This is a genomic window from Pedobacter sp. R20-19 (assembly GCF_000708265.2).
Lineage (GTDB): Bacteria > Bacteroidota > Bacteroidia > Sphingobacteriales > Sphingobacteriaceae > Pedobacter.
Genome location: NZ_JCKI01000007.1, coordinates 1 through 57,671, shown reverse-complemented (window position 1 = coordinate 57,671; position 57,671 = coordinate 1). Strand labels below are relative to the sequence as shown.

The window sequence follows — 57,671 nt, the reverse complement described above, 5'->3', positions numbered from 1 at the left end:
TTGATCAAAAAAATGTAGCAAGCTAATAACTTATTAATAGTTTAACGTTCCCGAAAAATTCTACAGAAATTAAGTCCTAATTTATTAGGGCTTTTTTTATGCTTGTTGATTAAAACAAAAAAAGGGAGAAATCATTCGATTTCTCTCTTTCTATTTTCACAGGTTTAAACCTATTTATATTAACGCTACGCTTCTGCTTACAAAAGCTGTTAATTCAGCACCAGTTAACATACCTTGAGCTAATAAAGCCAAATCTACTGCTTGTTTAGCCAGGTTACTTTGTTCTTCACCTTCAGCATTTAAAATTTTACTAACCAATTTGTGGTTTCCATTAATTGCCACTTTATAATTATCAGGCATCTGGCCATAAAAGCCCATTCCGCCACCCATGGCAGCCATATCTTTCATCCGGCGCATAAATTCATCCATGGTAATAGTTACAGGCAATTCATCAGGATTTAATGCAATAACTTCTACCTGCATACCAGGTTTAGTAATTGCTTTTTCAAAGATTGCTGTAACTTCCTTAACCTGATCTTCAGATAATACATGCTCATTCACTTCATCTTTCTCAATCAACTTATCAGCAACACTAGAATCAACACGTTTGATAGATGTTTTTTCCAATTTTTGCTCCATTTGATTAATAAAGTGATTATCAATTGGTGAATCTAACACCAAAACATCATAATCTTTTTTATTAGCTGATTGAATAAATGCATCTTGTTTTGCTGCATCATTTGAATATAGATAAACTACCGTTCCGTTTTTATCTGTTTGTAAAGGTGCAACCTTCTCTTTGTACTCATTTAAGGTGAAAAGTTCATTTTTAGTGTTTCCAACTAAAGCGAAGTCTTTTGCCTTATCATAGAATTTGTCTTCACTGATCATTCCGTATTTCACGAATAAACCAATGTCTTTCCACTTATCTTCAAAAGCTTTTCTATCCTTGGTAAATAGTTCAGCTAATTTATCGGCCACCTTTTTAGTGATGTAATTGTTTATTTTTTTAACATTACTATCGGCCTGTAAGAAACTACGAGATACGTTTAAAGGAATATCTGGTGAATCAATTACACCATGAAGCAACATTAAAAATTCTGGAACAATATCTTTAACCTCATCGGTAATGAATACCTGGCGTGAATATAATTTGATTTTGTTGCGTTGCATTTCGAAATCGTTTTTCAATTTCGGGAAATACAATACACCGGTTAAGTTAAATGGATAATCTACATTTAAGTGAATCCAGAATAATGGTTCCTCACTAAAAGGGTACAATTCACGATAGAAGTTTAAGTAATCTTCGTCTGACAAATCTGCAGGTGCTTTTGTCCAGATTGGATTTGTCGTATTGATGATGTTGTCAACTTCAATATCTTTATACTTTTTCTTTCCTTCCTCATCTTCACCGTCTTCTATCGATTCGGTTTTTGTACCAAACTGAATGGGAACAGGTAAAAATTTAGCATATTTATTCAGGATTTCCTGCAATTTTGACTCTTCTAAAAACTCTTCAGAATCTTTATTTACATGAAGAATAATATCTGTACCGCGGGTGGTTTTTGTGCCTTCAGTAATTTCAAATTCTGTACTACCATCACAAACCCAACGTGCAGGTTCAGCACCATCCTGATAAGATAGGGTTTGAATTTCAACCAAATCTGCAACCATAAATGCAGAGTAAAAACCTAAACCAAATTTACCGATGATTTCATTGGCATCTTTAGCGTCTTTAAATTTTTCTACAAATTCGCTAGCGCCAGAAAATGCAACCTGATTGATGTATTTTTTAATTTCTTCGGCGGTCATTCCTAAACCATTATCGCTGATGGTAATGGTTTTTGCTTCTTTATCGACCGCTACTTTTACTAAAGGTTGACCTACTTCTCCATTAAACTGACCTAATGAACCTAGTCTTTTGATTTTCTGAACTGCATCTACTGCGTTTGAAACCAACTCACGGAGAAAAATCTCGTTATCGGAGTATAAAAACTTTTTAATTATCGGGAAGATGTTCTCGGTATGTATCGAGATGTTTCCTTTTTCTTGTATGCTCATATGTAAATAATTGTTTAATCTACACTTGCATATCAATGCTTGTTCCAAAGGGTTTTATTTGCCAAAATGACAGCCGTTAGCCTAGTCGTTATTGTTACAAGGAAAGGTGCAGTAATCTCCTTATCAAGTAATAATCAACCAATAGATTCCGATCTTATGTTTGCCTTTGATAAATGAGTAAATTAAAAAAGCCAAAAAACGGTTAAGTCTTTTGGCTTTCAATAAAGTCTGTATATTTTAATTCAGGTGAAAACTTGGCTTGTCTTCTTCTAAAGAAAGAATTTTAGTGATCTTTTTTAACAATACATCCATTTGAAATGGTTTTGAAAGAAAATCATCCTGACCATAATTTAAAGTAGTAAAATCTTTAGGATTATATAAGCCGGAGATTAACAAAATTGGAATCTTTGAAGTACTTTCAATTGATTTTAACTGCTCACATAAAACACGCCCATCAATATGACCAAGTGAAATATCAAGTAAAATCAAATCTGGTTTGAAACTTTCAATTCTGTTAAATACTTCTTCACCATCATTAAGTGACGATACTTTGAAGCCACCGATTTCCAGTATTAATTGTATGGTTTCTAAAACCTCAATATCATCATCTACTACCAGGATTCTTTTCATATGCTATGAGCCATTTAATTGCTGTTAAAATTATAACAAAATGTATCTTGTTAAGTTTACAATCTTAAGAATATTTTAACAATTAATTTATATCGAAAGATTTTTGAAGAAAATTAACTGGCTTGTTGAACAATTCCTTCTTTCTGAAGAATAAAATTGAAGAGTTCCTCGATGGGTTTCTGTAATATTTTTCCTACCTCAATTCCGTTCTTCTCTAATACTTCAATGAGGGTTTCCTGGTAATAATAAGCAATGGAACCTACAAAATGGCATGGAACATCTTTGTATTTTGGATAATCTCTAACGTTAGAGTCTACAAACTCCTGAAATCCGGTTCTTAATATGTCCTGAATAAAGGGATGGTCGCGATGGTTGGCCATAAAACGACTAAAACCGGCCAGATAAATGTTAGGGAAGGGTTTCTGGTAAACATTGGTGATAATTTGCTCCTTATCTGCAGGGAAAGCTTTCTTAAATTCTGCAGCCAGGCTTGTAGGCATTTTATTGTATAAATAAGCCAATAATACCTTTTTGCCGAAGAAAGTACCAGAACCTTCATCACCTAAAACGTAACCCAGGCCATGATGACCATCGTGGATTTTTTTGCCATCAAAATAACAAATGTTAGATCCTGTTCCTAAAATGCAATTTAGGCCTTCGGCATTGCCACATGTAGCATATACCGAGCCCAGCAAATCGTGATCTACAGAAATGAAAGCGTTTTGAAAAACTTCAGATAATCCGTTAGAAACTACTTCATGCTTATCTGGAGAGGAGCAACCAGCGCCAAAAAAGTAAATTTCCTTTACCTGATCGGCATATTGTATTACCGTTTCATTTTTCGAAATTAACTTCGAAATGTCCTGCTCACTTAAAAAATAGGGGTTTATTCCAGTGGTATTAAATCTTATGGTTTCGCCATTAAGATAACCCATCCAATCGGTTTTTGATGAGCCACTATCTGCAACAAGTATCATGGCAATAAATATAAATATTAATTAGAGAATATTATACTTGCAATAATTTCGTTACTTGTAAATAGAGTTGAATTAATATAGGTTTGCCCAATATTATTTGATCGTTATACTGATAAACTTTAATATTTATGGGCAGCCATCGGGATATCTCTGCCAAAGTCTTTAATGTAACGTATCACACTTTTTATTTCACAATCACTTAAGGTGTCCATTCGGGAAGCTTTAAATGTTCCTGTTTTACTATACAAACCTTTATGCTTTTTAGTAAAAGCGTAATCAATTAGCATTAGGCTATCCATTTGGGATAATTCACTAAAAGTTGGCATGTCATACCACCTATCGCCCGCTCTCACATGGCAATTATAGCAACCAAGATTTGATATAACCTGATGTGAATTATATTTATAATATTTACAGGTATCTATCATTATTGTTTGCGAGCCTGCCGTGTTTTGAGGTTTAGATATGCATGCCATTATAAAGAAGCACACCAAACTACCTAAACTTAGTTTTATTAAATTTGAAACCATTGGCATTATTGGCTAGGCATAGGTGGTGTATCACGATTATAATCTTTGATATAACGGATCACGCTTTTTATTTCGCAATCACTTAAAGTATCCATCCTTGCCGATTTAAGATCCCCATTTTTATTATACCAACCATTATGTCTTTTTATGAAAGAAAATTCTAATATCTTCAGACTATCTAAAATAGAAATATCATCAAAAGTTGGAATATCTTTATATCTATTCGATCCTAATTTAGTATGACAATTATCACAGCCCAAGCCAGACATTATTTGACGTCCTATATGCTTATCATAAATACATGTATCTAAACGATTTTGATTAATAGCAATGTTTTCTATGCTTTTAGGCTTATTTACGCATGAAAAAAATATTGCAAAAAACAAACTACCTAAACTTAGCTTTATTGTATTTAAAACAATTGGCATCATTGGCTGGGCATTGGTATATCTCTACCAAAGTCTTTAATATATCGAATCACACTTCTTATTTCGCAATCACTTAAAGTATCCATCTTTGCTGTTTTAAAATCTCCATTTTTGCTACACCAACCTTTATGTTTTTTAGTAAATGCATAATCAATTAGCTTTAGGCTATCCATAGCTGCCAAGCCTCTCCATGTTGTTATGCCATAAACATCAATTTTATCTACATTAAACGAAACATGACAATTTTTACATCCAAGGTTGGAAATAATTTGGCCTGCATCATACCTGTAATATCTACAGGTATCTGAAGTTTTATTACCTACACTATTTTTATATTCGGTTGCATTTTGGCAACTTAAAAATAAAAAGATTGATAAACTACCTAAACTTAGCTTTGTTAAATTTGATGCCATAATTGTTATTGGCTAGACATAGGTGGTGTATCCCGATTATAATCTTTGATATAACGGATCACACTTTTTATTTCACAATCATTTAATGTATCCATTCTAGCACTTTTATATACTCCTGTATTACTAAACCAACCGTTATGTTTTTTGATAAATGCAAAGTTTATTATTTTTAAACTGTCCATCGAAGAGATTTCACTGAATGTTGGCATATTATTTACCCTTACCTCAGCTTTAACATGGCAAGTATAACAACTCAAACTGGATACGACTTTACGGGCATCAGATTTATAATATTTACAGGTATCCATTATTTCTGTACTTACCTGTTTAATACTTTTAGTCTCATTTGTACATGCGAATATTAGAAAAACCAAAAGACTACCTAAACTTAGCTTTATTAAATTTGAAACTATTGGCATTATTGGCTGGGCATTGGTATATCTCTACCTGCATCTTTAATGTAACGGATTATATTTCTTATTTCACAATCGCTGAGCGTGTCCATCCTTGCCGCTTTAAGGTCTCCATTTTTACTGTACCACCCTTTATGTTTTTTAGTAAATGTATAATCAATTAGCTTTAGGCTATCTAAAGCAGCTAAGCCTCTAAATGTAATCGAACCCTTACTATCAATTCTTTCTTCAATCGAGGCGATATGGCAATTTTTACAGCCAAAATTAGATATAAGTTGACCAACATCATACCTTGAAAACCTACAGGTATCTATCGAGTTTTTAACTATATTTTCTTTCACATTTTGACATGCGAATAGCAATATGGAAAGCAAACTACCTAAACTTAGTTTTATTAAATTTGAAACCATTTGTTGGATTATTTAAGAATGTCCTTAATCTGCTTAATGTATTGAGGTTAATATTTGTGCTGTTAATTTTTGTTATGTCATTAATATTGACCATAATAAATTTCATCATATCTCCTCTTTCTGTGTCCGATATTGTTTGACCGGAATTATCGGCTAAGTGATACATTAATCTGCTTTTTTTATCTGAATCTTCAATATCATCTAAACTTAGGGTATGAAAAAACTCATGTACACCTATGTATTTATTTTTTTGCCAACTATTATAACTAACTGTTGCTGGTCCCCCCTCACCCTGAGTAAGCCCCCCTGAACTTTGCCTTCTGCCATATTTATCCGTAAATTGATGGCCAATGCTATCTACAACGGCTAATACAAAATCATTGCCCTTAATCTGAGTTAGCATATTGATCTGTATAACGTTTACCGCGAAATTAAAATTATAGCGGATAGAATAGGTCCAGGTTTTAGTTTTATCGAAAATTTTTCTAGCAGAATTATATTTATGTATAATTACTCCATTTTTATAACCCCCACCCCTTAATTTTGTTGTAATCACCTGTTGGGTAAAAGTCATTAAGCTGTTTAAGTTAGGTGCGCCATTTGTAGTAAGGTCTAACACTTTCAGGGTGATGATAAAATCTCCATATAAAGTTAATTCGCCACTTCCATTATCACTAATATGAAGATTTTTGGCTACAATACCGCCAGATAAAGGCTGGTTTTGTAGTATGGCCAGGTTGGCTCTGATAGCATGCACTAAATCAGTAGTCATGATAAGTATATTTGGTTATTAAATTTAAAAATAAATTATACAAATACACAACTTTAAGTAGTAATAGTTTTTTCTGTTACCTGAGTTCTGTAATTAAGTCAATTAAAAATTATAATCCATGCTGGTAAATAGATGTATGATTACATTCAATAAAGTTGACAAATTTTGCAAGAACTTTGATAAAAACAATAAAAACTTCATTTCAGGGAAGCCTTTTCGACGTAGACCTACGATGCCCTATAGCGAAGTGATGAGTATCTTGCTTTTGTTTCAAATCAGCGGTTTTAAATGTTTTAAGTATTACTATATCTTCTACGTACAGTGGCATCTGCGAGATGATTTTCTCAAAACTGTATATTATAACCAATTCATAGCACTTAGCCGAAGCGTAATTTTGCCTTTAACTATATTTCTTAAAGCTTGTTTTTCAGGCTCTTGTATGGGTATTCTTTTTAGGCTCCATACCGATAGGGGTTTATAAGAACAAAGGTGTCAAGGCAAATAGCATATTTAAGGGTATTGCCGATTTGGAAAATCTACAATAGAATGGTTTTACGGCTTTAAGCTTCATTTTGTGAATGCCTGGTGGAAGATCCAAAAATGGAAAATTTTCTCTGGTTTTTCTGTTATGGGTGGAACCCATGATAAAAGATGGTTTGATACGGATGTGCCGAGAATAAATTGGAGGGTTCTTAGTGATTACCTCATTACTGGATAGCGGATATTAACCAGTTATCATCGCTTCAATCAACAGGTAAACTAAAGTTAAGTACAAGGTAAGTGTGGCTAGAAGGTGGACTTGAAGTGGAGTAAAGGTGGGGTGAAGGCGGGGTAAAGAAGTTTCCACGATTTAACACGCTCATGGAATTTGCCTGTCCGGGATTTAATATCATAAATATAGGGAGAATAATTAAATTACTTTCTATAACCTGGGCGTTCGATTAATCATATGTCTTACTATACTATTTAAACCCCTATCCGCCTATCGGCACCTTTCCCCTGAAAGGGAAAGGACGAAAAAAAGGTAATTCACCTATTTTAGAAGGTCACAACCTGGGTGTTAAAATCAATTAATAAAGGAATTTAGGTTATAAAGAATTAGAGACTATGGTTTCGGATTTGCGATTGATTATTTAGCATATATGCTATTATCATTTGAAGAATAATTTTGTGGAAATACTAACAATAAAAACTGAAAATCTTGTACTCCATACATTAACAATCGCAAATGATTTTTGCATTGAATTTGTTAGTTTAAATTAATTCGACAAATCAATATTTCCGCTAATTTCTTTTAGTGTAGTTTCTGCTAACTTGGCCTGAAACTGCATTTCAATAAATCGGTTTTGTGCTTCGATGGCATTGCGTTGGGCCTCTCGTAATTCGAGCGGGGCAATACTTCCTAAACGATATTTGGCCAGGGTAATGTCTAAATTTTCTTTAGCCAGATCTACGTTTCGTTGCTCTAACTTAATCAAATCTAAATAGGTGCTGTAGTTTTGATAGGCCGTTAATAACTGTGAATTAACATCAAGCTTTGTTTTTTCGAAGTTGAGTTTTGAAGTTTCGATGTTGATTTTTGCATTCCGTTCATTTTGGCGTTGTAAAAATCCGTTAAAAATATTGAGGCTTGCCGTTACGCCGTAAGTAAATCCATTCGCCGCGAATTTTTGGTTAAAACCTGTTGGACTGGTGCTGTTTGTTCGACTATAGCCTGAGTTTAAACTCACAACTGGATATCTTGCCCCGCGAACGGCTTTCAGATTTAAGGATGCTATTTTTTGATTGATAAATGCATTTTGTAACTCGGGGTTTTGCTTTGCCGCAATTTCAGCTTGTTTGCTAAATAGAATGCCGGTGTTAACATCAATATCATTCACTACTGAAAATTGACTGCTAATATCTCTAACCATGAGCTGGTTTAAACGAACCTTGGCTACCTGCAAAGCATTTTTAATCTGTAAAAAGTTAGAGGTATCTGTATTATAATCTACCTGTGCCGTTAAAACATCAAGTTTTGATCCACGGCCGAGCTGCAGTTTAGTGTTCGCAATATTGGTGCGCAAAACAGAAACATCAATGGCACTATCAGCGGCTACCATTAACTGTTGCTGCCTTACTACATCATAATAGGCTGTAATCACATCCGAAACCGTAGTTAAAACGTTAAGTCTGGCGGTAATTTCGCCTTGTTTTTGCAGTTCTTTTAAACGATCATAATTGGCAAACATGGTAAAACCATCAAAAATGGTCCAGTTTAGATCTGCACCTAAATCATTATTGGTACTTCTGGCACCACGAATTACCCGGTCTTCACCAGTAACCGGGGTTTGGCGGGTATTCTGAATGCTTCCACCGTTACTATATGTTCCGGCTACAGTTGGCAACATACCTGCATTACCAATATTTGCATTGTTGCGTGCAATTGATAAATCATTCTTGCTGATTTTGATATCATAATTGTTTTGTAAAGCAACGGTAATGGCTTCCTGCAAACTAAGTTTTTCCTGTGCAAATCCGGAGATAGACAGGCTTAAAAGTATAATTAATGTTTTGATCTTTATGCTCATCTTAATGTGCTGTGTTTAAGGCTTCTTCTTCGAAGCGATGCGCATCTTTTAATTGTTTATTTGGTTTATAAGGTTTTGCCCAATAAGAATAGATGGCTGGAATAACAAACAGGGTAAGGACTAATGAAAACATGGTACCACCTACAATTACTGTTCCCATACTCATTCTACTTTTCGCCGCCGCACCTAAAGCCAAAGCAATAGGAAGGGCGCCAATAGCAATGGCTAAACTCGTCATTAAAATAGGGCGTAAACGCGAAACAGATGCTTCACGGATCGCTTCCGGAATAGGAATTCCTTTTTCTTTCAACTGATTCGCAAATTCCACAATCAGGATGCCGTTTTTCGTCACCAGACCAATTAACATAATGGTTCCAATCTGACTAAAAATATTCCAGCTTTGGCCGCATAACCACAGGGATAGAAATGCACCTGCAACAGCCATGGGTACGGTTAAGATAATGATAATCGGATCTTTGAAACTTTCAAACTGTGCTGAAAGAATGAGGTAAACCAATAATAAAGCTAAGCCAAAAGCAAAAAAGGTATTCGAAGAGCTTTCTTTAAAATCGCGGGATTCACCACTTAAATCCGTTGAAAAAGTTTCATCCAGAATTTTTGATGAAATGGCATCCATCGCATCAATTCCTTCACCTATACTTTTACCTGGTGCCAAGCCTGCAGAAACCGTAGCGGCAATAAAACGGTTGTTGCGGTATAACTGCGGCGGACTACTTTCTTCTTTTGCCGTTACCAGATTATCCAGCTGAACCAATTCACCTTTATCACTACGTACATAAACCGAACTTAAATCTAATGGATCTTTACGGTCGCCACGATCAAACTGACCAATTACCTGGTATTGCTTGCCGTTCATAAAAAAGTACGAAAAGCGTTGTCCGCTTAAACCTAAGTTTAAGGTTTGCGCAATGGCGGAGATGGAAACCCCAAGATTTTTTGCCTTATCTCTATCAATGGTAAGGTTAATCTCAGGCTTATTAAATTTTAGGTTAACATCAGAAACGGTAAAGGTTGGGTCTTTCGCCACTGCATCCATAAACAAAGGGATTTTCTCCCGCAGTTTCTCGAAATTTTGTGCCTGAATGATATAACTGATGGGTAAGCCACCTCTACGGCCTACAGAAATGGTAGGTTGCTGATTAACAATTGTTTTTCCTTCGCTGTATTTTTTGGTAATTCGGGTCAGCATATCAGCGATGTCTTTCTGCGATCGTTCCCGGTCTTCCGGATTAACCAATCCCATTCTTACAAAACCTGAGTTTACAGAACCAGAGCCTCCAAAACCAGGAGAAGTAATGGTAATGTTCACGTTCTTCTCTGGAACAGAATCAATCACCAGTTGATTTAATTTCAGGATAAATTGATCTGTGTAAGCAAATGAGGCACCTTCAGGAGTAGTTGCACTGATGTTAATGGCACTTCTATCATCATAAGGAGCTGTTTCTTTGGGTAGTAATTTCCAGAATAGAAATATCAGGCCCATACAAACCACAATGATGGGAATAGAAAGCCAGCGGCGATCTAAAAATTTATTCAGATTAGATGCATAAGAATCATTTAACTTAACAAAATAAGGCTCTGTCCAGTTGTAAAATCTCGAAGGCTTATGTCCACCCGGTTTCATTAAATAAGCATTTAACATTGGGGTAAGGGTAAGCGATACGAATGCTGAAATTAAAACAGCTGCGCCAATTACTACACCAAACTCCCTGAACAATCGCCCAACAAAGCCCTGCAAAAAAATAACAGGTAAAAAAACGGCTGCCAATGTAATGGAAATAGAAATTACAGCAAAGAAAATTTCATTTGAGCCTTTAATTGCTGCTTCAAAAGGCGACATGCCTTCTTCAACTTTCTTAAAAATGTTTTCAGTCACTACAATACCATCATCTACCACCAGCCCGGTGGCCAGTACAATAGCCAGTAAACTCAAAACATTGATTGAAAAGCCAAAGGCATACATAATAAAAAAAGTAAAAACCAACGATACCGGGATATCAATAAGGGGCCTGAAAGCAATTGCCCAATCTCTGAAAAACAGATAAATAATCAGAATTACCAGCACGAGCGATAAACCAATCGTTTCGGCTACTTCTGTTACCGAACGCTTGATGAAAAGCGTATTGTCTAGCGCAACTTTTAGCTTAATATCCTTCGGGATATCTGCCTTTAATTTATCAAAACGTTTATAAAATTCATTACTGATGTCGAGGTAATTGGCGCCTGGCTGCGGAATGATAGCCACTGCAACCATTGGCTTGCCTGACTCCCTTAAAATAGTTTCTTCGTTTTCAGGACCTAGAACAGCATAGCCCACATCTTTTAATTTGATCACCTGGTTACTGTCTGATTTTAGAATCAGGTTATTAAACTGAGTTTCGTTGGTTAATTTTCCTAAAGTTTTAACCGTTAATTCCGTAGTGGCTCCTGTAATTTTTCCAGAGGGCAACTCTACGTTTTCATTATCAAGAGCTGTTACAATATCTTGTGAGGTAAGGCCGTACGCACTTAATTTATTTGGATCCATCCAAATCCGCATGGCATACTTCCGCTGACCTTGAATCTGCACACTACTTACACCTGGAATAGTTTGAATCCGATCGGCAATCACGTTTTCAGCAAAGTCACTCAATTCCAGTGTGTTTCTTTTATCACTCTGAATGGTCATGGATAAAATGGGATCGGAGTTTGCATCTGCTTTGCTCACCACCGGTAATCCATCAATATCTTTTGGTAACGTTCTGCCTGCCTGCGAAACCTTATCACGAACATCATTCGCCGCCTCTTCGATATTTTTGTCCAGGTTGAATTCAATAGTGATGTTACTGGTACCTTGATTACTGGAAGAAGAGATGTTCCGGATGCCATCAATAGAGTTGATTGATTTTTCTAAGGGCTCTGTAATCTGCGATTCAATAATATCAGAATTGGCACCAGGGTAGGAGGTTCTAACGGATACCACTGTAGGGTCAATGGAAGGATATTCCCTTACGCCCAAAAAGGTGTAACCGATGATGCCAAAAAGCACGATCAACAAGTTCATTACGATGGCTAGAACAGGCCTTTTTATACTCGTAGTAGAGATACTCATAATTATTGTTTAACCAGGTTTACTTTTACGGGAGCATCTTTTTTCAAAGCCATTGATCCGGTTGTTAATACCGTGTCGCCAGCCTTTAATCCGGATGTAATCACAATGTTTTCATCTGTACGTGTGCCGGCTTCTACTTTAACTTCCTGTGCTTTTCCATTTTTCTGGATGTATACAATTTTTCCTTTTAAAACCGGTACTACTGCCTGGTTTGGAATCAATATCGCATCTTGTAAAGTGTTCAGCGCCAGCTTTATTTTAGCGAATGATCCTGGAAGCAAGGCATTATCTGCATTTGGTGCCAATGCCCTGATTTGTAATGTTCTGGTAGTGGCATTAATTCCAGGCTCTATGGCATATATTTTTCCGGTGTTTTCCTTTGTTGATCCATCTGTTGTAAAGGTAATGGTTGAACCGGATTTAATTTGACCGGCATATTTCTCCGGAATGGAAAAGGTAATTTTAATGGGATTGGTACTCACCAAATTGGCAATCACTGTTGCTGGTGTTAAATAAGTGCCTTCAGAAATGCTGCGCAAACCAATTCTTCCAGAAAATGGTGCCCTGATGGTTGCTTTAGCCAATTGCGCTCTAACTAGTTGAGATTGCGATTGTAATGACCTGAAATCAGCTAAAGAGGTATCATATTCTTCCTGACTGATAGCGCCCTTTGCCAATAGTTGTTTTGCACGGTTTTCATTCGTTGCAGAAAGTTTCTGTTTGGTGATGGCTTCCTGTAATTGCGCTTGAATATCTCTGTCATTGATTTTAACCAATACACTTCCTTTGGTTACGTTTGTTCCTTCTTTGAAATAAATGCCCGTTACCAAACCGGAGATTTCACTTTTTAAAACAACTGATTCATTGGCATCAATGGCTCCGGTTACTTCTAAATCGTTATCAAACGATGTAAGTTTCACCACAACGCCTTCAACAACCATTGGTGCGCCTGCGCCACCTCCTTTTGCCCCATCACTGCCTTTTACCTGGGCACTACCTGCCCCTTTACCTTCTATCTTTTTATTGGCATTAATTCTGTAATATACGAGGTAGGCCAAGCCAATAGCCAAAACAGCATAAATGATATACCTTTTCTTCATGTTTATATTTGTGTCGTGCTTATCTGATCGTTAAAATTAAAATAGAATAACGCCTGATATTAGAGTGTAAAAATATTCAAATAGTTTAGTGTTAAATTTGTTGTACTAAGGATGTTACTTAGGCTAGTTTGGAGGCGGAAGTCTTAAGTTCTGAGTCTTCAGTCAATGATCTACAGGCATGAGTGTGGCATTATGCACTAATAATTCATTTTATCCTATGAATTTTGAATTTAAAACTTTAGACTAATAACTATCCACTCAATACTTAAAACTCAAGGCTCACAACTATTTTACAGCCCTTTATGGTTTTTAATTCGAAAACATAAGCAATAAATATAAATTTGTAGCAAATCACATTTAAATATGTTTATTAAAAAATCAATTTTAGGTTTAGTTTTAGTACTAACGTGTATTATGGAAGCGAAGGCGCAGGTGAAAATTGGCTTTGAAGTTTCTTTTAAAGAACCACAAGCACATTATGCTGAAGTTCAGATGGATATTTCTGGCTTGGCAAAAGATTATGTAGATGTTAAAATGCCCGTTTGGACACCAGGTTCTTATTTGATCCGTGAGTTTGAAAAAAGCGTGGAAGAATTTAAAGCAACTGCATCTGGCAAAGCCGTTAAGGTAGAAAAGGTGAGAAAAAATACCTGGCGAATTTTCTCAGCAAAAGCTGCTCATATTAAAATAAATTATCGTGTTTATGCATTTGAGATTTCTGTGCGTACACCATTCATTGATGAATCTCATGCTTTTTTATCTCCAACAGGAATCTTTATGCATCCTGATGGGATGATTAAGTCGCCAAGTACAGTGAAAATTATTCCTTTCAATACCTGGAGTAAAGTATCTACAGGATTGGAGCCTGTTGCCGGGCAGCAGTTTACTTATCATGCTACAGATTTTGATATTTTATATGATAGCCCAATTGAAGTTGGTAACCAGGATGTTTTCGAGTTTATGGCAGCAGGTGTTCGTCATGAAGTAGCCATGTATGGCGGCGGAAACTACGATAAGGAAAAACTTAAAGTAGATATGGCTAAAATTGTAGAAGAGCCTACTAAGGTGTATGGAGAAAATCCAAACAAACATTACGTTTTTATCGTTCATAACTTTTTAAGAGGTGGTGGTGGCCTGGAGCATTTAAACTCTACCACATTGGGCGCCACTAGAAATGCCTACAATACGGAAGCTGGTTATAAAGGTTTCCTGGCACTTGTTTCTCATGAATATCATCACCTCTGGAATGTTAAGCGCTTACGCCCGGTAGCCTTGGGACCATTTGATTATGATAATGAAAACTATACTACTAATCTTTGGGTAGCAGAAGGTTTTACTTCCTATTATGAAAATAAATATATGCACAGGGCTGGCTTTAATGATGCAGCCAAATTTGTAAATGATTTAGCAGGTGCTGTGGGTACAGTAGTGAATACACCCGGAGCCAAGTATCAATCTGCAGCTTCATCCAGTTATGATGCCTGGATTATTGGCTATCGCCCGAATGAAAACTCCAGGAATAATTCCATCTCTTATTACAATAAAGGTGAGGTAGTTGGTATTTTAATGGACCTGGAAATTATTAATGCTACCAAAGGAGCCAAAAGTCTTGATGATGTAATGAAAGCCATGTACCTGCAATGCAAAACCCTTAAACGTGGTTATACAGATGCGGAGTTTAAGGCAATGGTAGAAAAAGTTGCCGGAATCAGCTTTACAAATTTCTGGGCAAAATATGTGAATGGAGTAGATGATGTAGAATATCAGAAATATTTTAAGCTGGCTGGTGTGGATGTTACTACAGAAAATGCTACGCCAGAAAAACCAGTGAGTGGAGTGAATGGTCAGCTAACCAATGCCGGAACCATCAATGTAACTTCAATTGCACGAAACTCTGCCGCATGGGATGCTGGCTTAAATGTTAACGACGAAATTGTTTCATTGGATGATAAAAGCGTTAATGATGCATTGGAATCAATCAAGTTAAGAAGTCCAATGCTTTCGCTGGAAACTTTGCCTTTAGTAACCAATAAAAAAATAGGTGATGTGTTGAAGTTAAAAGTAATGCGTGATGGTTTGGAAAAACAAATCTCTTTAACATTAAAGGAAAATCCGAGTGTGCGTTTAAAAGCTACTATTAATGATAATGCCACACCTGAACAGAAAGCGGTATTTGCTAAATGGACAGGGAAATAAGTTTCGAGTGGTGAGTTTGGAGTTTGAAGTCAATAAAAAAGTCCTGCAAGAAATGAATCTAGCAGGACTTTTTTATGCTAAATATTAGTGATGTAATATGATAATTTAATATATTAGCATTCCTTCCCAATTTATTGAACATCCCGAAATTAAACTATTCATGGATTTCAATAAAATAGAATGATCAAAAAATATGATGTCTTAAACCTTAAATTCTGCATATTAAATCTGATTGCGCTATGCAGTTTTTTGGCTTTTAGCCTAACCACTAAAGCCCAAATCTATCCCGTGCAGGTGATGCCTGTTTTGGTTCCGCCATATTCGCTAAATACCAGCGATTATTATAATGGTACAGCTGAAAAGCTTGTTGTGGTACTTACCAATACCGATTTACAGAAGCCGGCATTGAGCGTACGCCTACGGATGTATATAGAGAGTCAGGGGGCTAAATTGCAAAGTAAAGATGGCGTTTACTACCCTACCATTACGCTCGATGCGGGTATTCCACAACGCATCAGCCTGGGTGAATTGGCACCTTATTTTAATATCGATAACCTGAACTTTTCTGGCATTACCAGGGCCATGTACGCCCAAAAAGGCAAGCTACCCGAAGGGTTTTATTCTTTCTGTTTTGAGGCAATAGAGGTAAATACAGGAAAAGTACTAAGTCGCAAAAGTTGTAGCATGGCCTACATTACACTATCAGACCCGCCATTGTTAAACCTGCCCGTTAAAGGAGAAAGCATCGCCAGCCGTGAGGTACAGAACATCATTTTCCAATGGACACCAAGGAATTTGGGTAGCCCGAACGGCGCTTTTAATACCGAATATGAATTTACTTTAAAAGAACTTTGGGATACCGGCATTGCGCCCGAAGCAGGTTTTGAAAGCAGTCAACCGCTTTATCAGGTTACGTTAAGGTCAACTACCTTATTGATGGGGCCAGCCGAACCGCAGCTGATTCCGGGCAAGCGTTATGCCTGGCGGGTAAGGGCCGTAAGCACTTCGCCAACTGGCGAGCAGGCCGATAGTTATAGAAACAATGGATTTAGCGAAATTTACTGGTTTACCTACCAAAGCGATTGTAAACCGCCACTCGCCATTAATTCTAGTGTAAGCAGTGGCCGGGCGACTATTAATTGGACAGCCGATCCATCAAACGGAGGCATTCCTGCAGGCGGTTACAGTTTGCAGTACCGCGAAAGAAGTTTAAGTGGATCGAAGTGGTATAGCCTGAACACCCTGGAAAACAGGGCTATGCTTTATGATTTAAAGCCCGGAAAAACTTATGAGTACCGGGTGGGCAGCAGCTGTGTGGCGGGCAATATCGGCATCGGTACTAACCTGGCGACCTATTCTGATTTGCTGACAATGGAAATGCCGGGTCGGGGTGATACCTCGACTATTAACTGTGGGATGATTAGCCCCGAAACCACCATCATCAACCGCACACCAATACAAAGTTTAAATGCGGGTGAACTTTTCACCGCCGGAAAATTTCCGGTTAAAATAACCAGAGTAAGCGGCAGTGGTAGTTTCAACGGCGAGGGTTATGTAACCGTCCCTATGCTGGGCTATGCAAACATCAAGGTTCGCTTCAGCAATATCCAGGTCAATACCGAAAGACAACTTTTTGTCGGTGTGGTGGAGACAAGCTTTAATCCAAAAGAAGAGCAGATAGCGGATGTTGACACCATAAAGAAAGACCTCGCTGCTTTAGGCAAAGCAGTTGGAACAATTGTAAACGATATCTACACCGATATCAAAACCAATATTGAGAATGATGTAATTGCTTCCAAATGGATAAAGGAATTTGAAAAAGCAGTGGATGACCCAGCCAACAAAATATCCGAAGAAGATAAAAAAGCCATAAAAGAAAAGATAGCCGATGGAAGCTTGAAAGCTGCTGCTGTCAAGGCCGTGGAACAGGCAAGGGCTGATATAGCGAGTGGAAAGAATGATGAAGTGATAAAGAAATCGCTGGTCAGTAATTTTACGCAAAGTGCCGCTTCATCAAAATCCGGAAGCCAATTGGCACTAGAGCAGGTTGGAAATGCTTATCAAATAGAAAAAGCGATAACATTCCTAAGTCCTGCAGGCAAAATATTTACACTACCCAAAAGCACCAGGATATGGTTTTATTGCTTAGATGATTCGCATTTTGGCAACGGAGCCGTTTATGGGTTTACGCTTCCCAACGGTAATCAATACCAGTTTAAACCAAATGATATTCAGGGAGGCCGGTTCAACGGTTATTATAAAGTTACGCTAGGGAAATATGATGCTGAAATTTATACGGATGACAATACGTATAAAACCGGAGAGCAGTCGGTTACTTACGTGCACCATCAGTTTACCGAGGAAGAAAACGGAGATGATGAATATTGGTTCGTAGAAAATACCTCCAACATACAGGCAGACCAGATCAATGTTAAAAACCTGAACGGAAATACCATTGAACTGAATTATAAAACGGATGCCAATGTTTTTGCCAAGGTAAAGGGTGCAGGTAACTGCAAACGCAATGATAATAAACCTCAGGAGGTAAACTTATCAGAAAGCTATACCGCAAAGATCGATTATGAGGAGGCTACCAAGAAGTGGAAGGTTAAGGTAAAACTGGATGCTAAACTGCAAAAAAACGAGAAGGTAAAGCAAAGTACCGAAGCGTTTGAAACGCAGATGAGTGATTTAGCTACCGAAAAGTTAAATGAACTTGGCGGGCCTAATAATAAAAAAACGGGTAGCAGAGTAGAAGAAACCGAAGATGCGGGCGAGTTTTTTGTAAAAGATATGAACGGTGCAGCGTGGGTAAAAACCATCTGCGATTTAGGTAGCAATGTTTGGGAAAATGCGGCATTGCCAGAAGGCTACTGGAATAAAGACAAAGACTTCGCAAACTCCCCTATACATATTCCACCAACTTTAGCCGGCGTTAGTGATGGCGTTATCAACGAAGTATCCGATTATCCGCAACTCGTAAAACTGGGTTATGATGTTGCCACAAAACAAGAAGTAAGAAAGGGAATATGGACAGCCGTTAAAAATATAACACCAGGTTCGGTTTTGAGCATGGCTGAAAGCGGTGTTAAGGACAAAATTGCCAAATACAATTTCTCCGACAAACCATATCTCGGCTACCATGAAATAGGCAAAGATGGCGTTACCGTAGTAACAACCATGATGGGTGCTGGTTTTATCAGCAAAGGTAAAGATGCCCTTGAAAATGGTGTAAAAGATACAGGAGAGAAAATTAAGGATGCTATAGAGAAAAAGACGAAAGATTTAGAAAAAGATATGGCAGAAGATTGGTTTAAGAAACGGATGACGGATGCTTTTGAAAGGTATAAGAAAAAATTCACTGAAAACTTTAGCGAACAGGAATTGAAAGAATTACAAAATGCATATGAGCAACGTTTTAAAACATTGTATAAAAACAGGGAAATAGGTAAAATTACAGAAAAAACTTTCCAAGAACTTGAAGGAGGTGTTCCAAAAGTATTTAAATTTCAAAATGAAGTAAGAAGAGTTGATAATGTTTTAGGAACTACTGCAAAAGAAATAAAGTCTGGAACATTGAAAGGTTCTGAATTTATTGATAATCAGCTAAGGAAAGATTTGATGATGTTAAAACAGCAAGGAGTACCTATAGAAAGAATAGAATGGCATTTATTTGGAGGAGTAGACAAGAATATGATTGAAAAATTAGATGTATTAAGAAATACTTTTGGCAAGGATAAATTTGATTTTATAATATATTAAAGATGGAAAAATATAATACTTTGAAAAATAAAAGGGATTATGAAAGTTTTATCATTGAAATCCCAAATGAAATTAAAAACTTATGTCAATTAATTGGCAAATCTCAACTTAATTTTAGTGAAGAGGAAGTTAAAGAAGTTTCAAATTTATTTATCGATTTTAATAAAGATGAGTTATTTGATAATAAATTGAAAAGAATATTAGTAGTTTATGTGGGAGAATTTTTTAAGCAACATTTTGGAGGAAATTGGGTCTTTACGGGATTAAAATCAGATAGTTGGGCAATTAATGAACCTGTAATAACTAATTATGAAGGAGAAGGTATGAGAATGTCTCCTTCAGAATGGATATGGGGTATGTTTGAAAAAAATGATGAAAATCATTTTATTGAAAACATAACTTATATGAATGATTTTCAAAAAAAGATTGATAGTGTTTTTTGTGAACTTTTTCCCAAGCGAAAGAAAAAATAAAAGATGCCATAAGGAAAAAATTGGACGAGGTTGAGGAATTGATGAAAACCCCAGATTTTCTTAAAAAGTTAGAAGATGCCTTTGGAAGATATAAAGGTAAATTGAGTAAGGAAAAATGGGAGGAAAAGTATAGAACGTTATTTAAGAATAGAGAGAAAGGTACTATAACTGAAAATAAATTTAAGGAATTAACTCGAAGAACTAGAATCAATTGAGACTAGTGCGAGTAAGTTACTATATGATGTAAAATTTTGTTTCCTATACAATATATATAGGAGAAATTATTTTAAATTATATTGAGGGTGAGTGGGCGATAGGGAAACTTAATAAAGACCCTGCCTATCATTTACCAATTATTTTAGAACTAAATAAAAACAAAATGAGATTATGCCCAATGGCTGATTGGTTTGGTTTATTAAGAAATGGGAGATTGAAAGAAGGGATATCTGGGATAGTCAAAAGAGTAATTAAAGTTTAATTCATTGTTTTGATGAAGTTGATAATAGTTTTATTGAAAACGTGAAAGATGAAATTAAAAAAGCAGGCCTTAAGGAAAGTGATTTTACAATAATAAAATATTAATTCAATGGAAATTAAATTAAATAAGGAATTACAAAATAAGATGAATTTATTCTTAGAAACTAAAGATGAAAAACTAAATGAATTTTTAAAAAAATTAGGAAGAAATAAATATTCTTTTTCCAAAGATGAAATAAATAAAATTGAAAATTTATATAAGAAAGATCGTACAATGCGTGAATATGTATTTATATATATAGAGAGGCTGTTATAAATATTGTTGGAGTTTTTTGGTCTATTGGTAAGTTCAAGAAAGATGAAGTATGGCTTGCCTATTATTCTTGGCTGGGGAGGTAATGATGATAGTCCAAGAATTTGCCCAGATGTATGGCTTTACTTTGTAGAGAATGAAGGTCTTCGTAAACCTCTCGGTGAGATGATTTATTCTTTATAAAATAGAGTGGCATTTATTTGATGGAGCCAATGTAAGTATGATAGAAAAATTAGACTTATTAAAAAGCACTTATGATGCTGAAAAATTTGATATTGTAGTATATTAAAAATGGAAAAATATAACACTCTAAAAAATTAAAAAAGATTTTGAAAATTTTATTGCTGATAAGGATAAATGGAAAATGTGGTTTGGTAAGCCATTTTTCGTTGGTTTCAAAAGAGCGGTTGCTAGAATTTCCGTATGCTGTAGAAATTAAAGAGCTGGAAAATGAAATAATTTACATTCAGCTATTTGATAAGATTGAAGAATCAGACAAGCCAGAGAATAGCAACGGTTGTTTAGAGAGTGGTTTAATTTTGATGGGCTGATTAAAAATATACTTAACCCACCTCCGTTGTTTTTATCTATAATTCAAATATTTTCTTAAAAGGTTACTTTGGTAACTATTATAAAGAAGAAAAGCTGGGATGTGATTTTATAGTCAATAAAAAATTCCTGCAAGAAATGAATCTAGCAGGACTTTTTTGTAAAAAAAAAATATTTTTTAGAAAGTGAAACGTACACCTAAACCAACATCACCACTATAAAAATCAGTATCTGGTGTTAATCTTAAAGTAGGAATCCAGTCTAAAGATAAATTGATTGGAGCACCTTTAAATTTATAATCTAAACCTAAAACACCATTTACACCCAAATAAATGTCGCTTTGATCACTAAATTTATTTTTCACAGAGCCAACACTTGCACCACCACCGTAGTACCAATTTAAGCCGTCAGCACCTTTAATTGGATTATAAACTTCATATAAGCCTGTTAATTGTACCCAGCTAAAACTATTGTTACTTCTAAAATTTCCAATTAACTCTAACATAGCACCTTTGCTTAAGCCTGTTTTAAAAGAAACACCATTGTAACTTCCAAAACGACCACCAATTGCGTTTTTGTAATTTTGAGCTTTAACGGTTGTTGTAGCAACTGTAAATAAAGCAATGCATCCTAAAATTGTAAACAACTTCTTCATAATTGATCTTTTAAATTAATAATTTTCTTAATTAAGATCTGCCTAGCAACTTTAATGCCGATTATGTTTTTTGAGTCAAAATGATAAAGATAAAAAACAATGCTTGCATAGTAATTATGTAATTCTTAAGTTTAGTCAAATATTTTTGAATGATAAATTTGTTCTGGCTTATTCGCTTCAGGCAAAATTATTCGAAGGGAAACATATATAGATGTGATATCTTTTATGTTGATTTTTTTAACTTAACCAAATATTATTGAATGATATGGCTGCAGAAATTAAACGAGTTTTCGATCTATTAAAATACAGCTTGGAAAAACCTAAGCAAGAATTTGTTAGTGGGAAAATTAAAGGAAAGTGGGTCAATTACAGTACAACAGAATTCTGCAGTGCTGTTGATGACCTGAGCCGCGGATTAATCAACGTTGGAATGGCGAAAGACAGTAGGGTGGGGGTAATGTCTCACAACAGGCCAGAATGGAATATTGTTGATTTTGCGGTTAATCAGATCGGTGCTTATCAAATTCCATTATATCCAACTTTAGCTGCACATGATATTCAGTTCATTTTAAAAGACGCCGAAATTTCCATCATTTTTGTTGCCGATCAGGAACTATATGAGAAGGTAAAGCCATGTGTTCAGGAGATCAATCCTGCTATTAGAATATACAGTTTTAATGAGGTTGAAGGTGTTGAGAATTGGAAAATTTTAACTGATTTGGGGAAATCTGCAATTGATATTCATCTGGATGAATACCGCGATAAAGTAGAGCCAGAAGATATTCTCACGCTGATTTATACTTCAGGTACAACAGGAACGCCTAAAGGTGTAATGTTAACGCACAGTAACCTGGTTTCCAATTTTGTTAATTCATTAGTGGTTATGCCCAAAGGTGTAGAAAAGGGATTAAGCTTTTTGCCATTGTCACACATTTTTGAGCGGATGATTATTTATCTGTATTTATATAACCATACGGCAGTTTATTATGCAGAAAGTATGGAAACTATTGTAGCAGATATTCAACATGTAAAACCCAATGCATTTTCTACAGTACCCCGGTTGCTGGAAAAGGTATATGATAAAATCATGGAAAAGGGCAAGTCATTAACAGGCATTAAAAAAGGACTTTTCTTTTGGTCGGTTGCATTGGCAGAGCGATACACGATTGATGCAGGAACCTGGTATAATTTCCAATTATGGATAGCCAGAAAATTAGTATTTAAAAAATGGCAGGAAGCCTTAGGTGGGGACATTGTCGTTATCGTATCGGGAGGTGCGGCATTAAATCCACGCCTGGCACGAATTTTTTGGGCTGCGGGTATGCCTGTTTTCGAAGGTTATGGCTTAACAGAAACCTCTCCGGTAATTACGGTCAATCGTTTTGGCGGCACCATGTTTGGAACCGTTGGTGAAGTAATTACAGGTGTGGAAGTTAAAATTGCGCAAGATGGTGAAGTGTTAACCAGAGGTCATCAGGTAATGAAAGGTTACTACAAACGCCCTGATTTAACAGATGAAGCACTTGATCAGGATGGATGGTTCCATACTGGTGATATCGGCGAATTAATAGATGGTAGATTTTTAAAGATTACCGATCGCAAAAAAGAAATGTTTAAAACGGCAGGTGGTAAATATGTAGCTCCGCAAATGCTGGAGAATAAATATAAAGAATCTATTTTTATTGAGCAGATTATGGTTTTAGGGGAGAATAGAAAATTTCCATCAGCTTTAATTGTTCCTAATTTTGAAACCCTTAAATCCTGGGCAATGAAGAAGGGGATCGCCTTTACTACCCAAGAAGAACTAATTAAAAACAAGCAGGTTCTAGTTAAGTATAATGAAGTTATTGAATCATTAAGTGTTGATTTTGGTAAGTGGGAGCAGGTTAAAAGATTCGCTTTACTGCCAAAAGAATGGAGCATTGATGGTGGGGAGCTAACCCCTAAATTAAGCTTAAAACGAAAAGTGATTACAGAAAAAAATATTGATATAATTGAAAAAATATATAAGGATGCAGAAAACTATAAAGCCGCTCATTAAATTCTCAACGGTTTTTATCACCATTGCTATCATTATTTCAGGATGTGTAACCGGGCAACTTGGTAAAAACAATAGTGGTGAATATAAAAATGGAATGGTGGTGTCTGCTCATCCGGAAGCTTCACAGGTAGGGATAGATATCCTAAAAAAAGGAGGAAATGCAGTTGATGCTGCGGTAGCCGTTCAGTTTGCATTAGCTGTAGTGTACCCGAATGCAGGCAATATTGGTGGCGGTGGTTTTATGGTTTATCGTTCTGCAAAGGGCGAAATCAATGCATTAGATTTTAGAGAAAAAGCTGCTGCAGGTGCAAGCAGGGATATGTATCTGGATGCATCAGGAAATCCTATTGTAGACAAAAGCTTATATGGACATTTGGCTGCTGGTGTTCCGGGATCTGTTGATGGGATGGTAGAAGCCCATCGCAAATATGGTAAGTTAACCTGGGCACAGGTATTACAGCCTGCAGTAGACTTAGCTCATAACGGTTTCAAAATTACAAAGCGCCAGGCAGGAGAATTGAATGGTTTACATCAAAAACTTATGATGTTTAATCCTAAGGGAACGGCATTTGTAAATCTAGAAAGTACCTGGAAAGAAAATGATTTGCTTGTGCAGAATGAACTGGCAAATACACTAAAACTCATTCAGGAAAAAGGTAGAGCAGGTTTTTATGAGGGGGCTGTTGCTGATTCTATTGTGGCAGAAATGCAAGGTGGAAAAGGGTTAATTACGAAAGAGGATTTACAAAATTACCATGCCAAATGGCGCAAGCCTATTACAGGTGATTATCGGGGTTACAAAATTATTACCATGCCGCCAACTTCTAGTGGAGGGATTGCATTAATCCAATTGTTAAAAAGTGTAGAACCTTTTCCCCTAAAAAAATGGGGTTACAATCAAGATTCTACAATTCGAGTAATTGTAGAAGCAGAAAGAAGGGTTTATGCAGATCGTGCAACACATCTTGGTGATCCTGATTTTTACCATGTTCCGCAAAGCCAGTTGCTTAGCGAAACCTATAATAAGAAACGTATGGCTAATTTTAGTTGGGCTGCTGCTACACCAAGTAGCCAGGTTATGGCTGGAGAAATCAACGGTGCTGAACATGAAGAAACGACACACTTTTCTATTGTAGATCATGATGGGAATGCTGTTTCCATCACCACTACGCTTAATGGTTCTTATGGATCGCTGGTTGTGGTGAAAGGCGCTGGTTTTCTCTTAAATAATGAAATGGATGATTTTTCCGTAAAACCAGGTTCACCTAATATGTATGGGCTGGTTGGTGGAGAGGCCAATGCCATTGCGGCTAATAAACGGATGTTAAGTTCTATGACCCCAAGCATTGTAGAGAAAAATGGAAATTTATTTATGGTGGTAGGTACACCTGGCGGTTCAACCATCATTACTTCCGTTTTTCAAACCATTATTAATGTGATTGATTTTAACATGAATATGCAACAGGCTGTGTCTGCAAAGAAATTTCACCACCAATGGTTACCAGATGAAGTGTATGTAGAAAAGGATGCAATTGATAGTGTATCACTAGAAAAACTAAAATTAAAAGGATATAAAATCGTGCCTCGGGGAGCTATTGGTAGAGTAGATGCTATACTGAAAACCAAAAATGGAAGTTATCAGGGAGGAGCAGATCCACGTGGTGATGATAAAGCCATTGGGTATTAGGATTCAATTGGTTAAAATTTTCTTAAAATGTTATTTTTGGTATGGCAATTGCTTATCATGGCTAACGCTTAAAAATTAATATAACAAACATGAAATTAAATCTATTTAAGACTTTACCGGTAGCATTGGCCGGTTTGTTCATCGGAACTGCAGCTTCGGCACAGGAGCCGGTTACCTCAACTACACCTTTCAGAACTTGGTCTATCGGTGTTAATGCTGGTGCTCTAACTCCACTTTCTCCGTTAGGTGGTAAAAATGATTTTAGCAACAACAAAACTAGTTTTGGTTATGGCCTTTACATTAAGAAACAATTTACACCTTATTTCTCTTTACGTTTAGACGGGGTAAGAGGTAAACTAAAGGGTGATAATACCGAGGCTTATGACAGTGGCGTAACAAATAACTCTACTGTTAAAGCTTTTGATACTCAATTGGAATATTCGGGTAGTTTAAATGCTGTAGTGAACATGTTTAACATCGATATGTTCAAAAAAGAAAATGCTTTACAGCTTTATGTATCTGCTGGTGCAGGTTTAGCTGGTTACAAGCCAACAATTACAACTGCTAGCGGTACTTCATTATATGCTGGTGATAAAACAATCAGTGAATTAATTATCCCGGTAGGTCTTGGCGCTAAATTTAAAATCTCTGATGCGGTTAACTTCGATTTAGGTTGGACAATCAACTTTGTTGATGGCGATAACTTAGATGGTTATTACAGGGGAAGCAATGATAAATATAACTATGCTTATGCTGGTTTAGAATTTGCTTTAGGAAGCGGAAAACAATTGGCTTTCCACAATCCGGTTGCTTTAACTTATGATGAGGCATTAAAAGCAAAACAAACTGCTGATGCTTTAAAAGGTGATCTTGATGCTCAAAAAGCTGAAAACGCAAAATTGCGTGCAGATATGGCTGACATTTTAAAAGATTCTGATGGTGACGGTGTTGCTGATAAATTAGATAAATGTCCAGATACTCCATCAGGAACTGTAGTAGATGGTTCAGGTTGTCCATTAGTAACTCCAAAACCTCAGGTAACTGTAATTACTGAAGAAGATCGTAGAGTAGTAAGCGAAGCCATTAAAAACTTAGAGTTTGATTTAGGTAAAGCTACTATCCGTTCTAAATCTTATGCTTCACTAAATAGAGTTGCTGCATTATTAGTACAGAAAAACTTCAGCTTAAAATTAGCTGGTCATACAGATAACACTGGTTCAAAAGAATTGAACTTACGTTTATCTAAAGAAAGAGCTGAATCTGTAAAAGCTTACTTAGTATCTCAAGGTGCAAATGCATCACGTATTGAGGCTACAGGTTACGGAATGGGTCAACCAATTGCAACAAACAAAACTGCAGCTGGTCGTCAACAAAACCGTCGTGTAGAATTTACACTTTACTAGTCGATAGAAAATTATAATAAAAAAGCTCCCGATGAAAATCGGGAGCTTTTTTTTTGGTATAACTTTTTTACCGTAAATTGGAAAATACGATTATTGAATCAATTTGATTGTCTTTTTTATATTATTCAAATCGCTCATGCTAAAATTGGGTGATTGAAAGGAGAATATCTGATAGATCAATAATCCGTCTGTGCTATCATAAATGCTGATGATTTTATCATTCGATCGCTTAGTATAAATCAAGTATTTAATGTTCGAATCTTTGGTCAGGATCAAGCTATCCAGTGTTGCGTTTGATACGAATTTCAATTTATAACGATATTGTTCCTCCGCTGGAGTGTCTTGTGTCAAAGGAGCGGTTTGTGAAGAGAACACTTCCCTAATATATTCAGGAACATACAATGTTTCATTAACCAGTTTTGGAAGTCTTTTAGTGTTGTAAAACGAATAATCTAATCCACGTATTTGGTTCGATAACAATCCGTCGTTAATCTGCTTTAAATAACCGGATAGAAAACCAGGAGACCAATTGAAGAAAGTAGCCTGATTATAAAGAAAACTTAATTGTTTTGATTTTGCAGCTCTTTTAGAATAAGACTGCTCAATAAGCATCATTTGCAGGTTGGTAATTGCATCAGGAAATAACGTTACTGTAGCCAGCGTAGTTTCTTCCATCAGATTGGGTTTTTGTGATGGTGAAGTTACCTTTAGTGCGTAAACCAGGTTTAGATTTTTAACGGTATCGATCTGTTCACGGTAGGAATCAAGATAAAAAAAAGAATAATCTGCAGCGCGCTGATAGGTTGCCAATTCTTCAGGTTTAATAATTTTGTAAGGGGTAATTGTCCAGACCTTTTTTATCGCCTCATTATATTTTTCAATGTCTTTATATCCAGAATAGGGTAGCGTAAATAAGGTAGTCGTTTTCTTAAATTTCTCTATTTTTTCAGTGTTGGTTGCTACATTTCCAAAATATGATGTTTGTGCCAGGGAGGATAAGCCAGGTAGCATCATTAAATATATGACTAGATTTCTTTTCTTAAAAAGCATAATACTTAGGGTATAATTTGTATCCCTCTATTATAAGAATCTTTTAACAATTATTTTGAAATTTTCTATTGCAATAACAAAATACATTCATTAGCTTTGTTATGCAAGCATAATAAATTAGTGAAATGAAACAACAGCAAACTATTGATTACCATGTGAAATTTGCATGGCAAAATATGTTTAACAAATACAATCAAATGGCGTCTGGTTTTGGAATTACCCAGGCGATTGGTTATATGCTGATCAATATTAATGATGAAGAAGGTACTGCTGTTTCTAACCTGGCAGGCTTGCTTGGTGTAAAGGCAACCAGTTTATCCAGAATGTTGAATAACATGGAAGAGGCGAAATTAATTTATCGGGAAGCTTCTGCAGGAGATAAGCGATCGGTAAAGGTTTTTCTAACTGACTTTGGTAAGGAGAAAAAGCAGCTAGCTAAGGGTGTTGTGCGAAAGTTTAATGAATATCTGGATGAACATTTCTCCAAAAAAGAAAAAGAAACCTTTATCAATCTGTTAATCAAATTGAATGACATTACCGTAGCTTATACTGTTGATTAACTATTTGATAGTGAAAATTTTTAATGGTTTTTTAATTGCCAGAGGTAGTTAAATATATTACAGAAATAAAAATTTAGAATAATGATGAACCAAAGCAGCATAAATTATTTAAACTTTTACTGCAAGGTTGATCAGATCAATAAAATAATAAATAGAAACTGATGAAACGAAGCATTAATAAAGTTGCCGTTCTGGGTTCGGGTATCATGGGTTCAAGAATTGCATGCCACTTTGCCAATATTGGTGTAGAGGTTTTGCTTTTGGATATTGCACCTAAAGAACTGACTGCAGATGAACAGGCAAAAGGATTGACTTTAGATAAGCCAGCAGTAAAGAACCGAATTGTTAATACGGCTTTGCAAACTGCTGTGAAAACAAACCCATCACCTGTATATACTAAGAAAGTATTGAATAAAATCAAAACTGGAAACTTCGATGATGATATGTCGAAAATTGCTGGTTTCGATTGGGTGATCGAAGTAGTGGTAGAGAATTTAGACATTAAGAAAAAGGTTTTCGAGCAGATAGAACAATTTCGTAAACCAGGTACATTAGTTACCTCTAATACCTCAGGCATTCCCATTCATTTAATGGCTGAAGGTAGAAGTGAAGATTTTAAAGCACATTTCTGTGGAACACACTTTTTTAATCCGCCACGGTATTTAAAATTATTGGAGGTGATTCCAACACCACATACCAAACCAGAAATTGTTGACTTTCTCATGCATTACGGTGATAAATTTTTAGGTAAAACGACTGTTTTATGTAAGGATACGCCTGCATTTATTGCCAATCGCGTGGGCGTTTATTCCATTATGGCCTTGCTTCATCTGGTTGATAAACTTGATTTAACAGTAGAAGAGGTTGATAAATTTACAGGTCCTGCATTGGGCAGACCAAAGTCGGCTACTTTCCGTACCTCTGATGTTGTGGGCTTAGATACCATGATTAAGGTGGCAAAAGGCTTATATGATAATTGCCCTGACGATAAAGCACACGATTTATTTAAACTTCCTGCCTATGTGCAGAAAATGGAAGAAAATAAATGGCTGGGTGATAAAACCAAGCAAGGTTTCTATAAAAAAACTAAAACTGCAGAAGGAAAAACAGAGATTCTTGCGCTGGATTTGAAAACTTTGGAATATAAACCTCAGGAAAAGGTCAAATCAGCAACATTAGAAATGACCAAACCTGTTGAAAATCTTCAGGATCGCATGAAGATTTTTGCCAAAGGAAAAGACAAGGCAGGAGAATTATTCCGCCATTCTTCTTTTGGGTTGTTTGAATATGTTTCAGATCGTATCCCCGAAATTTCCGATGAATTGTACCGTATTGATGATGCGATGCGTGCTGGTTTCGGTTGGGAATTGGGGCCGTTTGAACTTTGGGATGCTATTGGTGTAAAAGAAGGCGTAGAAGGGATGGAGCAATATGGAAATCAAGCAGCAGCTTGGGTGCATGAAATGCTTGATGCTGGTTTCACTTCATTTTATAAAGTTGAAGCAGGCATTAAGAAGTATTATGATATCCCTACCAAATCTTATCAAGCATTACCTGGAACAGATGAGTTTATCATTCTGGATAATATCCGTGAAAATAAAACCCTTTGGAAAAATTCAGGCGTTTCTATAATTGATTTGGGTGATGGCATATTAAATGTTGAATTCCATACCAAAATGAATACCATTGGCGGTGATGTGATTTCAGGTATCAATAAGGCTATCGATATGGCGGAAAAAGACTATCGAGGTCTGGTGATTGGTAACGATGGTGCAAATTTCTCTGCAGGTGCAAATGTTGGGATGATTTTCATGATGGCGGTAGAGCAGGAATGGGATGAATTAAATATGGCCATTCGCATGTTTCAGAATACCTCTATGCGCATTCGTTACTCTTCTATTCCGGTTGTAGTAGCACCGCATAATTTAACTTTAGGTGGTGGTTGCGAATTTAGCTTACATGCCGATCACGTTCAGTTATCAGCTGAAACTTATATGGGTTTAGTTGAATTTGGGGTTGGTGTAATTCCTGGCGGTGGCGGAACAAAAGAGTTTGCCTTACGCGCTTCTGATGAATATAAGGATGATCAAATCGTTCAGAATGCTTTGAAAGAGCGCTTTTTAACCATCGGAATGGCAAAAGTTTCCACTTCTGGTTATGAAGCCTTTGAATTAGGTTATTTGCAAAAAGATAAATTTTCCATCTCCATGAACCGCAATCGCTTACTGGCTGATGCTAAGGCGAAAGCAATTGAGCTGGCAGATGCCGGATATACCAAACCTGTACAAAGAACAGATATTAAAGTACTTGGTAAGCAAGGTTTAGGAATTGTTTATGCAGGTGCAAATAGTATGTATGCCGGTCATTATATTTCTGAACATGATAAAAAAATCTCCGAAAAACTAGGTTACGTGATGTGTGGCGGCGATTTATCGTCTCCTACAGAAGTAAGTGAACAATATCTATTGGATTTGGAAAGGGAAGCATTTTTATCTCTTGCGGGTGAAAGGAAATCATTAGAGCGGATTCAATCGATTATAACAAAAGGGAAACCGTTGAGGAACTAGACTTGAGATAAGAGACATTAGATTTGAGACAGGTGCATTCTTCACGACTAACTAAAGACAAGTTACAGAAATGAATAATTTAAAGGAATTGAAAATCTGGAATAGAGCCATAGATTTAGCTGTTGAGGTTTACGATGCAACATCAAGGTATCCAATAGATGAACGGTTTGGCTTGACAAGTCAGTCACGAAGAGCAGCTGTTTCAATTCCATCAAATATTGCAGAAGGTGCTGGAAGAAATTCTCTTAAGGAATTCAATAATTTTTTAGGAATAGCAAATGGCTCATCATATGAATTACAAACTCAATTAGCAATCGCTAATAAACTTGGAATGCTTGAAACAGAAAAGCTTGAACCTTTACTTACTCAAATTGATGAATTACAAAAAATGACTTACGGTTTTCAGCAAATGTTGGAAAAGAAAATTAAAAAATAAATTTTATGATTTGAGTAATAGCTTGAGCAGGTCTCACATCTAGTTTCTCAAATCTCTAATCTTCAATAAAATGGAAGCATATATTATAGCCGGATATCGTACAGCAGTAGGTAAAGCACCACGTGGCGTATTCCGTTTTACTAGGGCAGATGACCTTGCTGCAGAAGTGATCAGGGCCTTGGTGGCATCAGTTCCAAATTTAGATAAGGAACAAATAGATGATGTTATTGTAGGTAATGCCACACCAGAAGCAGAACAGGGCTTAAACATTGCCAGGATGATTTCACTGATGGGTTTAGATACAGATAAAGTTCCCGGAGTTACCGTAAACCGTTACTGTGCATCCGGACTAGATACCATTGCTACTGCTGTAGCGAAAATTAAGGCAGGAATGGCAGATTGTATCATTGCTGGTGGCGTGGAAGTAATGAGCGGAATGCCATTTGGTGGCTGGAAACTTGTTCCAAATGCTGAGGTAGCAAAAAATAATCCAGACTGGTATTGGGGGATGGGACTAACTGCTGAAGCTGTAGCCAAAGAATATAAGGTTAGTCGTGAAGATCAGGATGCCTTTGCACTTAAATCTCACGAAAAGGCCATTCATGCCATTAAAAACGGACATTTAAAAGATGGTGTTTTGCCCATCACCATAAATGAAAATTACCTGGATGAAAACTTGAAAAAGAAAACACGTTCTTATGTAGTAGATACTGATGAAGGGCCACGTGCTGATACTACATTAGAAAAACTGGCAAAATTGAAGCCTGTATTTGATGCTGTTGGAAGTGTAACTGCGGGTAATTCATCTCAAACTTCTGATGGAGCCGCATTTGTTTTAGTGGTTTCTGAAAAGAAAATGAAGGAATTAAATGCAGAGCCGATCGCGAGGTTAGTGAGTTATAGTGTTGCCGGTGTACCTCCAAGAATTATGGGGATAGGTCCAATTGAGGCCATTCCAAAGGCATTGAAACAAGCTGGATTACAACAAGCTGATATCGATTTAATTGAGTTGAACGAGGCTTTCTCTTCACAATCTTTAGCCATTATCAGAACATTGGATTTAAATCCAGACATTATTAACGTAAATGGTGGTGCTATTGCTTTAGGGCACCCACTGGGCTGTACCGGAGCAAAGCTAACTGTACAGATGATGAATGAGTTAAAAAGACAAAGTAAAAAATATGGTATGGTTACGATGTGCGTAGGTACCGGACAAGGTGCAGCGGGGATTTTTGAATTATTGTAAATTAGTATCAAGATATGAGTAGCAAGTATCAAGATTGAATAGCGAGCGTAAAAGCAATTGCAAAAAATCATCCTGAACATATTTGTACACATGACTTAAATACTAAAACGTATGCACAATTTTAAAGATTTAAAAGTTTGGCAAAAATCGATTGATTTGGCAGTTGAAGTTTACAAAGCGACTTCACTTTTACCAAATGATGAAAAGTATGGTTTGATATCACAAATGAAGAGGTGCTCCGCTTCGGTTTCTTCGAATATTGCTGAAGGCTCCGGGAGAGGAAGTAGTGCTCAATTCAAATATTTCTTGAATATAAGCCAAGGTTCAGCTTTTGAATTAGAAGCACAGCTAATTATTTCGAATCGACTAGAATTACTTGATGATAATTTATCGACAAGTTTGATTGAAAAAACAACTGAGATACAAAAAATGATTTATGCATTAGATAAGAGTATTAAAAGATAAAGAAAGTATCAAGATTCCAGTTTTGAACCCGGTCTTGATACTTGCTACTAGATATTAACATTCAGTTACATACGGTCTTCGAGCCCAATCTTGATACCTGATAATCGTTACTAAATACTTAAACCTAGCGACATCCAGTTTTCGAGCCCAGTCTTAATACCTGATACTCGCTACTAAACGCCTAAACCTAGCGACATCCAGTTTTCGAGCCCAGTTTTGATACTTGATACTCGTTATTAAACAATAAAACTAGTGATGTCCAGTTTTCGAGCCCAATCTTGATACTTGATACTCACTACTAGATACTAAAACAATGGAAACAACTGAAAAAAAAACAATTAAAGGCGGTGAATTCTTAATTAAAGAAACCGTTTATCAGGACGTATTTATCCCAGAAGAATTTGATGAAGAGCAGCAGATGATTGCGCAAACTTGTCGTGATTTCCTGAATGCTGAAGTTTATCCCAATTTAGATAAAATTGATAAGCAGGAAGATCCTGAATTAATGCCAACACTTTTAACCAAAGCCGGTGAGCTTGGAATTTTAGGAGTTTCTGTTCCGGAAGAGTATGGCGGGTTTGGTAAAAATTTCAACACTTCGATGTTGGTTGCTGATGTTGTGGGAGCAGGTCACTCTTTTGCTGTGGCACTTTCTGCACATACGGGAATAGGTACTTTGCCAATTCTTTATTATGGTAATGAAGCGCAAAAAGCGAAATACATTCCAAAGTTAGGTTCTGGTGAATGGAAAGCTGCTTATTGTTTAACTGAACCAAATTCAGGTTCGGATGCAAACTCTGGAAAAACTAAGGCCAAGTTGAGTGAAGATGGTAAACATTACATCATCAATGGTCAAAAAATGTGGATTACCAATGGTGGTTTTGCAGATATTTTTATTGTTTTTGCCAAGATAGATGATGATAAAAATCTAACTGCGTTTATTGTGGAGAAAGATTTTGGTGGCATCACCATGAACCCTGAAGAGCATAAAATGGGAATTAAGGGTTCATCAACCCGTCAGGTTTTCTTTAATGATTGTCCTGTGCCTGTAGAGAATATGCTGAGCGATCGGGAAAATGGTTTTAAAATCGCAGTAAATATTTTAAATATAGGCCGGATCAAATTATCTGCCGCAGCAATTGGTGCTTCTAAAGCAACACTAAATACAGCCATTAATTATTCAAATGAACGCAGTCAGTTTGGCCGCCCGATTTCAAAATACGGAGCCATTCGTTTCAAAATTGCAGAGATTGCATCAAAATTATATGCTGTTGATGCGGCAAATTACAGGGCCGGACAGAATATCGATGATACTTATGACCAATTAGTTGCTAGCGGAATGGAATCTGGCAAAGCAAGATTAAAATCTGTAGAACAGTTTGCGGTTGAATGTGCGATTTTAAAAGTTTGGGGTTCCGAAGCGTTGGATTATACCGTTGATGAAGGTGTTCAGATTTACGGAGGTATGGGGTTTAGCGCCGATGCACCGATGGATAGGGCTTATCGTGATGCCCGGATTAATAGAATCTTTGAGGGGACAAACGAAATCAATCGACTGCTAACAGTTGATATGATGTTAAAGCGTGCCATGAAAGGGGAGCTTGATTTGATGGGACCAGCAACAGCAGTGGCAGCAGAATTAATGAGCATTCCTGATTTTGGAGAAGAAGATACTACCTTATTTGCTGCAGAGAAAAAGGTGTTGGCCAATCTTAAGAAAGCAACTTTAATGGTTGCTGGTGCTGCCGTTCAAAAGCTCATGATGACTTTAAGCAAAGAGCAGGAAATCTTGATGAATATTGCAGATATGGCGGGTTACGTTTATGTGTTGGAATCTGCTTTGCTCAGAACAGAGAAATTGGTGGCAACAAAAGGTGAGGAAGCGACAGCAGGTCAGTTAGATTTACTTAGAATTTATATGGTTGAAGCGGTGGATGGCATAGCCAAAGCCGGTAAAGAAGCACTTTGGGCTTTTGCAGAAGGTGATGAGCAACGGATGATGCTAGTAGGCTTACGCAGGTTTACAAAAGTAGAGCCGTTTAATGTAAAAGATGCCCGCCAAAGAGTGGCACAACAGTTAATTGAAGCGAACAAATATATTTTTTAATGCTTTTAATTAGCATTTGAAGGTTTAGCGTAGAGGTGCAAAAATCCGCTCCGCTAAACCTTTTTTATTTTGTAATATAATTTCCTGAAGTTTAGTCGGAGCATTCATTTTGGTAGATCAATCCATTCTTAAATAGGTAGAGTTATGCATTTAAATCCTATTTTTACGGATGCTTAAATTTAAACAACTCACTATTTTGTTTTTCCTGGCTTTGGTGCTAAATTCCTGTAAGAAGGATGAAGATTCAGATAAGCAAATTACCAATTTTATTGAGAAGAATAATATCCCAGCCACTAAAGATGCTTCTGGATTATATTATCAAATCATCAAACCAGGCACCGGAAGCTTTACCTATCCGGCGAATACAAGTATCACAATCAAATACGAAGGCAGACTGCTGGATGGTAGTGTATTTGACAATGGTGATGGTAAAGAACAAAATTTTATGCTTTCACAATTAATTCAAGGCTGGAGAATCGGCATTCCGAAAATTCAGAAAGGTGGCGAGATCAGGTTAATTATACCGCCGGGCCTTGGATATGGAAGCAGTGCTGCTGGTCCGATTCCGGGGAATTCTGTATTGGATTTCACGATTCAACTATCAGATGCTAAATAACTTTAGTACGATGACTGAATTTTATCTGGAATGTTAAAATTGGTTAAAAATTGGCGCAACCGTATTAAAAGCTTATTTTTGCCAATGATGCTAAAGTTCAGATATATTGTAATGTTGGTTTGCCTTACAGGTTGCCTTGCTGCTTGTAATAAAAACGAGGCTTTCGAAACTTATGATCCTGCGCCGCAGTTTACCATAGATACTACAGCTATCAGGGCTTTTATAAAGGCCAATAACATTCAGGCTGTTAAAGATCAATCTGGCGTTTTTTATCAGATTATTGAACCGGGAACGGGAAGTATCAGCTATACTAGTAATACCAAAGTTACAGCTGATTATGAAGGTAGACTACTTAACGGGACTGTTTTTGATAGCTCAAAAGGAAATCCAATTACATTTACGTTAGGCGGGATCATTGCCGGATGGCAAATAGGAATTCCGAAAATACAAAAGGGAGGAAAAATCAGGTTAATTATACCTTCCTATTATGGTTATGGAAATGTAGCACAGGGTACCAGTATTCCTGCTAATGCTATACTCGATTTTAATATCACACTTACAGAAGTTTCAAATTAGATGAACAAATTTACCAAACTTGGCCTTTGCTTAGGTTTATTGGCTACAATACTTTTCAGCGCTTGCGAAAAAGAATATGATTCAATCGAAACGGTTGATGATGCTACTATTCAATCTTATATCACTAAAAATAATTTAACAAGCTCTATGATTCAAGACCCAGATAAAACAGGGTTTTATTATCAGGTTACTATGCCAGGAACAGGAGATCTATTTAAAAATCCAGATTCAGTTTTATATGATATTACGATTAAATCACTTAATAATGGAACTATTTATTCTCAATCACCCGTAAATGGTAATTTGGGCACATATGTAGGATATAGTACTGCGGTTCTTTCGTCATTTAATTTTCCAGCAATTAGGACATCTATACTAGCTTTAAGCCCAGGAGGCTCCGCAAGAATTCTTTTGCCATCATATTTAGCTTTCGGCAAAAACGGCTATAACGCAATACCATCCAATGAAAATATTGATCTCATTGTTAAGACATATCCTTTTAGAAAACAGTGGCAATTAGATGAATTTAAATTAGACAATTTTATAGCTTCAAAAGGATTAACTGCAGTAAAAGATCCTTCTAGAGTAAGGTATATAGTAAGCAATGTTGGCACAGGTACTGATGTAATTAATGATGGAAGTACTTTGGTGTTGAAGTACACTGGAAGATTTTTAGATGGCACTTCTTTTGATTCGAGCACAGACGGAACCTATTCTACCTCATTATCTAGTGTAATATCTGGCTGGGGAATATTAAAGAATTTTAAAGCAGGAACGAAAGTTAGGATATTGATTCCTTCTGATTTAGCATATGGTAAAACAGGTAGTGTAAATTCATCAGGTGTGTCTGATGGTAGAATTCCTAGTAATGCAGTTTTAGATTTTGATATCGAAATCGTAAGCGTTACGAATTAGCCAAAGCCTCTTTAAAAACTTTTAAAACCCTTTCCCTTGCAAATTTATGCTCAACTATTGGTTGGGCATATTTTTTTGTCCCAAACTCTGACACCCACTTTTTAATGTATTCGAATTTAGGATCAAATCTTTTGGTTTGTAGTTCAGGATTAAAGACTCTAAAATAAGGTGCTGCATCATTACCAGAGCCTGCCGCCCACTGCCATCCACCTACGTTACTCGCCATTTCATAATCCAATAGTTTATTGGCGAAATAAGCTTCACCCCAACGCCAATCAATTAAGAGGTGCTTTGATAAAAAACTTGCGGTAACCATGCGCACACGGTTGTGCATCCATCCAATTTCATTAAGTTGTCTCATCCCCGCATCAACAATTGGATATCCTGTATTTCCTTCGCACCAGGCCTTAAATTCCTTTTCGTTATTGCGCCATTTAATTTTATCGTATTGTTTTTTAAAAGAATCGTGCGCTGAATAAGGGAAATGCCATAAAATCATCATGTAAAATTCTCTCCAGGCCAGTTCTGAAAGCCAAACATTAGATTTTGCCGCTATCGCATCTTTAACCAATTTGCGAATGCTGATGGTTCCAAAACGCAAATGCAAGCCAATGCGGGTAGTTCCGGCGATAGCTGGATAATCCCGTTCTTTTGCATAATCATCAAGTTTACTTTTATATTCAATTTTAGGGAATTGTAGGTTGCTTTTTTCAAAACCCATTTCTTTCAGGCTGGGCAAAGGCAGGTGTTTGGTCTCTAAAAAATTTTTAAAATATTTTTTAGTTGGGTAAGCTTTCGTATAAAAATCATTCAGTTTGGCGTGCCACTGTTTATAAAATGGGGTGAAAACGGTATAAGGCGTTTGATCAGCCTTTAAAATCTCTCCTTTTTCAAAAATAACCTGATCTTTAAAAGTCTTAAATTCAATTTTCTCACTGGTTAAAAACTCAGCCATATCATCATCCCGTTCACGTGCGTAAGGCTCATAATCATGATTGGTATATACTTCAGCAACATCATATTCTTTTAATACCTCTGGCCATACTTTTTCTGGCTTGCCATATTTCACCAATACATCCGATCCATGTTTTTGAAGTGTGGTCTTTAAATCTTCAATAGCTTGATAAATAAATGTAACCCTGGCATCATCCTTTGTTAGTTTTTCTAAAATATTTTGATCAAAAATGAACAATGGTAAAACCGGATGTTCGCCTTTCAGTGCATGGTATAAAGCGGCATTATCTTCCAGGCGTAAATCACGTCGTAACCAAAAGATACTAATTGTTTTCTTCATCTAATTTGAATTATGATATCGGCTTTTTTCAAACTATTTATGCTGGTATAAATTGGCCAATGCATCATCCAGATGGGTAAATTTAAATTTAAAACCGGCATCTAATATTTTTTGTGCAGAGGTGTTATTGCTCATCATTACGGCTTCCGTTCGCTCACCCATCAGCAGCTCTATTGCTTTTCTAGGGACTTTAATTGGCCAAAACGGGCGATGTAAGTGTTTGGCAATGGCTTTGGTTAATCCTTCATTTGTAACAGGGAATGGCGCACAGGCGTTATAGCTATTTTCCATATTGAAGTTTTCTAACGCATAGATATACATCGCTACCATATCATCAATATGAAGCCACGGTGTCCATTGCTTGCCAGTTCCTAAAGCAGCACCGGCAAATAAACGCACAGGTTGATCCAGTTGTGGTAAAGCGCCACCTTTTGTACTTAAAACAATTCCGGTACGGAGCTTTACAATGCGTAGACTTAATTTTTTCCCTTGATCAATAGCATCTTCCCATAACTTACAACATTCTGCTAAAAAGCCATAGCCGTTTTGGCTCTCTTCTGTTAAAATCTCATCGCCGCAATCGCCATAGTAGCCGACCGCTGAAGCAGAAATGAAAGATTTTACCTGATGTTCGGTTTTAAGTTTTATGGCTTTAAAAAGTAATTCTGTAGATTTTACACGACTGTCTATAATTTGCTTTTTACGTTCATCAGTCCATTTTTTTTCAGCTACTGGTTCTCCTGCTAAATGGATTATCGCATCAACACCACTTAAACAATTAGCATCAATATCACCTTTGTAAACATCCCAAAGATAATTATTTGGATCACTATTATCTTTACGAGACAGTGTATTGACCTCATAACCTTGATTCAACAATTGTTTTTTGAGTTCAGTTCCAACAAGTCCCGTAGCGCCTGTAATCAGAATCTTTTTTGCCATGGTTTTAAAACACCAAACATGCAAAACGGTTTTTTTAAAGACTAAACATAATAGTATCTGATGAATATCAATGCATTGCCTGTATTCATTAGATACTATTGTTTTTTTTTACAAACCAGAAATAACTTTGTTTTTTGGAGCCTTTATAGCATAACTCAACTTAATAGTTTTGGTTTCATTGGGTGCTATTTTTAACTGCCAGGTAAGCATTCCTGTTTCCTTGTTAACTTCGGCGCCCGAACTGTCTAATAATTCAATTTCGATATCACTTTCAGTTGATAAGGGATATTGATCTTTTAGTGATAAATCAATCGCTTCTTTCTTGGTATTTCTAATTATGATTAGATATGTGAACAATTGCTTTTTGTTCGCACCAATAAATTTAGTGCTGCTAAAATCTTCCTGTTTCTCTTTCGAAATAATGATTTTCTTATCCTTACCCATACTCAGACTTAACGTATCCTGAATATTGGCCGGGTTGATGTATGATTTGCCTGTATATGTCCCTTCAAAGATAATGTTCGCATTTCCTGCTTGAAGGTTTAACTTTTCCCAATTAATCACATCAGCCAATAAATAGGCATCAGTGCTTAATTTTGGTGCGGCATAATATTTATATTTCGCTGGCACTTCATATTCTTTAAAAGAAACTGTATGTGGCTTATTGTCGCTATTTACATCATAAGGAATGTCAATATCAAAAGTTACACCCAGTTGAGTTTCGTTAACAGAAGTATAGTTGTTAACCGTAGAAGGTGCGGGCATGGCTTGTTTTTGGAGGCTATTTGTTCCTCTTATAACAATTTCATTAAGTTTATTGTCTTCAATTTCCATGCTGGATACTCTACCCATTAAAGCTTTTTGCATTTGATTATAGGTAGAAACAAACCATGGATTTAAGGTTGGTGCCGTAATATTGTAATTTGGATTTCCGGTTGATAAAGAAAGCTTCACTTTTTTCCAGTCCAAGCCCGTATTTTGTGTAATTGCCGCTTTGTAAACTATTTCAAGCGGCTTGGAGGTACTGGAGGATTTAATATCGTAACTGGCTAACCAGCTTGCATTTGGTGTTATGTAAGATAGATCATAATTGGCATCTATATTGGTTTTCGCCATGAGTTGTAAAACCAATTGACCAAGTTGCTGATTAGGATGATTTCTAAGTTCTGCTATTTGTTGTTGTAACGCACTCAGTTTCTGATTTTGTTTATCTTCTATAACGCTGAGTGCGGCTATTGCATTTCTCACTTCAGCATTTTTCAGGCGATAATATTCAGTCAGTTTCATTAATTCAGTCACATTGGTGCCCGAAGTAGTTCCGCCAGATTTTCTATTTTCATCCAATAAGGCCAGTGTTTGTTCTTCAATAGTTTTTGAGTTTTTGGTTTTAATTAAATCGGCTGAAATTAATTTAATACTGTCTGTTAACTTTTTAATTTCTGGATTTGCGGCATCCGTGTTCAGGAAATCGCGGTTAAACTGAACGGATAAAATAGTCACGCCTGAAGAAACGCCTACTTGAATAGAGTTTTCATTTACCCGACCGGAAATGTTATTAATCACGATTTCGGATGTCCCGGCGGGAAGGTTAACCCTTCCTGAGTGTGTAAGTTGTGCACCGTTGTTGTAAACAGTTACACTTTCTAAATTTGCTTTGGTTTTAATTTGTTGCTGGGCGAAAACACTTAATGGAAATAATAGTGTGATTAGAATTCGTTTCATTATGCTGATTTTTGAGGTGTGTTGGATTCTACATTTAAATGAAAGATGAATGATTTGCCAACATTCCATAACTCACCAATCATATTGTTTACTGTGTGTAAAGAATTTTGCTTGTTTTTGATGCCAGAGAAAAATAAGATAAATTTGTGTTTATCCTCAATAATTCATTTCCGAGAAAAAGATGTTCAAAAAAATTTTAGTATGGTTTAGAAATGATCTCCGTTTGCATGATAATGAATTGCTTGTGGAGGCGATTGCTAAGTCAGATTCAATTTTACCCGTTTATATTTTAGATCCCCGTCAGTTTGGAGAAACAAAGTATGGGACATTAAAAACTGGGAGCATCAGGGCACATTTTTTATTAGAAAGTGTACTCGGGCTACGAAGTGCGCTGAAGCAGATAGGAGGAAATTTATTGATTGCTACCGGTAACCCTGAAGAAATTATTCCACAGTTGATTCAGGAATACGAAATTACCGAAGTATATCATCACCGGGAGGTAGCCAGAGAGGAAACACATGTATCTACACTGGTAGAAAATGCCCTCTGGAAATTACGCATCAACCTTAAACATTTTATTGGTCACACCTTATACAATAAAGAAGATCTACCTTTTCCAATCAAAGATATACCTGATGCTTTTAATCAGTTTAAGAAAAAAATCGAGCGTGATTCCATTATCAAACCCTGTTTCCCTTCACCAGATCGAATTAACGTAGCTGAGGTAATTGATTGGGGAACGCTGCCTACTTTGGAAGAACTTGGCTTGCTTCACCAGCAAAAAGATCAAAGAGCTGATTTCGAGTTTGAAGGCGGTGAGGCCGAAGGATTGGTGCATTTACAAAAGGTTATTGTGGCTATGCAACAAGCTGCAACATCTAAAAATCTCATTTTAGTTTCTAAACTTTCTGCCTGGCTGGCCATGGGTTGCCTTTCTCCACGTAAGGTATATTGGGAGATTAAGAAAATAGAAGGCATGCCCAATACAAAGGCCATGTTTAATCATATTTTATTGGGCTTGCTTTGGCGGGACTATTTCCGTTTTATGTTCAAAAAATATGGCAATACCTTTTTTAATCCAAATGGTTTTGGAAGCCAGGGTTTGGTAGACATCGAAAATGAGCAGGAAAATTTCAATAAATGGAGAACTGGTCAGACGGGATTTGCCGTAGTAGATGCCGTGATGACAGAGTTGAACCAAACTGGATTCATATCTAATATTGCCAGGCAAACCACTGCACTCTACCTTGTTAATAATCTTGAGGTAAGCTGGGTATTCGGAGCTGCCTATTTTGAAGAGAAACTTATTGATTATAATCCGGCAAGTAATTGGGGTAACTGGGCCAATATAGCAGGAGTAGGAAATGATCAGAAATCAAAAGGCGTAATTGATATGGATAAGAATATTAAAAACTTAGATCCAAAAGGAAATTATGCCTTAACCTGGACTTCTTAATAAATGATTGAGTAAAAGAGTTATTGATCGATTAAATTATTGAATGAGTTTGCAGATCATATCATTTAATCATTCTCTCATTTAGTTTTCAGAATAGAATGATTAAATTAAAGAATTATTGAGTTAGTGAATGGGTTTCGGATTGTGCCATGTATCATTCATTAAATCTCTCATTCACTCAGTCTCTCCTTCAATTATAAATACTGGCCTGGGTTTTGCTCTAACTTTTAATCAAAAAATTCTTTATTTCATGCAGCCTCAATTTTGCTGAATGTCAGAATGTTTCTAAATAATTTTTTTGTGCAATTAATCCAGTTTTTTGCCAATTATATAAGGTAAAATTCTACTTTTGTAATGCTTATAGTAAACAGTTAATAATGGATAGTTTATCTTATCTCAACGGCGCTAACGCCGAATATGTAGATTCTTTATATCAGTCGTATCAGCAAGATCCTGAATCAGTTGAGTTTGGTTGGCAAAAGTTTTTTGAAGGTTTTGATTTTGGAAGAAATTCTGAGACCTCAGTAGTAAATGTAGAAACCCCTGAACAATTTTTAAAGGAGGTTAGTGTTTTAAACCTGATTGACGGTTATAGAAGTCGGGGTCACTTATTTACACATACCAATCCTGTTCGAGAAAGACGTAAACATTTACCAACTTTAGATCTTTCAAACTTTGGCCTTTCTGATGCCGATTTGGAAACAGTTTTTAACTCAGGTGTTGAAATTGGTATCGGTGCAGCAAAACTGAAAGATATTGTTGCTTTTCTAAAACAAACTTACACCAGTTCAATTGGTGCTGAATATAAATTTTTACGTACACCAGAGGTCTTGAACTGGATTCAGCAAAAGATGGAAAGTGCCCGTAATACGCCAAGTTTCTCTATTGATGAGAAGAAACGTATTTTGAAAAAATTAAATGAAGCGGTAAGTTTTGAAAACTTTCTTGGAACCAAGTTTTTAGGACAGAAACGGTTTTCTTTAGAAGGAGCAGAGGCATTAATTCCTGCATTGGATTCTGTTATTGAAAAAGGAGCAGATTTAGGGATTGAAGAATTTGTAATCGGTATGGCGCATCGCGGTCGTTTAAACGTACTGGCGAATATCATGCAGAAAACCTATAAAGATATATTTGCCGAGTTTGAAGGTAAAAGCTATAATCCTGATACGCCATTTGGTGGTGACGTAAAATATCACTTAGGTTACTCTACAGATGTTACTACCGTTACCGGAAAAAGTGTTCACTTAAGTCTTTGCCCAAACCCATCACACCTGGAAACAGTTGACGGTGTGGTAGAAGGAATGAGCCGTTCGAAGATTGACTTTAAATATGGTGGAGACAACAGCCGTTTGGCACCGATCTTAATTCATGGTGATGCTTCTGTAGCTGGCCAGGGAATTGTATATGAAGTAATTCAGATGGCAGGTCTTGAAGGTTATAAAACAGGTGGAACTATTCACCTGGTCATTAATAACCAGATCGGCTTTACCACCAACTATAAAGATGCACGTACAAGTACCTACTGTACGGATATTGCTAAGGTGACCTTATCACCAGTTTTTCATGTAAATGGAGATGATCCTGAAGCATTGGTTTACGCCATTAATCTGGCTATGGAATATCGTCAGAAATATAAAAATGATGTTTTTATTGATATTTTGTGTTACCGTCGTTTCGGTCATAATGAGTCTGATGAACCTAAATTCACCCAGCCGTTATTGTACAAAACCATCGAAAAACACCCTAACCCAAGGGAAATATATATCGACCAGTTAACTAAAGAAGGTAAACTGGAAGCTGGACTGGCAAAAGAAATGGAAAAAGATTTCCGTGGAATTTTACAGGAGCGATTAAACGAAGCTAAAGAATTTGTTGCAAGTAAGGATGAAGTTAAATTTGGTGGTGCCTGGGCAGATTTGCGGATGGCGACACCAAAAGATTTTGAAACCTCTCCTGTGACGGCTGTAAAAAAATCTACGTTATTAGAAATCGGTAAGCGCATCACCACTTTACCATCGGATAAAAAGTTCTTCAAAAAAATTGAAAAACTTTTTGCTGAGCGTACAAAAATGGTTAATGAAACCAATGTTTTTGATTGGGCAATGGGCGAGCAACTGGCTTATGGTACTTTATTATCAGAAGGTAAACGTATTCGTTTAAGCGGTCAGGATGTAGAACGTGGTACTTTTTCTCACCGTCATGCTGTATTAACTTTAGAAGATAGCGAGGAAGAATATGTACCATTAGCAAATATTTCAGATCAGCAGGCTCCATTTGATATTTACAATTCTCACTTATCAGAATATGGCGTTTTAGGTTTTGAGTATGGTTATGCCATGGCAAACCCTAATGCTTTAACCATTTGGGAAGCACAATTTGGCGATTTCTTTAACGGAGCGCAAATTGTTGTCGATCAATATATTGCCAGCGCTGAAACCAAATGGCAACGCGAAAATGGTTTGGTGATGTTATTGCCACATGGTTATGAAGGTCAGGGACCTGAGCATTCATCAGCACGTATTGAGCGTTTTATGGAGCTTTGTGCTGATTACAACATGCAAGTGGTAAACTGTACTACTCCTGCTAACTTTTTCCACGTATTACGTCGCCAGTTTAAACGTGATTTCCGTAAACCTTTGGTGGTTTTCTCTCCTAAGAGTTTATTGCGTCATCCATCTTGCGTATCCAAATTAGAAGAGTTTACCGATGGTGGCTTTAAAGAGGTTATTGATGACGTAAACGTAAATGTTGATGAGGTTAGCCGGATTGTTTTCTGTAGTGGTAAAATTTATTACGAATTATTAGAAAAACAGCAGGCAGATCAGGTAAAACATGTTGCTGTAGTTCGTGTTGAGCAATTATACCCAACACCAGTTGACCAGATGGAAGCCATTAAGGCAAAATATAAAAATGCAAACGAAATTTTCTGGCTACAGGAAGAACCAGAAAACATGGGTGCATGGCCATACCTTTTCCGCAAATTATACAAAACAGGCTTAAAAGGTATTGATGTAATTTCGAGAAAAGAAAGCAGCAGTACTGCTACAGGTTTCGCTAAACAACATGCTAACCAACAAACCTATATTTTAGCGAAGGCTTTAGAAGTTTCTGTTAAGGAAGAAGAAGTTAAAGATGAAACTAAAAAGGCCCGTAAGAAATTAGCTGAGGCGGATTAATTTTAAATTAAAGATTCGAAAGTAATGGGTTTAGGTTTAAGGGCCGGAACATTGCAACTTTTGAATCTTAAAACATATAACAACAAAAATTACCAATTTTAAAAATATGAGTTTAGAGATCAAAGTTCCACCAGTTGGTGAGTCGATAACAGAAGTTGTTTTATCACGTTGGATAAAGAACGATGGTGACGTTGTTGAGATGGACGAAGTTATTGCTGAATTAGAATCAGACAAAGCTACTTTCGAATTAACCGCAGAACAAGCTGGAACTTTAAAAACCATAGCTGCTGAAGGTGATACATTAGCCATAGGCGCAGTAGTTTGTAATATTGAAGATGGTGGTGCTGCTACCAGTCCTAAGCCAGAAGTTGAAAGCCCTAAGTCTGATGCACCAGCACAGGATGAAGCACCAAAGGCTCAAGGCACAGAACCTGTTTCTAAAGACTCTTATGCCACAGGTACTCCTTCACCTGCTGCAGGAAAAATTCTTGCAGAAAAAGGAATTGATTCTGGTGCTGTAAAAGGTACAGGTGTTGATGGACGCATTACTAAAGAAGATGCAGTAAAAGCAGAAGCCGGTAAAAAAGCTGAAGCACCTAAAGCGGCTGGCGCTCCGGTTGCAGCTGTTGCTCCTGCGGGTAGCCGTGGCGAGCGTCGTGAGAAAATGTCTCCACTTCGCAGAACTGTTGCAAAACGTTTAGTTGCCGTTAAAAATGAAACCGCAATGTTAACCACTTTCAATGAGGTAAACATGAAACCAATTATGGATTTACGCGGAAAATATAAAGATCAGTTTAAAGAAAAGTTTGGTGTAGGTTTAGGCTTCATGAGCTTTTTTACTAAAGCTGTTACAGTAGCATTAAAAGAGTTTCCGGCTGTAAATGGTCGTATAGAAGGTGAAGAGTTAATCTACAATGATTTTGCAGATATTTCTATCGCTGTTTCGGCTCCAAAAGGCTTAGTAGTTCCGGTTATCCGCAATGCAGAAAGTATGTCTCTTGCAGAAATTGAGAAATCAGTTCTGACATTAGCTTTAAAGGCCCGCGATAGTAAATTAACAATCGAAGAAATGACTGGTGGAACTTTCACCATCACTAATGGTGGTGTATTTGGTTCAATGATGTCAACTCCGATTATTAATGCCCCACAATCTGCTATTTTAGGTATGCATAACATTGTTGAGCGTCCCGTTGCTGAAAAAGGTGAGGTGGTTATTCGTCCAATGATGTATGTTGCATTATCTTATGATCATAGAATTATCGATGGACGTGAGTCTGTAGGTTTCCTTGTTCGGGTGAAACAATTATTAGAAGATCCAGCTAGATTATTATTGGGTGTTTAACCCTAAAATTCCCTAACAGGTAACTGATATATAAGGAGCCTTCGATTGAAAAATCGAAGGCTTTTTTGTTGAGGTACCCGGGTATTGAACACGCCAACTATGAACGGTCGTCTTTGCGAGGGGGCATGACGAAGCAATCTTAATTTGATTCCGCTTTATTCGTTTAGTCATGGCGAGACGCTACAACCAGATTTTTTAATGTTGGTATTCTAAATAACTACGACAGGTCGTCTTTGCGAGGAGGTAAGACGAAGCAATCTCTTTAATAAGGATCGCTTATAATCTTGTAGTACTTTACCACAAGTTTAAAAGTGCCTCATAAGCATCTCCATTCAAGCCCAGTAACTTTGCAAAGGCCAATTCCGTTTTGTATCCTTGCTTCTTTAAATTAATGATTTGTAACCTAAACTCCTCACCTTTCTCTAGCAGTAATCGATGTTCAATTACCATGTGGCGATAGGCATTTTGTTCTTTAGTGGGGATATTCTGACCAAAGATTTCGATTTCAAAATCTTCTATAAAGAAATTTGCCTTAAGCGCATTTAAAGTTTGATTTTCTGAAATTCTAAAGCCTTTCTCCTGTTGAAAATGATTCAATAAAGAATGCTTAAATTTTTCTTTATCATGAACATAACAAATGATATCCAAATCGCTACTTTCTATATCGATGTTAATCGGGATGGTTCCCACCAAAATTGGCGTAAACTCCACCAGCTTCTCTAATATACTATTCCTGATTAAAATCTGATAAGCACTTTGTTGCTTTGGATTTCCTGATTTTAAGTAAGATAGGTTAAGAAAATTGATCATTTTTTTGGTACTATTTCCAGATTTAAAGTTGACAACTTTCTTTTCTATTGTGCTATTAAAGTTATCAACTTTTAAAACCTAAATTAATAAAACAAAAAAGCCCATTTCGGTAAAGAAATGGGCCTGTAATTATTTAAAGCTAAGTGCTATCCTTACTATAATTTTCAATTGTAATCCGTAAATCTACAATCGTAATTTGCTTAATCTTCTACAATTTCACTATTAATGCTTACTTCATCCTTAACATCTTCTTTGAAGTAGTTTTTCTGGAAAACCAGGATAAGTATTACGCCAAGCGAAATGGCAGCATCAGCGAGATTAAAAACAGGTCTGAAGAAAACAAACTCATCTCCTCCCCAAATAGGAATCCAGCTAGGGAAATGTCCTTCAGCAATTGGAAAATAAAGCATGTCTACCACACGTCCGTGAAACCAGGTTTCGTAGCCATAAATCTTTCCATAAAAAACTGAATCAATAATGTTTCCTAATGCACCTGCAAAAATCAGTGCAACATTTAAGATTAAACCACGGTGATATTTGTGTTTAATCAAATAATGAAGTCCATATCCAATACCAGCAACGGCAGCAATACGAAATAATGATAAGGCAAGCTTACCAAATTCTCCTCCAAACTCCATCCCGAAGGCCATACCATTATTTTCAGTAAAATGGATAATGAACCATTTACCAATAATATTAAACTCCTGGCCAAGGTACATATTGGTTTTAATCCAGGTTTTAAGCAACTGGTCTGCAATTAAAACCAGAAAGATAACAAGTAAAGGTTTTGTATAGCCTTTCATTAACTTTGTTTTAATTTGGCTTCCATGCTTAATGTTGCATGTGGAACCGCACGTAAACGTTCTTTTTGAATTAATTTACCTGTTTCACGGCAAATACCATAAGTTTTGTTTTCAATCCGAACCAATGCATTTTCCAGGTTATCAATAAACTTTTTCTGACGGGCAGCTAACTGATTGATTTGTTCTTTTTCCATTGTTGCAGAACCATCTTCCAATGTTTTATAGGCTCCAGAAGTATCTTCAGTACCGTTTGCATTAGGATTGCTCAATGAGGACGTTAGTGCATTAAGTTCTTCTTTAGAACTGCGTAATTTATCTTGAATAAGTTCTTTAAATTCTTGAAGTTCACTGTCTGAGTAGCGTGTTTTGTTACTGTTTTCCATGTTTTTAATTTAGTTTTCTAATATATGGATTTATATTTTAGTTACTGAAATGCTTAATTCAACATCATCTATAGTGATTTTGTTTGCATCTAAACCAGTATCCGTTAATTCAAATTCATCGGCTAAAATTTCAGCGCAAATGTAGGCCTTGTTTTTAGCAACTGCTGTAGCAATAAGGTTATTATTTTGTAAAGCCACTTTAATCCGGTCCGTTACTTCAAAGTTTAACTCTTTGCGCAAATTCTGGATTCTATTGACCAGTTCGCGAGAGAGTCCTTCTTGTTTCAATTCTTCAGAAATGGTCACATCTAAAGCCACCGTTAAGTTGCCTAGGTTAGTTACCTGCCATCCCGGAATGTCTTCTGCAAAAACTTCTACATCATCGTTTAAATCGATCGCATGCTGAATATTATCACTACCGAAAACATTCAGGTAGCCATCAACTTCCAGGCGTTGGATATCATCCTGCGTCATATTTTCTAAAGCAGCTTTAACAACGCTCATATCCTTACCTACTTTTTTGCCTAGCGATTTAAAGTTGGGCTTTAACTTTTTCTTCACAATGCCATGTGTATCGGTAATGAATTCGATATGCTTCACATTGGTTTCAGAAAGGATATAATCAGCAACTTTTGATATTTTACGTTCAAAATCTCCATTTAATGATGGGATTAAGATCTTCTCCAGTGGCTGACGAACATTAATGCTTGATTTTTTGCGTAATGATAAAACCATTGAAGAGATATCCTGGGCGTAAACCATGCGTTCATTTAAATCATGATCAATTAAGCTTTGATCTGCCTCATTCCATATGGTTAAATGAACAGATTGTTCTGCATATGCATCAGTAACGGTAAGGTTTCTGTACAACCAATCTGCAAAGAATGGGGCTACGGGGCTCATCAATTGCGATAAAGTTTCTAAACAGGTGTAAAGTGTTTCATAGGCAGCACGTTTATCATCTGTCATTTCGCCTTTCCAAAAACGGCGGCGACTTAACCTGATATACCAGTTGCTTAAATGTTCATCTACGAAAGTTTGGATAGCTCTTGATGCTTTAGTAGGTTCATAAGTATTATATGCTTCATCTACTTCGCTAATTAAGTTTTGCAATAGTGATAAAATCCAACGGTCTAGCTCTGTTCTGTCAGCAACTTTGCTCAGGTTATTTTTGTCGATTTCAAATTTATCGATGTTGGCATACAAAGCAAAAAAGGCATAAGTGTTATAGAGCGTTCCAAAGAATTTACGGCGCACTTCGTCTAATCCTTCCAAACTGAACTTCAGGTTATCCCAAGGGGAGGCATTGCTAATCATGTACCAGCGTGTAGCATCAGCACTATAAGTTTCAATGGTGCTGAAAGGATCAACTGCATTGCCTAATCGCTTAGACATTTTGTTGCCATTTTTATCCAGTACCAATCCATTTGAAACCACGTTTTTAAAAGCAACACCAGGATTACCTGTTTTAGCATTTACTTCCTTAATCTCTTCACTGGCTTCACTCAACATTACAGCAAGCGCATGTAAAGTAAAGAACCAGCCTCTGGTTTGATCAACACCTTCTGCAATGAAATCGGCAGCATAAGCATTTGCAAATTCATCTTTATTTTCAAAAGGGAAATGCCATTGTGCATAAGGCATGGCACCACTATCAAACCAAACATCGATTAGGTCGGTTTCGCGAGTCATTTTTTCGCCTGCTGATGAAGTTAGAATCACATCATCTACATATGGGCGGTGCATATCTTTCAATTCAAAACCTGCGGGCATAAATCCAGCTTCAATAGATTTTGCAATTTCTGTATTTAATTCTGCAATAGAACCGATACATTTCTCTTCTAAACCATCGGCCGTGCGCCAGATAGGTAGGGGAGTTCCCCAATAACGGGAGCGGGATAAATTCCAGTCAACTAAATTCTCTAACCAATTGCCAAAACGACCTGTTCCGGTAGATTCTGGTTTCCAGTTGATGGTTTTATTTAGTTCCACCATTTTATCTTTTACAGCAGTGGTTTTGATGAACCAGCTATCCAAAGGATAGTATAAAACTGGTTTATCAGTTCTCCAGCAGTGCGGATAAGTGTGGACGTATTTTTCTACCTTAAAAGCTTTGTTTTCTTCTTTTAGCTGGATAGCTAATTCCACATCAACAGATTTTTCCGGGGCTTCGCCATCTTTATAGTATTCATTTTTGACGTATTTACCGCCATAGTTACCACCTAAAGAAGCAATAAACTTTCCTTGCAAATCCACTAATGGAACAGCATTTCCCTTTTCATCCAATACCAGCATTGGTGGTACTTCAGGGGTAGCCAGTTTAGCAACACGGGCATCATCAGCACCAAATGTCGGTGCCGTGTGTACAATACCTGTACCATCTTCGGTAGTAACGAAATCTCCTGATATTACGCGAAAAGCATTTTCTGAGTTTTGGTACGGCAATGCATAAGGCAATAATTGTTCGTATTTAATGCCAACTAGATCTGCCCCAACAAATTCGCCTAATATGGTATAAGGAATTTTTTTGTCGTCAGCTTTGAAGTTATTGAAATCCTCACCACTTTCTGATAAAAAGTATTTCCCGGCAAATTGTTTCCCTATTAGTGCTTTAGCTAAAACTACCTGAATGGGTTCAAATGTATATTGATTGAACGTTTTAACCAATACATAGTCGATTTTTGGCCCTACGGTTAATGCTGTATTACTTGGCAATGTCCATGGCGTTGTTGTCCAGGCTAAAAAGTGAACCGTGCCAAAACCTTTTAAAGTTTCTGGTAAAGTTGATTCAATGGCTTTAAACTGAGCTACAATTGTGGTATCGCTCACATCTTTATATGTACCCGGTTGGTTCAACTCATGCGAGCTTAAACCTGTACCAGCAGCTGGCGAGTAGGGCTGAACGGTATAGCCTTTATATAAATATCCTTTGTTATATAGTTGCTTTAAGATCCACCAAAGGGTTTCAATATAATCGTTTTCGTAAGTGATATAAGGATTTTCCAGATCAACCCAATAACCCATTTTTTCGGTTAGGTCGTTCCAAACATCAGTATATCTCATCACTTCAGTACGGCAAGCTGCATTGTATTCATCAACGCTGATTTTCTTGCCAATATCTTCTTTAGTGATTCCTAGTTTTTTTTCTACGGCAAGTTCAATTGGTAAACCATGTGTATCCCAACCACCTTTACGTTTAACCTGATAGCCTTTTAAGGTTTTATAGCGACAAAAAATATCCTTAATTGCACGTGCCATCACGTGGTGAATCCCCGGCATGCCATTGGCAGACGGTGGCCCCTCGTAAAAGGTAAACGGATTAGACTTCGGACGTGAAGAAATGCTCTTCTCAAAGATGTTTTCTTTTTTCCAGAAATCCAGTATTTCCTGTCCTATTTTGGCCAGTTCCAATTGTTTAAATTCGCTATACATCAATCAAGTACCTCAAAAAATTAAGGATGCAAAGTTAAAGTTTTTCACTCAAATTCGGTAGTTTTGATGTAAATACTTTAAAGCGAAATGGTTTAATATTGGATTAATCTTAATGGTTACTGCTGTAACTTGTCTTGCCTATGCTAACACTGGCGGTAGCAAGTAAATTAAACATTTATAGTTTTTATTTTTATGGACTTTTAGAACTAATAGGAATTATTTGCGTTTTATTTTATATTATTAAGCTAAAAAACAAGTCCTGATGATTAAACTATTAAAATTACAGAAAGCTGTTCTAGTACTTATTGCTGGCGTGATCTCTTATATTCTTTATCTCGTTTTAGATGCTTCCGATGTTAATGGCGCCAGATATCTACAAATGATTGCAGGTATTTTAGTGATGATTGGCGCATTATGGATGTTATATCCCATTCTTTTTGCTAAAAAAGATCATGATGGAAATGCAGAAATTTTAACTGACCCTACGGTAGAAGTGCCAGTAGACGAGGAAGAGGAAAAAAACCTATAGGGTTTTAAACTTTATAGGGTTAAATGGTATATTTAAGAAAAAAATTGCCATGAAATATTTTGATAAATTTCATCCCGACAATTTTTATCATATTTTTAATCACGCTGTTGGAAAAGAGAACCTTTTCAAGAACCATGATAATTATATTTTCTTTCTTTCAAAATTTGATAAATATATATCTCCTATTGCAAAGACATTTTGTTATTGCTTAATGCCCAACCATTTTCATGTTTTAATACAAATCAGGCCTGAGAATGGAATTAGGGAATTAGCAAAAAAAAAGATGAAGATTTTGATTTTCACAGATTTATCATGCAACAATTCAGCAACTTTCTGAATGGCTATGCTAAAGCATTTAATAAACGAAATAATAGAAGAGGCGCACTCTTTTTAGACTTTACAAAGAGAATTGAAATTAAAGATGAAATTTATTTTTCTACATTAATAAATTATATTCATCTAAACCCTGTTCATCATCAGTTTTGTAAATCTGTAGAAGACTGGAACTACTCCTCTTATAATTCAATCATATCTATAAATAAAAATTCTAAGTTAGAAAGAAATGCTGTATTCGATTGGTTTGGTGGAATTGAAGAATTTATCGAGTTTCATAAAGCGGAACATTTTACAGATATTGATTTACCAAACCTATAAGGTTTTTAAAACCTTATAGGTTTAAATCGTTTCTTACTTTCTTTTTATCTAACCAGAGCACCAAAGCAGGCAAAAGGGTCAGGTTAAATATCAATGAAACAAACAAAGTAATGGATAGTAAGAGACCTAAAATTACGGTTCCTCCAAAGGTTGAAGCGGTGAAGATTCCGAAACCGAAAAATAAAATTAGTGCGATATGTGTCATGCTCACCCCAGTTTCGGTGATGGTATCTTTAATCACCTTCGGAACAGAAAAATTAGTCAGGTTGATTTCTTGTTGATACCGGGTGAGGAAATAGATAGTTTGATCTGAAGCCAGTCCGAATGCAATGGTAAAAATTAAAATCGTTGATGGCTTTAAAGAAATTCCAAAGTAACCCATAATGCCTGCGGTTATAATCAAAGGAACAATGTTTGGGAGCAATGAAATAAACATAATACCTAAGCTCTTAAATTGCGCAAGACGTAAGAGAGAAATTAAAATAATCGCCAAGCCAATACTTTCAAAGAGGTGTTTCAACATATAATCTGTTCCTTTCGAAAAAATTACGCTTGAGCCAGTAAGCTCTACATCAAATTTATCAGGTGGTAAAATACTATCAATACGTGGTTTTAATTCAGCCATGATAGCATCAAGGCGTTTAGAGCCTACATCTGCCATTTGAAAACTGATTCTGGTGCTTTGATTGCCTTTGCTGATAAAATTGGTTAGTAAATTTGAATTTCCTTTTCCACCATTTGCAATGTACGCCAGAATGAAGTTTTTCTCCAGGTTATCTGGCAATAGGAAAAAAGTTGAATCATTATTGTAAAAAGCCTGAGTAGCATATTTTAAACCCATATTAACGGAAATAGATCTAGAGAACTCTGGGTAGGCGGAAATCATTTTTTCCATTTTCTCCATTCTTTTCAGGTTGGTTAGATTAAATACACCATTCTTTTTTTTGGTGTCAACACTTACTTCTAAAGGCAAAATTCCTTCAAAATTTTTCTCAAAAAACTTTAAATCGGTTAAGATTTCAGAATTTTTAGGCAAATCATCAACCACATAACCATTTACATTAATTTTCAATACCCCAATTATTGCGATGATGGAAATTAAGATGGTACCCATGTAAATCACGCTGCTTTTCTGTTGCACCAGGTGATCGGTCTTAATTAATAATTGATGTAGAAAGCCCTCTTCAACATGTGTTTGTGCCTTCAGTTTCGGTGCTGGCAAGTAGCTGAAAATAATCGGAATTAAACATAGGCACATTAACCAGGTAATCATCACGTTAATAGATGCCACACTTCCAAATTGCATCAACAATTCACTTCCTGTAAAATATAGCACGCCAAAACCAATAGCAGCCGTAATGTTTGCAATGAGTGTAGTTACCGCAATTCTTTCAATGGTAATACTTAATGCCCTCTGTTTGTCTCCATCCTTTCGTAATTCATTCTGGTATTTATTTAGCAGTAAAATGCTATTCGGAATACCAATAATAACGATAAGAGGTGGAATTAATCCCGTTAAAATGGTGAGTTCAAATCCAAATAAAACCAGTGTTCCGATACTCCAGATAACCCCCATAATTACAACCAGAATGGGAAAGAAGACTGCATAAAATCTTTTGAAAAAGAATAATAGAATTGCTGCTGAAACTAAAATAGACAGGCCAAGAAAAAGCACAAATTCATTACTTACTAATTTACTTACGGCAGTTCTGATGTATGGCAATCCTGAGATATGAACTTGGATGTTGGTTTTTTTCTGAAAGGTTTTTGCCTTTTCCTCAATTTGCTTTAAAATGGGATTACGTGCAGCTGTATTTAATATTTTTGTATCGAAAGTAATGGCCATTAGCGTGGCATTCTGTTTATTGTAAACCAGGCCTTCAAAAAATGGCGTATTATATATGGTATTCTTGATTGAATCCATTTCTGCATCTGTAGTTACCAATCCACCTGGAATTGCTTTTAAGGTGAACTTTTGATTTATGGTATCTTTTTCCAACTGAAAAATCCGACCGGATGACAAAACTTGTTTAATCCCTTTTAATTTTTGAATTTCGTTAGAAAGTTGAACCCATTGGTTATAAATATCCTTCCTGAATATGTCAGGAGACTGAATGCCTATAACCATTACACTGCCGTCTTCACCAAAAGTTTTTTTGAATGCATTGTATTTTACAAATGCACTATCAGTAACTGGTAAAATTTTACTACCTGTATAAGAGAGTTTTACATTCTTGGCCTGGTAAGCCATGAAAATGGTGCCTAATACGAAAAAAACAATGATTGCAATTCGATTCTGAAGAATAAACCTTGATAGCTTCACCCACATTGTGTTGTCTGGTTTAAATTTTAATGATAACGACAAAACTAATCTTATTTACAAATCGTAATCACTTTTAGTGCAATTAAATTTGCACAAATAACATACTTTTGAAAAAATGATTCCATAAGATGTTGCACAAAGTGAGGGGTATAGTTTTAAAAACCACTAATTATAGCGAAACCAGTGTAATTGTACAGGTTCTTACAGATAAATTTGGAATGCAATCATACTTAATTAATGGTGTAAAAAAACCAAAGGCGAAGATTAAGATGAATATGCTCCAATCTCTTCATCTTTTAGATATGGTAGTATATCATAAAGCAAATACCAATATTCAACGCATTTCTGAGCTTCGGCAAACCCCGGTGTTTAAAACCATTCCTTACGATATTGTTAAAACCAGCATTGTTATCTTTTTAAACGAAGTACTTTATAAGAGTATCAGGCAACAATCAGCAGACGAGAGCCTGTTCGATTATCTTTTTAATTCCATTGCCTGGTTTGATGAAGTGGAAGAAATTAATCCAAACTTTCACTTGTCATTTTTGTTGAAACTGACAAGGTTTTTAGGCTTTTCACCAAATGAGAAGAAAAGAACGGATCAGATTTATTTTGATTTGCAGGAAGGAGAATTTGTTTCCCGTTTGCCTATTCATTTAAATTATCTCCAGCTAGAGGATGCGCTAAGCTTTATTTCCTTATTTAATACACCACTTGAAAAAATTTCTGAATTAAAAATGAGTAATGTCCGAAGAAGGTTTCTTCTTGATAAGATATTGGTTTTCTATACCTTACATACGGCGTCATTTGGTGAAGTGCAATCACATAAAATTTTAGAAACATTGTTAAGCTGAAAAAAAACAAAAAAGATTTGCGAAACAAGATTATAGCGCTATATTTGCATTCCCAAAAGGAAAGGGAAATTAGCTCAGCTGGTTCAGAGCATCCCGACGTTATCAGTCGGGAGGGTCGGGGAACTAAAAAGTTGACAAATTGAAATAAAGGGAAATTAGCTCAGCTGGTTCAGAGCACCTCGTTTACACCGAGGGGGTCGGGGGTTCGAACCCCTCATTTCCCACACAACTTTCAAGGATTTGAAAGATCATTATATTAAAAGCCTTTAAAAAAGGGAAATTAGCTCAGCTGGTTCAGAGCACCTCGTTTACACCGAGGGGGTCGGGGGTTCGAACCCCTCATTTCCCACACTAAGCCTTTCAGGAAACTGAGAGGCTTTTTTGTTATATGCTTTTTTATATCTTTAAGAATGTTCTATGCTTACATTTTGTATTCTGAAG

46 protein-coding genes and 2 tRNA genes (1 of these 48 running past the window's edge) are annotated in these 57,671 nt (G+C 36.4%); 26 read left to right on the top strand and 22 right to left on the bottom strand.

What is annotated here, in order from left to right; genetic code table 11:
- Positions 1 to 26 carry the 3' end of a type I restriction enzyme HsdR N-terminal domain-containing protein gene (locus AN34_RS15680; protein WP_051666673.1) on the top strand. It extends 463 nt beyond the left edge of the window, so the window shows 26 of its 489 coding nt (coding positions 464-489); its start codon lies beyond the left edge, outside the window; its stop codon occupies positions 24 to 26.
- Positions 27 to 174: 148 nt separating this feature from the next.
- On the opposite strand, the gene htpG is transcribed toward AN34_RS15680, so the two are convergent.
- The 12 genes from htpG to AN34_RS15620 all read right to left on the bottom strand — a co-directional run bounded on the left by htpG (position 175) and on the right by AN34_RS15620 (position 13,416).
- Entirely contained in the window at positions 175 to 2,061 is a 1,887-nt protein-coding gene (gene htpG / locus AN34_RS15675; RefSeq protein WP_197285541.1) for a molecular chaperone HtpG, read from the bottom strand.
- 237 nt (positions 2,062 to 2,298) lie between these two features.
- Entirely contained in the window at positions 2,299 to 2,691 is a 393-nt protein-coding gene (locus tag AN34_RS15670) for a PleD family two-component system response regulator (protein ID WP_036677390.1), read from the bottom strand.
- A 113-nt stretch (positions 2,692 to 2,804) separates the two neighbouring features.
- Positions 2,805 to 3,668 carry an N-acetylglucosamine kinase gene (locus tag AN34_RS15665; RefSeq protein ID WP_029286902.1) on the bottom strand — a complete coding sequence of 288 codons (864 nt, stop codon included), beginning with the start codon at positions 3,666 to 3,668 and terminating at the stop codon, positions 2,805 to 2,807.
- A gap of 119 nt (positions 3,669 to 3,787) precedes the next feature.
- On the bottom strand, positions 3,788 to 3,955 hold the full coding sequence (locus AN34_RS21710; protein WP_157263331.1) for a hypothetical protein: 168 nt from the start codon (positions 3,953 to 3,955) through the stop codon (positions 3,788 to 3,790).
- Between the two features lie 248 nt (positions 3,956 to 4,203).
- Complete coding sequence (locus tag AN34_RS15655; protein WP_029286900.1) at positions 4,204 to 4,629, bottom strand: hypothetical protein; 426 nt, start codon at positions 4,627 to 4,629, stop codon at positions 4,204 to 4,206.
- Positions 4,626 to 5,039, bottom strand: coding sequence for a hypothetical protein (locus AN34_RS15650; RefSeq protein WP_029286899.1), 414 nt, complete (start codon positions 5,037 to 5,039; stop codon positions 4,626 to 4,628). Before AN34_RS15650 ends, AN34_RS15655 begins: the two co-directional genes overlap by 4 nt.
- Positions 5,040 to 5,044: 5 nt before the next feature.
- Entirely contained in the window at positions 5,045 to 5,458 is a 414-nt protein-coding gene (locus AN34_RS15645) for a hypothetical protein (protein WP_157263330.1), read from the bottom strand.
- Complete coding sequence (locus AN34_RS15640) at positions 5,458 to 5,793, bottom strand: hypothetical protein (RefSeq protein WP_197285540.1); 336 nt, start codon at positions 5,791 to 5,793, stop codon at positions 5,458 to 5,460. Before AN34_RS15640 ends, AN34_RS15645 begins: the two co-directional genes overlap by 1 nt.
- 34 nt (positions 5,794 to 5,827) lie before the next feature.
- Positions 5,828 to 6,634 (bottom strand): hypothetical protein, encoded by an 807-nt coding sequence (locus tag AN34_RS15635; RefSeq protein ID WP_029286896.1) that lies wholly within the window; start codon positions 6,632 to 6,634, stop codon positions 5,828 to 5,830.
- 1,259 nt (positions 6,635 to 7,893) lie between these two features.
- Positions 7,894 to 9,204 carry a TolC family protein gene (locus AN34_RS15630; RefSeq protein ID WP_029286895.1) on the bottom strand — a complete coding sequence of 437 codons (1,311 nt, stop codon included), beginning with the start codon at positions 9,202 to 9,204 and terminating at the stop codon, positions 7,894 to 7,896.
- A 1-nt stretch (position 9,205) separates the two neighbouring features.
- Positions 9,206 to 12,316 carry an efflux RND transporter permease subunit gene (locus tag AN34_RS15625; RefSeq protein WP_029286894.1) on the bottom strand — a complete coding sequence of 1,037 codons (3,111 nt, stop codon included), beginning with the start codon at positions 12,314 to 12,316 and terminating at the stop codon, positions 9,206 to 9,208.
- A 2-nt stretch (positions 12,317 to 12,318) separates the two neighbouring features.
- On the bottom strand, positions 12,319 to 13,416 hold the full coding sequence (locus AN34_RS15620; protein ID WP_029286893.1) for an efflux RND transporter periplasmic adaptor subunit: 1,098 nt from the start codon (positions 13,414 to 13,416) through the stop codon (positions 12,319 to 12,321).
- A gap of 363 nt (positions 13,417 to 13,779) precedes the next feature.
- Here AN34_RS15620 and AN34_RS15615 point away from each other — a divergent pair, with 363 nt between their 5' ends.
- From AN34_RS15615 to AN34_RS15595, 5 genes are all read left to right on the top strand, one after another.
- Positions 13,780 to 15,612 (top strand): M61 family metallopeptidase, encoded by a 1,833-nt coding sequence (locus AN34_RS15615; protein ID WP_029286892.1) that lies wholly within the window; start codon positions 13,780 to 13,782, stop codon positions 15,610 to 15,612.
- Positions 15,613 to 15,792: 180 nt separating this feature from the next.
- Complete coding sequence (locus AN34_RS15610) at positions 15,793 to 19,374, top strand: fibronectin type III domain-containing protein (protein ID WP_029286891.1); 3,582 nt, start codon at positions 15,793 to 15,795, stop codon at positions 19,372 to 19,374.
- Positions 19,375 to 19,376: 2 nt separating this feature from the next.
- Positions 19,377 to 19,847, top strand: a complete 471-nt coding sequence (locus AN34_RS15605) for a hypothetical protein (protein WP_029286890.1) — start codon at positions 19,377 to 19,379, stop codon at positions 19,845 to 19,847.
- A 586-nt stretch (positions 19,848 to 20,433) separates the two neighbouring features.
- Entirely contained in the window at positions 20,434 to 20,640 is a 207-nt protein-coding gene (locus AN34_RS15600) for a hypothetical protein (RefSeq protein ID WP_029286889.1), read from the top strand.
- A 326-nt stretch (positions 20,641 to 20,966) separates the two neighbouring features.
- Entirely contained in the window at positions 20,967 to 21,188 is a 222-nt protein-coding gene (locus AN34_RS15595) for a hypothetical protein (protein ID WP_157263329.1), read from the top strand.
- Between the two features lie 176 nt (positions 21,189 to 21,364).
- On the opposite strand, the gene AN34_RS15590 is transcribed toward AN34_RS15595, so the two are convergent.
- Complete coding sequence (locus AN34_RS15590) at positions 21,365 to 21,841, bottom strand: hypothetical protein (RefSeq protein WP_029286887.1); 477 nt, start codon at positions 21,839 to 21,841, stop codon at positions 21,365 to 21,367.
- 265 nt (positions 21,842 to 22,106) lie between these two features.
- On the opposite strand from AN34_RS15590, the gene AN34_RS15585 reads away from it, so the two are divergent.
- The 3 genes from AN34_RS15585 to AN34_RS15575 all read left to right on the top strand — a co-directional run bounded on the left by AN34_RS15585 (position 22,107) and on the right by AN34_RS15575 (position 26,972).
- Entirely contained in the window at positions 22,107 to 23,882 is a 1,776-nt protein-coding gene (locus AN34_RS15585) for a long-chain fatty acid--CoA ligase (protein ID WP_029286886.1), read from the top strand.
- Positions 23,854 to 25,569 (top strand): gamma-glutamyltransferase, encoded by a 1,716-nt coding sequence (ggt, locus tag AN34_RS15580; RefSeq protein WP_029286885.1) that lies wholly within the window; start codon positions 23,854 to 23,856, stop codon positions 25,567 to 25,569. The genes AN34_RS15585 and ggt overlap by 29 nt, the downstream gene beginning before the upstream one ends.
- 89 nt (positions 25,570 to 25,658) lie before the next feature.
- Positions 25,659 to 26,972 (top strand): DUF6089 family protein, encoded by a 1,314-nt coding sequence (locus AN34_RS15575; RefSeq protein ID WP_029286884.1) that lies wholly within the window; start codon positions 25,659 to 25,661, stop codon positions 26,970 to 26,972.
- Positions 26,973 to 27,062: 90 nt separating this feature from the next.
- Here AN34_RS15575 and AN34_RS15570 read toward each other — a convergent pair whose 3' ends face one another.
- Positions 27,063 to 28,022 carry a hypothetical protein gene (locus tag AN34_RS15570; protein ID WP_157263328.1) on the bottom strand — a complete coding sequence of 320 codons (960 nt, stop codon included), beginning with the start codon at positions 28,020 to 28,022 and terminating at the stop codon, positions 27,063 to 27,065.
- 125 nt (positions 28,023 to 28,147) lie between these two features.
- Here AN34_RS15570 and AN34_RS15565 point away from each other — a divergent pair, with 125 nt between their 5' ends.
- The 9 genes from AN34_RS15565 to AN34_RS15525 all read left to right on the top strand — a co-directional run bounded on the left by AN34_RS15565 (position 28,148) and on the right by AN34_RS15525 (position 37,510).
- On the top strand, positions 28,148 to 28,582 hold the full coding sequence (locus AN34_RS15565) for a MarR family winged helix-turn-helix transcriptional regulator (RefSeq protein ID WP_029286882.1): 435 nt from the start codon (positions 28,148 to 28,150) through the stop codon (positions 28,580 to 28,582).
- A gap of 161 nt (positions 28,583 to 28,743) precedes the next feature.
- Entirely contained in the window at positions 28,744 to 31,149 is a 2,406-nt protein-coding gene (locus AN34_RS15560; RefSeq protein WP_029286881.1) for a 3-hydroxyacyl-CoA dehydrogenase/enoyl-CoA hydratase family protein, read from the top strand.
- 70 nt (positions 31,150 to 31,219) lie between these two features.
- A complete protein-coding gene (locus AN34_RS15555; protein WP_029286880.1) occupies positions 31,220 to 31,585 on the top strand; it encodes a four helix bundle protein in 366 nt (121 codons plus the stop codon).
- A 70-nt stretch (positions 31,586 to 31,655) separates the two neighbouring features.
- Positions 31,656 to 32,831, top strand: coding sequence for an acetyl-CoA C-acyltransferase (locus AN34_RS15550; protein WP_029286879.1), 1,176 nt, complete (start codon positions 31,656 to 31,658; stop codon positions 32,829 to 32,831).
- 111 nt (positions 32,832 to 32,942) lie between these two features.
- Positions 32,943 to 33,296, top strand: a complete 354-nt coding sequence (locus AN34_RS15545; RefSeq protein WP_029286878.1) for a four helix bundle protein — start codon at positions 32,943 to 32,945, stop codon at positions 33,294 to 33,296.
- A 313-nt stretch (positions 33,297 to 33,609) separates the two neighbouring features.
- The gene (locus AN34_RS15540; protein ID WP_029286877.1) at positions 33,610 to 35,403 is read left to right on the top strand and encodes an acyl-CoA dehydrogenase family protein; all 1,794 of its coding nucleotides are present in this window, start codon (positions 33,610 to 33,612) and stop codon (positions 35,401 to 35,403) included.
- Positions 35,404 to 35,572: 169 nt separating this feature from the next.
- The gene (locus AN34_RS15535) at positions 35,573 to 36,019 is read left to right on the top strand and encodes an FKBP-type peptidyl-prolyl cis-trans isomerase (RefSeq protein WP_029286876.1); all 447 of its coding nucleotides are present in this window, start codon (positions 35,573 to 35,575) and stop codon (positions 36,017 to 36,019) included.
- Positions 36,020 to 36,103: 84 nt separating this feature from the next.
- Positions 36,104 to 36,595, top strand: a complete 492-nt coding sequence (locus AN34_RS15530) for an FKBP-type peptidyl-prolyl cis-trans isomerase (RefSeq protein ID WP_231625567.1) — start codon at positions 36,104 to 36,106, stop codon at positions 36,593 to 36,595.
- Positions 36,596 to 37,510 (top strand): FKBP-type peptidyl-prolyl cis-trans isomerase, encoded by a 915-nt coding sequence (locus AN34_RS15525; RefSeq protein ID WP_051666671.1) that lies wholly within the window; start codon positions 36,596 to 36,598, stop codon positions 37,508 to 37,510.
- On the opposite strand, the gene AN34_RS15520 is transcribed toward AN34_RS15525, so the two are convergent.
- From AN34_RS15520 to AN34_RS15510, 3 genes are all read right to left on the bottom strand, one after another.
- Entirely contained in the window at positions 37,500 to 38,804 is a 1,305-nt protein-coding gene (locus AN34_RS15520) for a deoxyribodipyrimidine photo-lyase (protein ID WP_029286873.1), read from the bottom strand. The genes AN34_RS15525 and AN34_RS15520 overlap by 11 nt on opposite strands.
- A gap of 33 nt (positions 38,805 to 38,837) precedes the next feature.
- Positions 38,838 to 39,746, bottom strand: a complete 909-nt coding sequence (locus AN34_RS15515; RefSeq protein WP_029286872.1) for a TIGR01777 family oxidoreductase — start codon at positions 39,744 to 39,746, stop codon at positions 38,838 to 38,840.
- Between the two features lie 108 nt (positions 39,747 to 39,854).
- The gene (locus AN34_RS15510) at positions 39,855 to 41,468 is read right to left on the bottom strand and encodes a DUF4139 domain-containing protein (protein WP_029286871.1); all 1,614 of its coding nucleotides are present in this window, start codon (positions 41,466 to 41,468) and stop codon (positions 39,855 to 39,857) included.
- Between the two features lie 181 nt (positions 41,469 to 41,649).
- On the opposite strand from AN34_RS15510, the gene AN34_RS15505 reads away from it, so the two are divergent.
- The 3 genes from AN34_RS15505 to odhB all read left to right on the top strand — a co-directional run bounded on the left by AN34_RS15505 (position 41,650) and on the right by odhB (position 47,442).
- Positions 41,650 to 42,924 (top strand): DASH family cryptochrome, encoded by a 1,275-nt coding sequence (locus AN34_RS15505; protein WP_029286870.1) that lies wholly within the window; start codon positions 41,650 to 41,652, stop codon positions 42,922 to 42,924.
- A gap of 377 nt (positions 42,925 to 43,301) precedes the next feature.
- Positions 43,302 to 46,100, top strand: coding sequence for a 2-oxoglutarate dehydrogenase E1 component (locus tag AN34_RS15500; RefSeq protein WP_029286869.1), 2,799 nt, complete (start codon positions 43,302 to 43,304; stop codon positions 46,098 to 46,100).
- A gap of 106 nt (positions 46,101 to 46,206) precedes the next feature.
- Positions 46,207 to 47,442: a 2-oxoglutarate dehydrogenase complex dihydrolipoyllysine-residue succinyltransferase gene (gene odhB, locus AN34_RS15495; RefSeq protein WP_029286868.1), complete on the top strand. Its 1,236-nt coding sequence runs from the start codon at positions 46,207 to 46,209 to the stop codon at positions 47,440 to 47,442.
- 294 nt (positions 47,443 to 47,736) lie between these two features.
- Here the strand turns inward: odhB and AN34_RS15490 are convergent, their stop codons facing one another.
- From AN34_RS15490 to ileS, 4 genes are all read right to left on the bottom strand, one after another.
- Positions 47,737 to 48,252 carry a DUF4269 domain-containing protein gene (locus AN34_RS15490; protein ID WP_029286867.1) on the bottom strand — a complete coding sequence of 172 codons (516 nt, stop codon included), beginning with the start codon at positions 48,250 to 48,252 and terminating at the stop codon, positions 47,737 to 47,739.
- 200 nt (positions 48,253 to 48,452) lie between these two features.
- Positions 48,453 to 49,055 (bottom strand): lipoprotein signal peptidase, encoded by a 603-nt coding sequence (locus AN34_RS15485; RefSeq protein WP_029286866.1) that lies wholly within the window; start codon positions 49,053 to 49,055, stop codon positions 48,453 to 48,455.
- Complete coding sequence (locus AN34_RS15480) at positions 49,055 to 49,438, bottom strand: TraR/DksA C4-type zinc finger protein (RefSeq protein ID WP_029286865.1); 384 nt, start codon at positions 49,436 to 49,438, stop codon at positions 49,055 to 49,057. Before AN34_RS15480 ends, AN34_RS15485 begins: the two co-directional genes overlap by 1 nt.
- Before the next feature lie 30 nt (positions 49,439 to 49,468).
- Positions 49,469 to 52,870: an isoleucine--tRNA ligase gene (gene ileS / locus AN34_RS15475; protein WP_029286864.1), complete on the bottom strand. Its 3,402-nt coding sequence runs from the start codon at positions 52,868 to 52,870 to the stop codon at positions 49,469 to 49,471.
- 262 nt (positions 52,871 to 53,132) lie between these two features.
- Between ileS and AN34_RS15470 the strand changes: the two genes are divergently transcribed.
- Together AN34_RS15470 and AN34_RS21795 are read left to right on the top strand one after the other, a co-directional pair.
- Positions 53,133 to 53,399, top strand: coding sequence for a hypothetical protein (locus tag AN34_RS15470; RefSeq protein ID WP_051666669.1), 267 nt, complete (start codon positions 53,133 to 53,135; stop codon positions 53,397 to 53,399).
- Positions 53,400 to 53,711: 312 nt separating this feature from the next.
- Entirely contained in the window at positions 53,712 to 54,053 is a 342-nt protein-coding gene (locus tag AN34_RS21795; RefSeq protein ID WP_051666665.1) for a hypothetical protein, read from the top strand.
- A 13-nt stretch (positions 54,054 to 54,066) separates the two neighbouring features.
- On the opposite strand, the gene AN34_RS15455 is transcribed toward AN34_RS21795, so the two are convergent.
- Positions 54,067 to 56,382, bottom strand: coding sequence for an RND family transporter (locus AN34_RS15455; protein ID WP_029286862.1), 2,316 nt, complete (start codon positions 56,380 to 56,382; stop codon positions 54,067 to 54,069).
- A 122-nt stretch (positions 56,383 to 56,504) separates the two neighbouring features.
- Between AN34_RS15455 and recO the strand changes: the two genes are divergently transcribed.
- From recO to AN34_RS15440, 3 genes are all read left to right on the top strand, one after another.
- Positions 56,505 to 57,230: a DNA repair protein RecO gene (gene recO / locus AN34_RS15450; protein WP_029286861.1), complete on the top strand. Its 726-nt coding sequence runs from the start codon at positions 56,505 to 56,507 to the stop codon at positions 57,228 to 57,230.
- Between the two features lie 149 nt (positions 57,231 to 57,379).
- A tRNA-Val gene (locus tag AN34_RS15445) sits at positions 57,380 to 57,454 on the top strand.
- A gap of 50 nt (positions 57,455 to 57,504) precedes the next feature.
- Positions 57,505 to 57,579: transfer RNA gene (locus AN34_RS15440), tRNA-Val, on the top strand.
- Positions 57,580 to 57,671 lie beyond the last annotated feature (92 nt).

Bases quoted from the DNA above. Each gene is read 5' to 3' on its own strand.
- htpG (WP_197285541.1), bottom strand. From the start codon at position 2,061: ATGAGCATACAAGAAAAAGGAAACATCTCGATACATACCGAGAACATC.
- AN34_RS15670 (WP_036677390.1), bottom strand. From the start codon at position 2,691: ATGAAAAGAATCCTGGTAGTAGATGATGATATTGAGGTTTTAGAAACC.
- AN34_RS15665 (WP_029286902.1), bottom strand. From the start codon at position 3,668: ATGATACTTGTTGCAGATAGTGGCTCATCAAAAACCGATTGGATGGGT.
- AN34_RS21710 (WP_157263331.1), bottom strand. From the start codon at position 3,955: ATGCTAATTGATTACGCTTTTACTAAAAAGCATAAAGGTTTGTATAGT.
- AN34_RS15655 (WP_029286900.1), bottom strand. From the start codon at position 4,629: ATGATGCCAATTGTTTTAAATACAATAAAGCTAAGTTTAGGTAGTTTG.
- AN34_RS15650 (WP_029286899.1), bottom strand. From the start codon at position 5,039: ATGGCATCAAATTTAACAAAGCTAAGTTTAGGTAGTTTATCAATCTTT.
- AN34_RS15645 (WP_157263330.1), bottom strand. From the start codon at position 5,458: ATGCCAATAGTTTCAAATTTAATAAAGCTAAGTTTAGGTAGTCTTTTG.
- AN34_RS15635 (WP_029286896.1), bottom strand. From the start codon at position 6,634: ATGACTACTGATTTAGTGCATGCTATCAGAGCCAACCTGGCCATACTA.
- AN34_RS15630 (WP_029286895.1), bottom strand. From the start codon at position 9,204: ATGAGCATAAAGATCAAAACATTAATTATACTTTTAAGCCTGTCTATC.
- AN34_RS15625 (WP_029286894.1), bottom strand. From the start codon at position 12,316: ATGAGTATCTCTACTACGAGTATAAAAAGGCCTGTTCTAGCCATCGTA.
- AN34_RS15620 (WP_029286893.1), bottom strand. From the start codon at position 13,416: ATGAAGAAAAGGTATATCATTTATGCTGTTTTGGCTATTGGCTTGGCC.
- AN34_RS15615 (WP_029286892.1), top strand. From the start codon at position 13,780: ATGTTTATTAAAAAATCAATTTTAGGTTTAGTTTTAGTACTAACGTGT.
- AN34_RS15610 (WP_029286891.1), top strand. From the start codon at position 15,793: ATGATCAAAAAATATGATGTCTTAAACCTTAAATTCTGCATATTAAAT.
- AN34_RS15605 (WP_029286890.1), top strand. From the start codon at position 19,377: ATGGAAAAATATAATACTTTGAAAAATAAAAGGGATTATGAAAGTTTT.
- AN34_RS15600 (WP_029286889.1), top strand. From the start codon at position 20,434: ATGGAAATTAAATTAAATAAGGAATTACAAAATAAGATGAATTTATTC.
- AN34_RS15590 (WP_029286887.1), bottom strand. From the start codon at position 21,841: ATGAAGAAGTTGTTTACAATTTTAGGATGCATTGCTTTATTTACAGTT.
- AN34_RS15585 (WP_029286886.1), top strand. From the start codon at position 22,107: ATGGCTGCAGAAATTAAACGAGTTTTCGATCTATTAAAATACAGCTTG.
- ggt (WP_029286885.1), top strand. From the start codon at position 23,854: ATGCAGAAAACTATAAAGCCGCTCATTAAATTCTCAACGGTTTTTATC.
- AN34_RS15575 (WP_029286884.1), top strand. From the start codon at position 25,659: ATGAAATTAAATCTATTTAAGACTTTACCGGTAGCATTGGCCGGTTTG.
- AN34_RS15570 (WP_157263328.1), bottom strand. From the start codon at position 28,022: ATGCTTTTTAAGAAAAGAAATCTAGTCATATATTTAATGATGCTACCT.
- AN34_RS15565 (WP_029286882.1), top strand. From the start codon at position 28,148: ATGAAACAACAGCAAACTATTGATTACCATGTGAAATTTGCATGGCAA.
- AN34_RS15560 (WP_029286881.1), top strand. From the start codon at position 28,744: ATGAAACGAAGCATTAATAAAGTTGCCGTTCTGGGTTCGGGTATCATG.
- AN34_RS15555 (WP_029286880.1), top strand. From the start codon at position 31,220: ATGAATAATTTAAAGGAATTGAAAATCTGGAATAGAGCCATAGATTTA.
- AN34_RS15550 (WP_029286879.1), top strand. From the start codon at position 31,656: ATGGAAGCATATATTATAGCCGGATATCGTACAGCAGTAGGTAAAGCA.
- AN34_RS15545 (WP_029286878.1), top strand. From the start codon at position 32,943: ATGCACAATTTTAAAGATTTAAAAGTTTGGCAAAAATCGATTGATTTG.
- AN34_RS15540 (WP_029286877.1), top strand. From the start codon at position 33,610: ATGGAAACAACTGAAAAAAAAACAATTAAAGGCGGTGAATTCTTAATT.
- AN34_RS15535 (WP_029286876.1), top strand. From the start codon at position 35,573: ATGCTTAAATTTAAACAACTCACTATTTTGTTTTTCCTGGCTTTGGTG.
- AN34_RS15530 (WP_231625567.1), top strand. From the start codon at position 36,104: ATGATGCTAAAGTTCAGATATATTGTAATGTTGGTTTGCCTTACAGGT.
- AN34_RS15525 (WP_051666671.1), top strand. From the start codon at position 36,596: ATGAACAAATTTACCAAACTTGGCCTTTGCTTAGGTTTATTGGCTACA.
- AN34_RS15520 (WP_029286873.1), bottom strand. From the start codon at position 38,804: ATGAAGAAAACAATTAGTATCTTTTGGTTACGACGTGATTTACGCCTG.
- AN34_RS15515 (WP_029286872.1), bottom strand. From the start codon at position 39,746: ATGGCAAAAAAGATTCTGATTACAGGCGCTACGGGACTTGTTGGAACT.
- AN34_RS15510 (WP_029286871.1), bottom strand. From the start codon at position 41,468: ATGAAACGAATTCTAATCACACTATTATTTCCATTAAGTGTTTTCGCC.
- AN34_RS15505 (WP_029286870.1), top strand. From the start codon at position 41,650: ATGTTCAAAAAAATTTTAGTATGGTTTAGAAATGATCTCCGTTTGCAT.
- AN34_RS15500 (WP_029286869.1), top strand. From the start codon at position 43,302: ATGGATAGTTTATCTTATCTCAACGGCGCTAACGCCGAATATGTAGAT.
- odhB (WP_029286868.1), top strand. From the start codon at position 46,207: ATGAGTTTAGAGATCAAAGTTCCACCAGTTGGTGAGTCGATAACAGAA.
- AN34_RS15490 (WP_029286867.1), bottom strand. From the start codon at position 48,252: ATGATCAATTTTCTTAACCTATCTTACTTAAAATCAGGAAATCCAAAG.
- AN34_RS15485 (WP_029286866.1), bottom strand. From the start codon at position 49,055: ATGAAAGGCTATACAAAACCTTTACTTGTTATCTTTCTGGTTTTAATT.
- AN34_RS15480 (WP_029286865.1), bottom strand. From the start codon at position 49,438: ATGGAAAACAGTAACAAAACACGCTACTCAGACAGTGAACTTCAAGAA.
- ileS (WP_029286864.1), bottom strand. From the start codon at position 52,870: ATGTATAGCGAATTTAAACAATTGGAACTGGCCAAAATAGGACAGGAA.
- AN34_RS15470 (WP_051666669.1), top strand. From the start codon at position 53,133: ATGATTAAACTATTAAAATTACAGAAAGCTGTTCTAGTACTTATTGCT.
- AN34_RS21795 (WP_051666665.1), top strand. From the start codon at position 53,712: ATGCAACAATTCAGCAACTTTCTGAATGGCTATGCTAAAGCATTTAAT.
- AN34_RS15455 (WP_029286862.1), bottom strand. From the start codon at position 56,382: ATGTGGGTGAAGCTATCAAGGTTTATTCTTCAGAATCGAATTGCAATC.
- recO (WP_029286861.1), top strand. From the start codon at position 56,505: ATGTTGCACAAAGTGAGGGGTATAGTTTTAAAAACCACTAATTATAGC.